This window comes from Oceanospirillum beijerinckii DSM 7166 (genome assembly GCF_000422425.1).
GTDB lineage: Bacteria > Pseudomonadota > Gammaproteobacteria > Pseudomonadales > Halomonadaceae > Oceanospirillum > Oceanospirillum beijerinckii.
Window position 1 is genome coordinate 57,672 of record NZ_AULT01000011.1, and the last position, 57,671, is coordinate 115,342.

A 57,671-nucleotide genomic window follows, 5' to 3' on the forward strand; every position below is an offset into this window, starting at 1 on the left:
CATACGCTGGCGGGTTTCAGAGATACAATCCGCAAAGTGCTGAGCACCGCCGTCACGCAGATCATCACGATCCACAGAGGTAATGACCACATATTTCAGACGCATATCCGCAATGGCTTCCGCCAGTTCACGCGGTTCATCTTCATTTAACGCTTTTGGACGGCCATGGGCCACGTCGCAGAACGGACAGCGACGGGTACAGATATCGCTCATGATCATAAAGGTAGCAGTACCACCATTGAAGCACTCGCCCAGGTTTGGACATGAGGCTTCTTCGCACACTGTATGCAGTTTACGCGTACGCAGTGTGTTTTTAATGCGTTTTGCTTCTTCAGAAGCGTACATACGCACCTTCAGCCATTCCGGCTTACGGGGTATCTCTTCCGTTGGGATAATTTTTACCGGGATACGGGCGACCTTTTCGGCACCGCGCAGTTTAACCCCTTCTTCTGCCTTGCTACGTGCTTGTGCGGCTTTGGCTTTTGCTACGCTTTTGGCGATATCAGCATTATCAGAGCGTGTTTCACTCATAAATTAATCCAGCCCTTTATATTCTATTATTTGCGGGTTACCCAGTCCTGCCACCAGGTAATCTAGCACCCATTGTGTTGCTTGCTCAGGGGTCACCTGAGGAGCCACTTCTGCCAGTTGTGTCATGCGCATGCCCTGGTATCCGCAAGGGTTGATACGCAAAAACGGCGTCATATCCATATTCAGATTAAACGCCAGACCATGAAACGAACAGCCCCGGCGAATTCTTAAACCCAGCGAGGCGATCTTAGCCGATGTATCGTCAATATCCACATAGACACCTGGTGCATCCGGTTTGGCATAAGCTTCAACACCGGACTTTTTCAGTGCATCCACAACAGACTCTTCCATCAGGGTTACCAGGTGACGCACACCACTGCCCAGACGTTTTACATCCAGTAGCAGATAAACCACCAGCTGACCGGGACCATGAAAGGTGACCTGACCACCGCGATCTACCTGTACCACAGGAATATCACCGGTATCCAGAATATGCTCCGCTTTACCTGCCTGTCCCTGAGTAAATACCGGTGGATGCTCCAATAACCAAATCTGATCCGGTGCATCGCTATCGCGGGTATTGGTGTAGTCCTGCATACGCTTCCAGGTCTCTTCGTAAGGCACCTGCCCTAAATAATGCACCTGAATGTTCGCCTGGGGTTTTATGCCTGGTTGGGATTTTGCTGTATCGCTCAAGGTCGTCTCCTGATCAGATGACCATCTGTACGCGACCTGTTGCTTTCAGGTCTTCAAAAATCGCTTTTAACTGAGGCTCACCTGTAGCGGTGATAATCACGCGCACCGATTGAAAACGACCATTGCTACTTTCCTGCATGCTGACATCTTTCTCGTGAAAGCGAGCGTGTTTTTCCACAATGCTCAATACCAGCATTTTATAGTCCGGTGCAGCTCGACCGATAATCTTAATAGGATAAGCACAAGGGAATTCAATTTTAGGTGCTTCTTGGTTACTCATCGTTTTTACCTTCAGAAAACGACAGACGGGGCCTATTTGCCCCGTCCTTTTGACATAAATATACGTGATTTACTCAGTTTTGGAGCTCACATGGACGAATACCCTGTGTTATGGGGGCTCGTCCAGTAGATTTCCAGCGCTAATTTTATTTCAAGCAGATACTATTCCAGACATGGCCTATTTCGGAGATCAGTTTTCAATATGACAAATAAGTTTTAGCCTACCAGCTCGGTGAAGAACATCACGATGCTGTCCCACAGGCGCTTAAAGAATCCACCTTCCTGTACAGATTCCAGTGCAACCAACGGGCGCTCCGCCAGCACTTCACCATCAAGACTGATTTGCACCACGCCAAAGTTTTGGCCTGCCTGAACCGGTGCTTTAATCACCTTGTTAACATTCAGTTTTGCTGTCAGTCTCTGGGCTTGGCCGCGGGGAATAGTCATATAAAGATCATCTTTGATGCCTAGCTTGACCTTCTCTTTCTCTCCGGCCCACAGGCGTGGCTCATTCAGCACATCACCTGATGAGTAAGGCTTAAGAGTTTCAAAGTAACGGAAGCCATAAGCCAGTAGCTTTTGGCTTTCACGGGAGCGGGCTTCATCACTCTTAGTGCCCATCACAACCGAGATAAGGCGCATATCGCTACGACTGGCAGATGCCACCAGGCAGTAACCTGCTTCTTCGGTATGGCCTGTTTTCAAACCATCTACAGATTTATCACGCCATAACAAGCGGTTTCGATTAGGTTGGCGAATGCCGTTATAGGTAAAGTATTTCTCAGCGTAAACACTGTACTGTTCGGGAAAGTCCTTGATGATATGATCGGCCAGTAAGGACAGATCACGTGCTGTCGAGAAGTGGCCATCAGCAGGCAGGCCGGTAGCATTGGCATATTGGGTATTTTCCATGCCTAACACGCGAGCTTGCTGAGTCATGAGATCGGCAAATGCATCTTCGCTACCGCCGATGTGTTCTGCCACGGCAACACTTGCATCATTACCGGACTGAATAATAATGCCTTTCAGTAGATCGGATATCGCAACGGAGTCACCCTCTTTAATAAACATACGTGATCCTGGTGCTTTCCAGGCTTTTACACTAATACGTACCTTATCTTCAGGGGTAATACTACCTTTCGCGATTTCCGCTTCCACCAGATAAGCCGTCATCATTTTTGTTAAGCTGGCTGGTGGCAGTCGCTTGTCCGCATTGTGTTCGACCAGAACGCGGCCGCTGTCGGCATCCACCAGAATATAGGAGTTGGCGGCCAGCTTAGGTGCTGCAGGAATCAGTGCAGCAGCCTGAGCTGTTATAGAAAAGAGTAAGCTTAATGTGGTCGCGATAACTACAGTTTTGGCTTGTAACTGCCTAAAAATCCTCATGATAACAGACTCTTACCTTTTCTCTTTGTTGAGTTTTACAAACGTAGTGTTTTACTGGGTCTTAGATTATAACATGTTGAGATAATTCCGCATGGATCAAGACCGAGTGTCCACCTCGAAAACGATAGGGTTGGCAAAACCTTCCTTTGCCAGCATATTCATCAATATCTGCAGTTCTGAGCGTGTCGCAACAGGGCCAATTTGAACCTTGTACAACATACGCTGATTCACTTCTGATGATATGATGCGAACGCTCTGGGAGGTTTTTTTACCGAGATTAGCGCTAATCCGTCGCGCAGACTCAGGCTTACCCATAGCCGCAACCTGCACTATTACAGGGGGGGTCAGTGCATTAAATTTAGGGTTCATGCCACCTTTCCATGTGACAGGGTCAATAGCCTCTACGCGTACTTTAGCAGTGCCTTTCTTAATCATATCTAAGCGAATTGCTGCAGCATAAGACAGATCAATGATGCGATCATCATGGAAAGGGCCGCGATCATTAACCCGCACCATTACCTGACGTCCGTTCTCCAGATTGGTCACCAGAACGTAGGTTGGCAGTGGTAGGCTCTTGTGAGCTGCAGAAAGCTGATACATATCATAGACTTCGCCATTGGATGTATCATAGCCATGAAATTTTTTACCATACCAGGATGCCGTGCCTTCAGCCTTATAACCCAAACTGGAAGGCATAATCTCGTACTGTTTGCCCCATACGGTATAGGGTGAACGATTACCCTTGGCGCTGGGCGGTTCATACACCAGTGTAAGTTCTTTAATCTTGCTGGTGTCAAAAACCTCATCAGGTGCTTTATCCTGAGTCAGGGCATAGCGGGAGCTTGAATTGCTCTCATTTTCAGCACCACTCTGTCTTTGATTAACTTTGTCACCGCTACAGGCTGCAAGAAACACAGTGAATAGTGCTAAGCCAGACTTAAGGCTGTAACTGTTACCTGTACTCATTCTTGCTGATCAGCCTTCTTGATTGCCTGACTAAGTTGATGTACAGCCATGGCGTACAATCTGCTGTGATTATAACGTGTAATAACGTAGAAGTTGTTCAAACCTAACCAGTGTTCTGTACCCCGTGCACCTTCAAGTTTGATAGCATTAGCCATGCCTTTATAATCAGTTTTCTGCAGACTTGTGAAGCCCAGTTGAGCCAGCTGACTCACCGTATGTTCTGGCTTCAGGCTTTTGTTCAGTACTTCTTTGTAGGCTTCGCCTTCAGCTTTGACTTTCATGACGACTGGTTGGTTTTTTTCCCAGCCGTGTACTTTGAAGTAATTGGCCACGCTGCCGATCACATCTGCGGGGTTATCCCAGATATTGCGCTTGTTATCGCCATCAAAGTCGACGGCATAAGCCCGGAAGCTGCTTGGGATAAACTGAGGCATACCCATGGCCCCTGCGTAGGAACCTTTCAGGCTAAAAGGGTCAACGCCCTCTTCGCGGGCGAGAATCAGGAACTCTTTCAACTGTTTGCGGAAAAACTCAGCACGGGGTGGATAGTCAAAGCCAAGAGTGCTTAGGGCATCCATGACACGGTAGCTGCCAGTAATACGGCCATAGAAAGTTTCGACGCCAATAATCGCGACAATCACTTCCTTATCCACGCCGTATTTCATCTCTGCCCGTTCCAGAAGGGCTCTATGCTTGCGCATAAACTGGACGCCTTGGTGCGTGCGCTTCGATGTCAGAAAGATCTTACTATACTCTTTCCAGGTTAGTCTGCGTTCTGCCGGACGGGAGATGGCATCCAGAATGCTTTGCTTTGTCTCTGCCTTGGTCAGCAACCCCTGCAGCGCTTCGGGATCAAATTCATGATCCTTGACCAGCTCATTAATAAAGTCATTCACTCTTACCTGGCGTTCATAGCCTTGTTGAGAGTTGTCTGCAGATGTGGTGTCTTTTGTCTCAGTATTTGCGGTTACCCAACCGGCAGGTAGCAACAACGCTAGCATACCGGCATTTTTTAACCAGCGTGATACTTTTACTGAGCTCACAATCTTTTGTCCCATGCTTTACCGTTCCAAGCCATATATCTGTTAGTGGCGCGTTGTAAGTAAGTTCGCCACTCTACCAAACAGAAAAATGAAAAACATTATTATTTTGTATCTTCTGAGTACGGACTCAGATGTTATTCACAAAACCCAACTCTCTGTCTTTAAAACTATTTATGTATCAATCAATTTATGATCGCTATTCTTCACACGTGATAGGCTATTGTCCTGCTTACTTGTGAACCAGGGTCCTATGGGTATGAATTGACATTAAAATACCGAATCCGGCCAGTAGGGTTACACTGGAGGTGCCTCCAAAGCTCACCAACGGTAAGGGGACGCCTACTACGGGTAATAACCCGCTCACCATACCAATATTGACAAAGACATAAACAAAAAAGGTTAATGTAATGCTACCTGCCACAAGGCGTCCGTATGTGGATGGCGCACTTAGTGCGATAAATAAACCTCTGCCAACAATGAGCAGATAAAGCAGCAGGATAGCGCAGACACCAACCAGCCCCAGTTCTTCAGCTAAGACTGCAATAATAAAGTCTGTATGCCGTTCTGGCAGAAATTCCAGCTGAGATTGGGTGCCCTCCAGCCAGCCCTTGCCGTAGATACCACCTGAGCCAATAGCCGTTTTTGACTGAATAATATTCCAGCCTGCTCCTAATGGGTCGCTTTCTGGGTTTAAAAAAGTGAGTACCCGCTGACGCTGATAGTCACGCATCACATACCAGAGTGCTGGTAAGGCAGCGATACCTAAGGCAACAAAACCACCAATAAGTTTCCAGCTTAATCCTGCCAGTAGAACAACAAAGAGGCCTGCTGCAGCAACCAGTAGCGAGGTACCTAAGTCTGGTTGCTTTGCGATCATTAGGACAGGTAAGGTCAGAATGACTGCGGAAACCAAGAGGTGTTTCCATCCCGGAGGTAATGGGCGGTGTGCTAGATACCAAGCCACCATCATCGGCATGGCTAATTTCATAACTTCTGAGGGCTGGAAACGGAACAGGCCAGGTATCGCCAGCCAGCGTTGTGCCCCCTTGGCTCCTACACCGATCAATAGTACGCCGATCAGTAAGGCTGCACCGCCAAGATAGAATACAGGTGACCAGCGTTGTAACATGCGTGGGTCAAGCTGAGCGATGATAAACATTACAATTAAGGCAAAAGCAAAGCGAACCCCTTGTCTTTGCACTTCATGTATGCTTTCGCCAGCTGCGCTATAAAGCACAAACAAACCACCGCCAATCAGCAGGAGCAAACCGCTTAGCAGCCAGAAGTCCAAATGAATACGTTCAAACCAGCCGACAGGACGGCGAAAAGCATGGGTGGCATCAGGCAATTGATGCATGAAATCCTGAGTGCTCATGGCGTGGTTTCCTGTTGTTCCTTACCTTGGGCCAGACGCTCCGGTGTTAAATAAGCATCGAGAATCATACGGGCAATCGGGGCTGCTACACCGCTGCCGCTGCCAGCATTTTCTACGACAACGGCCAAAGCAATTTGGGGGTTTTCTAAAGGTGCAAAGCCAACAAATAAGGCATGGTCTCTGTGGCGTTCTGCCAGTTTAGATGCATCATATTTCTCGTTTTGCTTGATGCCTTTTACCTGGGCTGTTCCTGTTTTTCCTGCCATGGTATAGCGTATTCCGTTTGATATCTTCCGGGCGGTTCCTTCCTTACTATGAACCACGGCGACCATGGCATTAATGACCTGGTCCCAGTAGCTATCATCCGATACTTTAATATCTTTGGGGAGGCTATCAGAGGTCTTGTAAATGGGGGTGTTATCAACGCTCTCCACAATACGTGGTTGAACCCATTTTCCTCTGTTTGCTAATAGCACCATTGATGTTGCCATTTGCAGAGGGGTTGATAGCCAATACCCCTGGCCAATACCCACGCTCAGGGTCTCTCCGGGGAACCACGGTAGCTTGCGGTGGACCTTTTTCCAATCACGACTGGGCATCAGGCCGCTACTGGCCTGAGGGATATCCAATGCAGTATTAGAACCAAAACCAAACTGACTCATAAAAGGATGAATACGATCAATCCCCAGGTTATAGGCCAGGTCGTAGAAATAGGTATCGTTAGATACTACAATCGCTTTCTTCAGGTTAACCCGGCCATGGCCGACACGCTTCCAGTTTCTATACAGTCGATCATCATTTGGTAATTGGTACCAGCCCGGGTCATAAATAGAGCTGGTAGGATTAACAACCCCATGCTCAAGTCCTGCGAGCCCCATAAAGGCTTTAATCGTTGATGCAGGTGGGTATTTTCCCCGAATTGTCCGGTTAAACATCGGTAAGTCATCAGAGGTGATAAGATAGCGGTAAGTATCAGTATCAATACCGGATACAAAAAGATTAGGATCAAAACTAGGGGTGCTGACCATGGCCAGAATACCTCCGGTTTTGGGGTCAATAGCCACAAGGGCGCCACGAAAACCGCCCAGAGCCTGAGTTGCCACTTTCTGCAGCTCTGCATCCAGATGCAGCTTGAGTGATTGGCCCTGCTTGGGTAGCTCTTCTGACAGTATACTCAGTACCCGTCCCCGGGCATTGGTTTCTACTGTTTGAACACCCACCTCACCGTGTAGTTCTTTTTCATATTGACGTTCAATGCCACTCTTACCGATATAGTGAGTGCCTGAGTACTGGGAACGATCCACTTTCTCCAGATCTTTTTCACTGATTCTGGATGCATAGCCCAGTACGTGAGCGGTTAGCGGCCCATAAGGGTAGTGGCGAATCAGCTGGGCTTCGATACTGACCCCTGGCAGGCGATAACGGTTAACTGAAATACTGGCAATCTGTTTCTCATCCAGCTGGCTGAGTAACAAGGCGGCCTGAAAGGGACGGCGACGGCTGTAAGCCTGTTTGCGGATCTCTTCTGTTCTCTCTTCATCCAGCTCCAGTACGCTCGCCAGTGTATCAATCACTGCGGGTATATCTTTCGCCTGTTCACGGACAAATGTGAGGTTATAGCTGGGTAAATTTTCCGCCAGAATTCGTCCTTCCCGATCGAAGATCAGGCCTCGGGTGGGCGGCATCGCCCGCACGTGCATGCGGTTTTTATCCGAGCGGGTCGTGTAGATATCATACTGATAGACCTGCAGATAAAGCATGCGGCCTATTAGTACCAGCATCAAGAGGACTACAAAAGCAAAGGCAACAAAGACCCGCTCCCTGAACAAGCGATATTCGAGTTCAAGATTTTTGAAGGTGCGCTTTTCCGACATCCGGTCGTTACCGTAACCCTGACTGATCAATTATCTGTGGTAAGGATGGCCCTGAATGACACTCCAGGCGCGATAGATTTGTTCTGATAGCAGGATTCTAACCATAGGGTGAGGCAAGGTCAGAGGAGATAGAGACCATTGCTGGTTAGCCCTCTGTTTGCATTCATGAGCAAGGCCTTCAGGTCCGCCTACCAGTAATGCCACATCCTGCCCTGACATCTGCCAACGTTCAGCCTGTTCGGCCAGTTGCTCAGTGCTCCAGGGGTTGCCCAGTACTTCCAGGGCAACCACATGGTCTGATGGCTGGATTTTAGCCATCATCAATTCACCTTCCTTGCGAATGGCACGTTCGATATCAGCATTTTTGCCGCGGTTGCCCGGTGGAATCTCAATCAATTCCAGTGAGAACTCCCGTGGCAGGCGCTTGGCATATTCCTGATAGCCCTGCTCAACCCAGCGGGGCATTTTCGTTCCTACCGCAATCAGTTTTACCTTCAAGAAAGGGCCTCCTCGGCCTTCTCTTGTTCAGCATCTTCCGGCAGATCGCTCCATAGACGCTCCAGGTCGTAGTGTTCACGGGTATTGGGCTGCATCACATGCACCACAATATCACCGAGGTCAACCAGTACCCATTCACTGCCCTGGCCTTCAATGCCCAAGGGCTTAACGCCTTGCTCCTTCACTTTTACAATGACATTTTCTGCCAGAGAAGCAACGTGTCGGGAAGAAGTACCACTGGCAATCATCATAAAATCAGTTACGCTGGTGCTACTGGCAACGTTCAAAGTAACGATGTCATTGCCTTTCAGTTCTTCCAGCGAGTCAATTACCAGCTGCTTGAGTTGTTCAGTTTGCATAGGACCTCAGTAGTAGATTAAGCAGATGACCGACAATTGTCTTATAAGTTAGAGCGGCTTTGTAGCTTTATGTTCAAAAAAGGCTAAAAAATTACTCACTTTCGATATAAACCCTGGTTTTCCAGGTAGTTCAGGACAGACTCTGGCAATAAATAACGGGCAGATTGTCTGACTTGCAGCTGTTCGCGTATATAAGTTGCTGAGATTTCCAGCTGAGAGGGTAAACGTACCGGAATAATTTTCCCCGATACATGCTCACTCAGTGTGTGATGATCAATCTGCTGCGTTTGCCAGAGTTGATACTCAGCAGAGCTGTCATCCAGTTCAAAACCGGGGCGAGTGATTACAATCAGGTTGGCTAATTCCAGAATACGCTGCCACTGATGCCAGCGAGTAAAGGCTGCAAAGGCATCGACGCCCAGTACCCAACATAATACCGTCCCTTCCCCCAACTCCCGACGCATACTTTCCAGGGTATAGACCGAGTAAGAAGGCTGATCCAGATTAACCTCACGGGGATCAACAACCAACCCAGGTTCATTCTCCGTTGCCAACTGCAGCATCGTTAAACGTTGTTGCGAATCTGCACCGGGATGATCACGGTGCGTGGGTTGATGGCACGGCAGTAAACGCACCTCAGACAATCCTAATAGTTGCTGCAGTTCAAGTGCTGAACGTAGATGGCCATGATGCACAGGATCAAAAGTGCCTCCCATCACCGCTACCAGATTATTATTCAGTGTCGACATCGATCTTTCACAAGCTCTTTAAGTTCAGGTATGTAATACAGGTGCGCAATAAATGACGGATAAAAATAATGCCCAGATACCAAACAGTATCTGGGCACTTGGTCCAGCCGGATTTTCGTCAGTCCGCTCAACTACTGACGGATATGACCATCACCCAGTACTACGTATTTCTGTGATGTTAAGCCGTCCAGTCCCACGGGACCGCGAGCATGGATCTTATCAGTAGAGATACCGATCTCAGCACCCAGTCCATATTCAAAACCGTCGGCAAAGCGGGTGGAAGCATTTACCATCACAGAGCTGGAATCCACTTCAGCCAGGAAACGGCGGGACAGAGTGTAGCTCTCTGTCACAATGGCATCAGTATGATGTGAGCCATAACGATTGATGTGAGTAATCGCTTCATCTATACCTGCTACTACTTTAATGGATAAGATTGGAGCCAGATACTCTGTGCTCCAGTCTTCCTCCGTCGCTGCTACCGCGTTAGGCAGAAGAGCACGGGTCTTGTCACAACCGCGCAGCTCAACACCTTTTTCACCGTAGGCTTCTGCCAATGTAGGCAGGACTTCAGCAGCCACCTGTTCTGATATCAGTAGGGTTTCCATGGTGTTACAGGTGCCGTAACGGTGTGTTTTGGCGTTAACAGCGATATTAACCGCTTTTTCCAGATCCGCCTGGGCATCAATATAAACGTGACAGATACCGTCCAGGTGCTTGATCACTGGCACAGAGGCTTCACGACTGATGCGTTCGATCAGACCCTTTCCACCTCGTGGTACAATTACATCCACAAAATCAGGCATGGTGATCAGCTCACCTACCGCTGCACGATCTGTGGTTTTAATGACCTGAACCGTGCTTTCCGGCAGGCCAGCCGCTTTCAGGCCTTCAGCGAGACATTCTGCAATCGCCTGGTTGGAATGAATCGCTTCCGAGCCACCGCGCAGAACCACCGCATTACCGGACTTCAGGCATAGACTCGCGGCTTCAACCGTCACGTTTGGACGGGATTCGTAGATGATACCAATCACACCCAAAGGCACACGCATTTTACCGATCTGGATGCCGCTGGGACGGTAGTTCATATCAGTGATTTCCCCTACGGGGTCCGGCAGAGTAGCAACCTGACGCAGGCCTTCGATCATGGTATCGATCACCTTAGGTGTCAGTGCAAGACGGTCCAACAGTGCGCTTTCCAAGCCGTTTGCGCGCCCATTTTCCAGATCTTTTTCGTTAGCCAGAGCCAATTGTTCACGGGCCGCATCCAGCGCTTCTGCCGTTGCCAGCAGAGCTTTGTTCTTCAGACCGGTATCCGCTTTCGCAATTTCACGGGATGCTTCACGGGCCTGACGACCCACTTCCTGCATATATTCACTGATATTCATTATTTAAATCCTGAGCCCCTTTTTAATCTTGGTTATTGCTCATAGCACAGCGAAGTGAAGTCATTTTGATATTTTCCGTACCAAAGGACAGAAAAGGGTATCGTTTGCCTAATCCTTCTACTATTGCTGCTTTAAAGATCCCTGTGGGATCACAATTCAGGCTTAAGGGTAGTCCTCCTGAACTGCAGGCCTAAATACTACCTGAAGACGAGCTTGCACAACATACACACTTTAACAAAAGTATTTCGATCGCCCTTGGTCTGTGGCCCATTTTAGTAATGCGATCTGTACCTACCTTTCAAAGCTTTAACAGGTATAATCCCTTGAGACCTCATATCTTATATAAGCAGTGACAGGAACAGGCCGATAACGCGAATGGATAGCAAATATAAAGCCCGTTTAAATGCCAGCTATTTTCTTCTGGCGGGCATCGGTAGCCTGATATTGGGCTGGAATCATTTCTATAATGCTCTACCGGAAAATGACTTGATCCCTCCTGCTGGAGTTATCCTGGCTATTGGTGGGGTGATCTTGTTTCTGTGTGGCGCTTACAACATGTGGTTAGTTCGTCGTCCCAGCCGGGTATTGCCGTTGCTGATACTACTGGTATTTGGTGGCTTCAGTGTAGCCGGGCACTGGATCCCCTCATTGATGAGCGCCTATTGGGCCTATATTTTGCCGCTCTACTTATTTAGCCTGCTATCGTTTAAACCGGCGCTATTGCTGACGCTGACCTACGCCATCGTATTTAATCTCTCCAGTACGGTGCAGTTGGAGGGGGTGGAGCGATTGCAGGTGCTGTATCTGTTCTGGAGTGCGACCACCATCGCTTGTATCTTTATCTTTACCAGTCGTGAGCGACAACAGCATTTGCGGGCTTTGGTCAGTATCGACTCCGAAAGCGGTGCCTACAACTATCAACAACTGCAAGAGGATTTACCACGGGAACTGGCCCGTGCAGACCGGGAAAATACCAGTTTGGCAGTACTTTGTTTTCAACGGCGCAATGATCAGTCTCGCACTACTCTGAAAGACTTAAGTGATCATATCCTTCCGCAGCTACGTCCTTTTGACCGGCTCTATCGTCACAAAGATTATCTAGTGGCCTTACTGCCTTCGGCTAACTACAAAGATAGCATTCACTTTTGTGCTCGGTTTCATCGTAACCGGGCGCCAGAGATCGCTGTTGCGGCTATTTTGCCTGGTGAACATGACACCGAAGAAGAAATTTTACAGAAGAGTCAGGAGGCTATCGCTGAAGCTGTAAAGCAAGCAAATGATGCACCCATGTATCTGATCAGTGATTTTCTGGATACTACGGAAGGATTTCATAATGTTTGAGTTGAGCCCCCAAATCGCCCTGCTCAGAGAGAAGGTCACTGCAGCCCTGTATCTGTCGTTGGCTATAGTACTGGCGGTAACCGCTTGGTATAACTATCTATTGGGTTATTATGATCAAATCTTATGGCCAGCCCTAACGGCACCCTTCGTGTTAGTTCTGGCGTTGATACGCTTCTGGCAACCAGGGGATAAGGCAAACTTCATCGCTTTTCCTGTGTTGTTTTTATTGGGGTGTGTACTGCTTAATGCTGGACAGTTGAATGACCCCATGTATCGTCAATGGCTATACCTGCTACCGGTATTTATCTATTTCATTTTGCCGGTCAAACAAGCCAGTATCAGTTTACTGGCCTTTGTCCTGGTGTTTATCCTGTTTCGGAGTGATTTAACCAACGCTTTTCTTTTCTCTGAGCTGACCATCCATTGGGCGATGTTTGCTGGCATTAGCTTTATCTTTGCATTTACCCAGGAAAAGCAGACTAAAGTGCTGGAACAACTGAGTGGAAAAGACAGTACCACAGGTGCTTTTACTTCAAGCTTATTAGATAAGCGGCTTGTTGAAGAAGTTGCCCGTGCCAAAGAAACCAGGCGTCCTTTGTCTGTTCTTCAGGTTACCTTATGCGAATTGGATGATTACACCAGTCAGCATGGTGAACATGCGGCTAAGAAACTATTGAAGAAAGTCAGTCAGACCATGCAAGATAGCTGTCGTACTGGTGATGAACTCTATCGCATCAGTGAAAACACTTTGCTGCTTTTACTGCCTAATACCTCTATTAACGGCAGTCTGGTGCTCAAAGAGCGGGTTTGGCAAAAGCTATCCAGTCAGGTTGAGCTGGATAATATCACCTCAGATATTAACCTGAATCCTGCGACTTTAGAGCAAGGAGAGGATGCTGGCCGCTTCTTTAGCCGGACGCTGAAGATTCCCCAAAAACCTATAGAGCATTCGATGTAGTCGTTTTGTTTAACAGGGATTGTTTAAGTCTGCTGTTCTGAAGCTCTTTTGTCCGCAACCTACTTATCAGAAGATAGCTTATGTCCGATCACCTAAAGGGGCTAACCAGCCTGCATTTAGGGTTGCTGCTGTTTGGCGGTACCGCAATTTTTTCGCAGACCTTGCAGCTTAACGCTCTCGATCTCACTACTTGGCGCTGTCTAATCGCAGCGGCTTTACTGCTGGGCTGGCTATCATTGCGGCGTAAGTCTTTACGTTTTGATAATCGCAAAGAATGGCTAGGTATTGTCGGTTTATCTGTTTTAATGGGGCTGCACTGGGTCACCTATTTTCACTCCATGCAAATTGCGGGAGTGACCGTGGGTATGTTGGCACTGTTCACCTATCCGGTAATCACGGTATTTCTGGAGCCTGTTTTTAATAAGACCCGCCTGCAGATACGTGACTTGTTTGCAGCCTTGTTGGTCGTTGGCGGTGTGGTAATGATGACTCCATCACTCAACCCTGATGATCCTATCGCTATGGGAGTCTTCTGGGGTGTGATTTCAGCGTTGCTGTTCACTTTGCGTAACCTGACCATGAAAAAGTATTACAGCAGTCACAGCCCGGTAAAAACTATGGGCTGGCAGACACTGTTTGTCTTTATCATGTTGTTGCCGTTTAGTAGTGACGAGGTGTTATCACTGGATGCTGATCAGTGGCTCCAACTGTTATTGTTGGGCACTATCTTTACTGCTGCACCTCATACACTACTGGCCAATAGCCTACGCTTTCTGAAGGCGAGTAGTGTTAGCCTGATCTCCTGCCTGCAACCGGTTTATGGTGCGGTTTTGGCGTTTATCCTGTTGTCGGAGCAGCCAGAAGTAACCACTCTGCTAGGCGGCTGTTTGATTATCGCAGCAGCAGCTAATGAGACACTAAAGAAGAAAACTTAAGACTGGAAAAGTGTAACGATGTGACACCTGTGCGAATTGAAAGCAGCCATTCGCACAGACAGACCAAAGATTAGATGAGCATGGTCAAATTACGCCTCGCCCCATCTTGGCATCAGCTTTTGATCAAAGCCCAGCTGATCCAGAATACGGGCGACAATAAAGTCCACCATATCATTCACCGACTGCGGATTATGATAAAAGCCTGGACTGGCAGGCATAACCAGCGCGCCCATGCGTGTCAGAGTTAGCATATGCTGCAGATGCACTTCGTGGTAAGGCGCTTCCCTATGTACCAGAATCAACTGGCGACGCTCTTTTAGTGCGACATCTGCGGCACGCTCAATCAAATTATTACTGGCGGCCGTAGCAATTGCAGATAGCGTTCCAGTTGAACAAGGACACACCACCATCTTATGAGGTGCACCGGAGCCTGATGCGACGGGGGACATCCAGTTTTCCCGACCATAGACCTTGATCTGATCGTCATCCGCATGAAAGCGTTCTAACAATGCAGCCTGCAGCTTCTGACTATCCGCCGGAAACTTCTCTTCTGTTTCCGTAGCGATGACCACATGCGCAGCCTTTGAAATTAACACGGAGACTTCGCAACCCAGCGCCACCAGACACTCGATTAAACGGATACCGTACTGAGCACCCGACGCGCCCGTTAGGGCCACTGTCACTCGTTCACGGTGCGGGGGAGATAAAAGATCTTTTTTCACATCACTTCCAAATAAAACGGGGCCTCAGATCAAGCCTATAGCCCAACCATCAACCCCGAGTGCACGACAATATAAGTATACTCTGTTCAGCGTCAATCAGATCATCAATGTGCGCTCTTCTTTTGGACATGATGATTTGCACTGACTGTTATGACACTCTCTTTCCCTATATTTTACTCACTTTGAGTTTCTGGCGATTGCCATTCGGGAAAGAATCACTGTGCTGCCAGCGCATCCAACAGCTTTTGATGAATACCACCAAAGCCACCGTTACTCATCACGACAATGCGATCACTGGGCTGACTTTGCTGCACCACACGCTTGATCAAATGATCCAGGCCAGATACCAATTCCGCCGGTACCGGTGAGTTGGCGACTACGCTGCCCAGATTCCAGTTTAACCCCTCCGGCTGATACCAGAACACCTCATCGGCGTGTTGAGTACAGTTCACCAACTGATCCTGCAGAGTACCCAGACGCATGGTATTGGAGCGCGGTTCGATGACGGCTATCAAACGTCCTGGCTCTTCACTTGCCTGATCCGCATCCATCAACAGTTGACTACGAGCACCATCTAATGTGGTGTTAATCGCCGTGGGATGATGAGCAAAATCGTCATACACCCGTACACCGTTCACCTCACCACGCAGTTCCATACGCCGTTTTACATTTTGGAATTCAGATAATCCCTGCGCTGCGATTTCAGGTGTAATACCCACATGACGAGCTGCGGCAATGGCTGCCAGGGCATTGGCAACATTATGCTGACCGGACAGGGACCAGTTCACCTCGCCCACTTCTTCACCTTTAAACAACACCTTAAACCGGCTGCCATCGGCTTTTAGCAATGTGGCCTGCCAGTCATCTTCCGAGGCCACTGACGGATTAAGAGCAATGCTTTGGGAATCGGTCCAGCAGCCCATATCCAATACTTCGGAGAGTGCTTGGTTATTCTGGTGAATAATCAGGCCTTCACTGGGTACTGTGCGTACCAGGTGATGGAACTGACGCTGAATCGCATCCAGATCCGGGAAGATATCGGCATGGTCAAACTCCAGATTATTCATCACCAGTGTACGGGGTTGGTAGTGAACAAACTTGGAGCGCTTATCAAAGAAGGCGCTGTCGTATTCATCCGCTTCGATAACAAAGAAGGGCGTCTCACCGATGCGCGCCGATATGCCAAAATTTTCTGGAATACCGCCCACCAGAAAACCCGGTGCCATCTTGGCGTATTCCAGTAACCAGGCCAGCATACTAGTGGTAGTGGTTTTGCCATGGGTACCTGAGACAGCCAATACCCAGCGCCCCTGCAGCACGTGATCAGACAACCACTGCGGACCTGATGTATAGGGCAACCCCTTGTTTAAAACATATTCCACCGCCGGATTACCACGGCTCATAGCGTTACCGATAAGCACCAGATCAGGCGCTGGCTCCAGCTGCTGAGGATCAAAGCCCTGAGTAATCTCAATCCCCTGCTCCTCTAGCTGAGTACTCATGGGGGGATAAACATTGGCATCACAGCCTGTGACTTTGTGGCCCAACTCACGGGCCAACAGCGCCAGACTACCCATAAAGGTGCCACAGATGCCGAGAATATGCAGATGCATGACTACTCCTGTAAAGATGACGGCGGGAATAAAGATCGGTGCAGATTATCACGGCAGGGCAGATGCACTCAAAATATTCTCTAGCGACTAATGCCTCTGCCAGCTTGTCCCGCTATTTAATACCAAACCAGATAAGTTGTTGTAGGTCGGAAAAGCCGCAAGGCGCCTTCCGACAATCATCCGGTATCGGAGTCAGTGTCGGATGGCGCTTCGCTTATCCAACCCCTGAAATCAAGAAACTTATCGGGAACGGTATAATAGCCCCTCAGACAAAAACGGCTACCTGATTGAGGTAGCCGTATGCAGCGATAAGATAGACTCAGTCTTTTATTTCAGATCAAAGCGATCCGCATTCATCACCTTCACCCAGGCTTTGACAAAGTCCTGCACAAACTTCTCTTTATTGTCATTCTGGGCGTAAACTTCAGCGTAGGCACGTAAAATTGAGTTGGAACCAAACACCAGATCCACACGGGTTGCGGTCCATTTGGTTGCGCCACTGCTTCTATCTACAATGTTGTAAGAATTACGGCCGGTTGGCTCCCAAGTGTAGCTCATATCGGTCAGATTAACGAAGAAGTCGTTACTTAATACGCCTTCGCGATCGGTAAAAACACCATGCTTGCTATCGCCGTGGTTGGCACCCAATACCCTCAGACCACCCACCAGAACGGTCATTTCAGGTGCCGCCAGCCCCATAAGCTGAGCCCGATCCAACATCATCTCTTCCGGCATCACCGCATAATGAGCTTTCTGCCAGTTACGGAAAGCATCATGTACAGGTTCCAGCACTTCAAATGAGCTAATATCGGTCTGGGCATCGGTTGCATCACCGCGACCAGGGGCAAAAGGCACTGAGATATCGACACCCGCATCTTGCGCCGCTTTTTCCACTGCCACACTACCGGCCAGTACGATCAGGTCCGCCATGCTAACCGGTTTTCCAAAGGCGGACTGGATACCTTCCAGTGCATTCAGTACCTTCTGTAGCCGCTCCGGCTCATTGCCTTGCCAATCTTTTTGTGGCGCTAAGCGAATACGGCCACCGTTGGCTCCACCGCGATAATCGGAACCCCGGAAAGTACGGGCACTGTCCCAGGCGGTCGCCACCAGATCAGAAACGCTGAGACCTGAGGCCAGAATCTGCTGTTTTAATACGGCAATATCAGCGGCGTTAGGGATATACTCAGGCGTTGGAATCGGGTCTTGCCAGATCAGATCTTCTGCCGGTACATCTGTGCCCAGATAGCGGCTCTTAGGCCCCAGGTCGCGATGGGTCAGTTTAAACCAGGCACGGGCAAAAACATCTTCAAAGTAGGCCTGATCATCGCGGAATTTCTCAGAGATCCTGCGATACTCAGGATCGATTTTCAGCGCCATATCCGCATCGGTCATCATCGGCATACAGCGAATGGATGGATCTTCCACATCCACCGGCATATCTTCTTCAGCGATATTCACCGGCTGCCATTGGTTAGCACCCGCCGGGCTCTTGGTCAGCTCCCAGTCATATTTGAACAGCAGCTCGAAGTAGCCGTTATCCCACTGGGTCGGATGACTTGTCCAGGCGCCTTCGACACCACTGGTCACCGTATCCCGGCCAATCCCCCGGGTTTTATGATTGTTCCACCCCAGCCCTTGCTCGTGGATATCCGCTCCTTCCGGCTCTGGCCCCAAGTTAGCCGCATCGCCATTGCCGTGGGCTTTACCCACCGTATGACCACCGGCGGTTAACGCCACCGTTTCCTCATCATTCATCGCCATACGCTCAAAGGTAACGCGCATATCGGCGGCTGTTTTCAGTGGATCAGGGTTACCATCAACCCCTTCTGGGTTAACATAGATCAGCCCCATCATTACTGCAGCTAACGGGTTTTCTAACTCTCTTTCACCGCTATTATCGCTGCTATAGCGACTGCCTTCACCGCCGCTAGTGGCCAGCCACTCTTTTTCAGAACCCCAGTAAGTATCTTTTTCCGGATGCCAGATATCCTCACGGCCACCGGCAAAGCCAAAGGTTTTAAAGCCCATGGATTCATAGGCCATATTACCGGCCAGTATCATAAGGTCAGCCCAGGAGAGTTTATTACCGTATTTTTGCTTGATCGGCCACAGCAGACGACGTGCTTTATCCAGGTTGCCGTTATCCGGCCAGCTATTCAGTGGCGCAAAACGCTGGTTACCTGTGTTGGCACCACCACGACCATCCGCCACCCGATAGGAACCAGCCGCATGCCAGGCCATACGGATCATCAGGCCGCCGTAATGCCCCCAATCCGCAGGCCACCAGGACTGGCTTTCGGTCATCATCGCTTTCAGGTCAGACTTTACCGCTTCCAGATCAAGGGTTTTGAAGGCTTCTGCGTAGTTAAAATCCTCACCCAAAGGATTGGTCTTGCGGTCATGTTGATGCAGGATGTCAAGATTCAGGGCATTGGGCCACCAGGCCATCACGCTATTACCCGATTCAGTGTTGGCTCCATGCATCACAGGGCATTGGCCGGATGATGTGCTGTTCTGGCTCATAATCAAATCCTTATCGCACTTTGTTAATAGATTCCCGTAACGTTAGAAGTGGTCACCACATTGCTAAGCGATCATTAAGAGTCGTATGCAAATCCATGGTGGTCCCTACAACGTGGGTATCTATTAAAGCTAGTCAGCTTTCTTCTAAAGTGATATCTGGATTTTCCTATCAGGGTCATAGCCTTTACCTATACTGCGGGTTAATTCTCAAGTACGGTTATTGGTAAAAAGCCTCTAATTCGCTGCGCCAGCCACTATTTTTTATTCAGGATAATGCACTAAGCTGCTGAAAAAACATTAGTTTAATAATTGAATGCTAAAAACCTGTTTTAGAGCCATGCAAAAGATGACAATTTCGAGTAAGATTGCCCGCATTTTTTCGTGGCTAAAAATACTAGGGCACAACTGAGGGCCGTGGTATTTAGCAACCTTTTTCATATATGAACCTAAGCGACTCTTCAGGAGCCTGATTCAGCGATGAGCAAGCAAAACGCATTTTATGCCCAATCCGGTGGTGTAACGTCCGTCATTAACGCCAGTGCCTGTGGTGTGATCGAAACTGCACGCAAACACAGCGACAAAATTGGCACAGTCTACGCGGGACGTAACGGTATTATCGGTGCTCTGGTAGAAGAGCTGATTGATACCAATGCCATCTCTGATGACGATGTTGCTGCACTGCGCCACACTCCTGGCGGTGCTTTTGGTTCCTGTCGCTACAAGCTGAAAGATATCGATACGCATCGTGAGCAGTACGAGCGTCTGATCGAAGTGTTTAAAGCCCATGATATCGGCTACTTCTTCTACAATGGCGGTAACGACTCCGCCGATACCTGTCTGAAGGTTTCTCAGATCTCTGAAAAGCTGGGTTACCCAATCAAGGCGATCCATGTACCTAAGACGGTGGATAACGATCTGCCAATCACCGACACCTGTCCAGGTTTTGGTTCTGTTGCTAAATATATCGCGCTGTCTACTATGGAAGCGGGTCTGGATATCAAGTCCATGTGTGAGACCTCTACCAAGGTCTTTATCCTGGAAGTGATGGGTCGTCACGCGGGCTGGATCGCTGCTGCCGGTGGTTTGGCTCAACAGGCTGAAGATCAGCCACCACACATCATCATCTTCCCTGAGATCGCATTTGATCGTGCAGCCTTCATGAAGAAGGTTGATCAGAGTGTTAAAGATCACGGCTACTGCGTCATCGTCGTTTCTGAAGGTGCGCACTACGAAGACGGCACCTTCCTGGCCGATGCGGGCACTAAAGATGCGTTTGGTCACACCCAGCTGGGTGGTGTAGCACCGACGCTGGCGAATATGGTACGTGAAGAGCTGGGTTACAAATACCACTGGGCCGTTGCGGACTATCTGCAGCGTGCTGCGCGTCACATCTCTTCCAAAACCGATCTGGACCAGGCTTACGCTGTAGGCCAGGCGGCTGTAGAGATGGCTGTAGCGGGTAAAAACGCGGTTATGCCTGCGATTATCCGTACCAGCAATGCGCCTTTCGCCTGGACAATCGAAGAAGCGCCTCTGGATCAAGTGGCTAACGTTGAGAAGTTTATGCCACGTGACTTTATTACTGAAGATGGCTTTGGCATCACTGAAGCGTGTCGTGAGTACCTGGAACCATTAATTCGTGGTCAGGCTGAACTGCCGTACGATGAAAAGACTGGTCTGCCTAAATACGTGCGTCTGGAGCATGTACTGGCTGAGCAAAAGCTGGAAAAATTTGAAGCTTAAAACTTGTTCTTAAGAGCACTCTTAAAAGCGCTCTGAGTAACAATAAAAGCCCGAAAAACCCTATCACAAGATAGGGTTTTTTTATGCCTGAGGATTGGTTATAACAGCAGGCGTCGGTAAAATCAGATCCGGTAGGTCTATACTGCAAACAGTTGCCCAGAAAGGAACGTGCAATGAAAAAGTTTCTCGCCAGTCTGTTTCTGCTGTTTTTCTCCCTTAGTGCCCACAGCCAGATGATTCGTATTGCCACCGGTGAGTACGCCCCTCTTTGTTCCAGCTCTGCCAAGCATTATGGTTTTGTCAGTCATGTGATCGCTGAAGCCTTTGCCCGAGAGGGGCACTCGGTAGAGTTTGATTTTCTGCCTTGGAAGCGTGCTTTACATCAAACGGCTAACGGTGAATACGATGCCACCAGTTGGTGGGTGTATAGCGAAGAGCGCGCCGTTAACTTCCTGTTTAGTGATACTGTGGTAACCAATAGCGTGCACTTTTTCTATGTAAAGGCGCATAACTATGACTTTGATTGGGAGCAGGTATCTGATCTCGATACTTACCGAATCGGTTTTACCCGGGGGTATTTTTATACGCAGGCATTTACCGACTATAAAGAGAAGAACCCTGATCGCTTTGATGTTGTTAATACCGACGAACAGAGCTTTAAACGCCTGATGTTAAAACGTATCGATCTTTTCCCTGTCAACGTAGTGGTTGGCCTGGAACTGCTACGCACCAAGTTTGGTCCTAATGTGATTCATCAGGTGGCCTATCACCCTCGCCCCTTAAGCTCTAAGGATGGCTTTATTCTGTTTCCGAAAAATAAAGCCGGGACAGAGCAGATTCAGAAAGCTTTTAATAACGGTCTTGCCAAGTTAAAAGCTGACGGTACCTATGATCAGATGTTGGAGAATCTGCTCTCTGGCTACTATTCAAAATGAGTGGGTCTATCTAAAAGATCAGCCGCATTGGGAGTCTTGAGCACTGATATATTTAAGACTCCTAATGTCAGGAAGCAATAAGAGCACCATAATTTTAAAGCCTTTTGGGCATTAAAATGGATCAGACCTTAAACTTGCTCAGTTCCTGGTCTTGTTGAGCCGCTAAATTAGCCATCGCCTGGCATTGCTTCTCCTGCTCCTGAGCCTGATCCGACACCTGTTCACTCAATGCTTTGATGCGTTGAGTATTGGCATTGATGTCATGGGTTGCTGCACTTTGCTGCTCTGCTACTGTCGCAATCTGTACCGTTACCTGATTGATCTCACTGATATGCCTCCTTACTACAGATAATACATCACAGGCCTCTACTGCAACAGACTGGGCTTCAGATGCTTTATCCCGGCTGGTTAAGATGATCTTCTCGGCTCGCTGTACGCTACTTTGCAGATGCACAATCATATCGTGGATCTCTTCGGTGGATTGCTGAGTTCTGGCCGCTAAGGCTCTGACTTCATCTGCTACCACTGCGAAACCACGACCACTTTCTCCGGCTCGTGCAGCTTCAATCGCGGCATTCAGTGCCAATAAGTTGGTTTGTTCAGCAATGCCTGTAATTACTGTCAGAATGGATTCAATGTTATTGCTGTACTCCGATAATTCCTGGATGGTTGTTACCACCTGTTCCATATCATTAAACAGATCTGCCACGGTTTGTCGGGTATTTAGCATCACATTTGTCCCTTTATCCGCTAACTGGTCGGCGGCATGCACAGAGTTACTGGCTTGTTCAGCATGTTGTGCGACGGACTGTGAGGTTTGATGCATCTCGTGAGTGGCCAGGGCCAGTTTATCCAGTTCCTGCAACTGTGCGGCAATGCTGTCAGCAGCCGTAGAAGCTGATTGTGATGTGGATTGGCTGTTATGATGTACATCTTTAGTGATCTGTTTAATGCGGCTAATCAAGCCCTGCAGGTGGTCAATAAAGTGATTAAAATCCTGGGATACCAAGCCAAACTCATCATTGGACTTGACGGACAAACGTTGAGTCAGATCACCTTCACCGCGGTTAATCTCCAGCAGCGAAGCATGTAAACCATGCAGTGGTTTGAGCAGAGCGATTACTGCGTAGTACAGCAGCACACAGCAGATCAGAGCGCTGATCACGGTGGCAATCATGGCATTGATACCCAGTTGCTGAGCATCGGCCATTACCTTATCCTGCTCCAGCACAACGCCGATATACCAGTGTTTGCCGTACAGCTGCTCCAAAGGATGGAACGCGGTATAAACCGCTTGCCCCTGAGCCGAAGCTTCAATCAGATTATGATTCAGTTGTGGTTGATTACCGGCAAACTGATCACCTAATAGTTCAGATATCGATTTACCATAGAGGGTATTATCTGGGTGACTGATAATGCGGCCATCCTGATTCAGCAGGAAAGCGTAGCCTGTACCGTTAAAGCTTAGGGTGTTCAGAGCTTCGGACACGGCTTTCAGACTCAGATCGCCACCAAAAGCACCTTTAAATTCACCCTTGTCGTAGAAGTTTGCCACCGCTGAAATCAGTAGCTCACCGGATGTCGCGCCAATGTAGGGATTGGTTAGCACTGCCTGACGATGCTGCTTGGCTAACGGATACCAGGGGCGTTTGCGGGCATCGTAGCCTTCACTTTTGGAGTTGGGGTTATTGGAGATCTTTTTACCGTCTGTCTCCAGGCCGCCAAAAATTAATAGAAACTCTTTTTTCAACAGCGGGTTATCAAAGGTCTGCTGAATTCTGTCACGACTGAAATCCTGATTAATACTCTCTGCCATCATATCGATCAGACGTAGCTTGCCGTTTAACCAATGGGTAATCTGATGGCCTAAGATGCCCATCTCTTCCTGGGTGCTTTGTTCTGCTTTATCAAACAGTGTCTGTCGGGCGCTTTGGTACTGTACCCAGGAGAAAATGGATAAAGTTGTGACCACAATCACGGAGGCCAGTAAGGCGATTTTATGGGATGTTTTCATCGCTTTCTGACCCCTATACTTCAATGATTGTTATCAGATTGAGTTTCACTAAAGAGACAATCCTCCATCGCTCCTGATGCTCAAAAGCTTGTCCACTCACTTGATCCCCTATCGTCACTGCTGCAGTCCACATAGACACCCACCTGATTTGATTTTTAGTTATGGTTTTTTGCTGGCTAATTAGCTCAAGCAAGGACTAGAGCAAGTCAGGTGCCAAGGATAGAGTGTTTCTAATCAATTGATTTAAAAGGGTAAATATATAAGAGGTTAAAGCACTGATAATGGAAGGGGTTATAACCTGAGTTATCGTTTAAACAAGCAGAAAGCTAATTTGATAATCTAACCTGTTGAAATAAAAGGATTTAATCAGTGTCTCAGCTGGGTATAACCTGGGTTATTGCCATAACTTTGGTTATACCCTTTTTATCCGGTGCAACGTTTTAAATTACTCCTGACACTCCCTGTCAGTAGGTTCCTCTTAGACTCTATTTATCGCCTGTCACGGGGCATCTCGACCTCAGATATGCAGAGACTCTGCTACAGGCCATAACCTCTTTTGTACAGTCAAACGACGAAAGAGATATTTAAATACCGCACAATTAAGAGAATAAAGTCATGGAAAACAATGTTGTAGAAATCGTAAGTTTTAAACTGAATCCAGGCGTAGAAAAAAATGCTTTCCTTGAAAGCAATATTGCTGTGGAAGAGTTTGTTAAGACCTTGCCTGGTATCCTGTATCGCTCTCTGTGCTGTAATGAAGAAACAGGCGAGTGGAGTGATATTGTTTACTGGCAGACTATGGCTGATGCTAAGCATGCTCAACAGGCCTTTATGCAATCTGAATGTTGCGGCAAACTGATGCAGCTGATTGATCCCGAAAGTGTTTCTATGCAGCATACTGAGGTTCTGGCTGCACTGGAATGCTGTGTACAAGCAGAAAGCGCTTGATAGATCCTGGCAGAGCTTTAGTTGATCGCTTTCAGCCGGTAGAGTCGCGCTAAAATATCTGATGCTGCATTCACGGATTGATCACCTTGGGTATCAATCCGTGCTGTAAAACCTTAAATAAATGCAGTCGTAAGAGGCTTCGATGAATAAGAAGGATCTCCAATGAATAAGGCTGAGCGCCTGTTCCAACTGACTAACCTGTTAAGGGGACGTCGGATGGCAATTACTGCCAAAACATTGGCAGAAAAGCTGGAGGTCAGTGAGCGCACCATCTATCGGGATATCCAGGCGCTGGAGCTTTCAGGTATTCCTGTTGAGGGAGAGGCAGGGATTGGTTATCGCATCCGGCATAACTTTGAGTTACCGCCACTGATGTTTGACCGTACCGAAATTATCGCTCTATTACTGGGGAGTCGTATGGTTCAAGCCTGGTCCGATAAGGAGCTGGCTGGGGCGGCTGGTCGTGCCATTGACAAAATCAACGCGATTCTGCCTGATGATCTGAAAGCCCTGGCTGAGCAGCAAACTCTACTGGTCCCAGACTATTTTGTGCAAAGCAATGATGCTGACCTCAGTCAACAGGTGCGTCAGGCCATTGAAGAGAAGCGTCAGATCCAACTGAGTTATAACCGTGCAGACGGCCAATACTCAGAACGTGTTCTCGACCCGTTAGGTATGGTCTATTGGGGTGGTAAATGGACTTTGATCGCCTGGTGTCATTTGAGGGGTGACTATCGGGAATTTCGTATTGATCGTATGCAGCAGATTACCCTATTAGAGCAATATTTTGACACGGGTCCTGAGCGTAACTTACAGCACTATATTGCGCTGATGACGGCCCAGAGTTATTAATTTAGGCAATTTTCGTTAATAACTGAGTGACAGAGGAAAGAAAAAGTAGCAGAAGGAGCAAGCTGTCAGCCCATTCTTTGGCATATCTCTTTCTTTTATATCGCCAGCTGTTATATATCATTTACTCTTCATATCGATAGCACCATCCCAATTACGCTCAACCTTATTCTTGAGTAGCTGAGCGCAGGTCTTACAATGAAACTTCAGAGCTTCATCTTTTGGGAACAACTTGAGACCTTTGTTAAAGTACTTTAACGCACGATCAAACTCTTTTTTATGGCGATGCTGTAAACCCATAGCGATATATTTTTCGGCCTTGATCTTTGCTTCCTGCATCTGCCCTGAATCGGTCTCCAGAATCTCATAGATCTCAATAGGTTGTGTTTTGCCCTTCACCCGCAACCAATCCAGAATTCTGTGTTTAAACATATCCCGGTCTGGTAATAAGTCCATGGTCTCACGGCTGGCAATAATCTTAGCACCGTAGAATTTGGTTAAGCCTTCAAGGCGGGAGGAAACATTCACTGCATTACCAATCGCAGTAAACTCCATGCGCTCATTACTGCCGACCGTGCCGATCATGACGTCACCGCTGTGGATGCCAATACCGGTCTCGATAGGTGGATAAGAGACACTACGACGGTGCTTGTTGTAGATCACCAGGGCATTCTGCATACCAATAGCAGCTTGAATTGCAGAGTAGGCACTGTCTTGTTTCGACTCCAGTTCAAACAGCGCCATGATGGCATCGCCAATAAACTTATCAACAAAGCCACCATTCTTCTGAATGGAGGGCTGCATCCGTGCCAGGTAAGAATTCAGAAATTTAAAGACTTCCTGAGGTGTCATAGGCTCTGATATTTCTGTAAAGGAGCGTACATCGCTAAATAAAATGGTGATATAGCCGTCTTCGACATTACCAGGGGTGATAAACTCCAGCCCTTTTCTGTCTTTGCCTGCACGTAGAACAAATTGCTTAGGCACAAATTTTTCAAAGGCTAAGGCAATTTTTTGCTCTAATTGAAGTGCCCGATGAGCAATGATTTTCTCGCGTTCCAGTGTGGAAATACGATTCGTAATGCCCAGCGACAGCAGCACTACTTCAAACACAGAGCCGATATGAATTGCATATTCGGTATAGAAAATACTGGGCAGAATGCCTAGCCCTTTTAGGGCATAGACGACGGCACCCATGATCAATAATGACCAGGCGGTAAGATAGTATCCGGTGGATAAACCTCCTTTGGCCAAACAGATAAAGCCCGCTAATAGGAGAATGACCGGACTGATAATTGCCAGTGCTGCACTCATCATTATCATCAATGAGTAAGGCAGGACGATAGATACCACGGCACCGAGTAATGCCAGCCAGAGCAGTGCCGATAGGAGAATGTCCATCATCGGAATCGTATTACGTGTATCCAGGAAGCGGCGGCTAAAGAGGTAGCCCGCAAAAACTGTCAAAAAGACAAACACAGGTAAGCTTTTGTTCGCCCAGAGAGGATAGTTTGACCAGAAATACTCAAAGGCGAAGCCATTTAATGACATCTGCATCACAGTCAAACAGGCGATATAGGCGACATAATACAGATAAGCACGGTCTCTGATACTAAAAAAGATAAACAGGTTATAGAGTACCATCACCAGCATAACGCCGTAATAAAGGCCAAAAACGTATTGCTCAATATTAACCTTCTCGATATAAGCCTCCGGTTTCCATAGCGTCATGGGCAGTTGCATTGAGCCCTGAGTCTGAAAACGCATATACACGGTGCGGTTGGCCAGTGCTGGCAGTTCGAGATCAAACAGGAAGTAACGGTGCAGAATATCCCGCTGGGAGAAGGGGTAGATATCACCGGTTCCCTTCTGCTCATAATTACCGTAAGCATCGAACAGGTAGAGATCGATCTTGTCATGCAGAGGGTAGGCAATTTCTAATAAATAGGATTGCGCTTTGGCCGATTCGTTGGCTAGATCAAATCGGACCCAATAGCTGGAGTCCGTTATGCCCAGATTAGGAATCTTAATCCGGCTAGGCCTGAACTTACCCTGATATTCAGCGGAGATAACGTCACCGATCTGCAGTTGGCCAGTGACATCTTCCAATAGCTGAATATAGCGGCCGAGAGGGTATTCCTCTCTGTTATCGTTCAAAAGTACAGGAGTACTGGCAAATAGACTGATAGGGTACAAGCTTAAAAATAAAACGACCCATTTGATATTCAGGCACTTCATCTGAGCTATAATCTTTGCCAACTGTAAAGGTATCCACTGTTTCTGAAGTCGATTTCTGCTGTGATCATCAGAGTCTTTCCTGCGCACTTAGAAATAAAGCTGCAAAAAAAAGCATCTTACTGTTAAAGCTTATAGCAGATTCTGGTTAAACCTCCTCCATGAAATTTCAATCACTATTAATCTGATGATTGAACGTTTTCCCCAGGTGGTAGCACGATAACTTTCAAGGCAATGATCTTGACTTGAAAGCAATGGTTGACTCTTTCAGTCTGATAACTGCTCTATCTGCAAGGCAGCGCTATCATAATTAGAATCATAGAAGTATCAAGCATCTTTAGATGTTGGGGAAGATTTTCCATATAAATGGTATGGTTATGGCTCAAAAGCTGCTCTGATCATCACTGTTATTTGCGAAAAGTCAGGTTACACCTGTTTGTCTTCAGTTAAGCTATTTTATCTCACATAGTGGTTTAGTTTTGTTCCCTATTCCTGGTTTCTGCTATACAGGAGTAATTGCAGCTCTGCCCCACCAAGGATTGACTAAGCTAATTAATAAGTGCTGTTTTGGTTAAGGAGACCTCCATATGAATACCTATTCCAAGCTGAGCCTGCGTTGGCAGATCGCTCTTCCTATTGTCATGCTCAGTCTGTTGATATTGCTGTTGGGTTATACTGGTTATTCTGGTATCCGAATAATGAGTGAGCACTCTGCAGTGGTAGCCGGTAAGTTAAATCCTGCTACCAGTGCCATTTTGAATGCAGATCGGGATCTGTATCAGGCGGCAGCGGCGATGCGTGATTACGTCACTATTGAGCAAAGTGGTGGTGATAAGCAAGCTGCAAAACAGGATTTTAATGATAATGTAGAACAGGCAACCAAGCGTATGATGACCGCGCGCCAGTTGGCTGGAGAAGCAGGTATGACACTGGCTTCTGAGCAGGCGTTTAAGCAATCTCTGTCTCAATGGCAAAGTCAGGCGCAGCAGGTCTTTTCTCTGGCGGATCAAGGCCAAATACCGCAGGCGTTAGCTTTAATTCAGGGGGGTGAAGGCAAAGCCTTTGGCTTACTTAGGGATCAGTATGATCTTTTAGGTGAGCAGATCGATCAATATGGGGGCGCTTTGGCTGAAAAGATTGCTCAATCCTCTAATACGGAGGAAAAGACAATGCTTCTTGTATTAGTGGTCTCGTTGTTTATTTCCCTTATCGCAGCCACTTATATTAGCGGCCTTATCGTCAAGCCTTTATTACAGCAGGAACGCTTGCTCTCATCTCTTGCCGATGGTGGCGGTGATCTCACTCGCCGTATTCCTGCAGAGGGTAAAAATGAAGTGGCAGCGGTTGCCCACCAGGTCAATCGCTTTGTGGACTTCCTGCAAGGGATGATCTCGGAAGCACAAACTCACACTAATAATATGAATCAGGTGATTGATCGTCTGACAGAAAATGCAAGCCAAACAAAAAGCAGTGCTCAGCACCAACAGCAAGCCGTCCAACAAGTCCATACTGCTGTGAGTGAGCTGCAAAATGCGATTCACGAGATCGCAAATAATGCCCAGCACACTTCAGGTGAGTCAAATCAGGCCAGTAAGGATATTGCGGTATCAGGTCAAGCCATTGATCAATCTTCCAGTCAGATCAATACATTATCTTCTGATATGCAGAATGTGGTACAGCAGATCAGCGAGCTGGAGCAGGAGAGCAACAACATCGCTTCAGTATTGGATGTGATTGGCGGTATTGCGGAACAAACCAACTTATTGGCCTTGAATGCTGCAATTGAAGCGGCGCGGGCTGGTGAAGCGGGTCGGGGGTTCGCAGTAGTGGCCGATGAAGTTCGCACTTTGGCCTCTAAAACCCAACAGTCGACCCAGGATATCCAGGAGATGATTGATCGCTTACAAAATGGTGTAGCCAATGCAGTACAAGCGATGCAGCAGGCTAATGGCCAGGTTTCCAGTACGGTAGAAAGTGCCGGTCAGGCTTCGGAAGCGCTGAATAAAATTGTTGGGGCGATCAATAATATTAACGATATGTCCGCCAGTATTGCTGCTTCTACCGAAGAACAATCCTCAGTGATTCAGGGCATGACGACGACCATTGATGATGTCAGTATGCATTCGACTGAATTGAGTCAGCTTGCAGATCAAACACATAGTGAAGGGGATCAGTTGTACCAATCTATTACCGTGCTGGCGGGTCACTTGAATAAGTTTAAGGTTTAGCTTGATAGTGTCTGCATTAACCAGCGCTTAATCCGTTCTGCCGGTTCAGATAAGGGTACCCGATTGCTATGCACCAGATAGAGGTGTCGGTGAGCGGGTATCATAAAGCGGCTAAAACTGATCAAGTGGCCGGAATCCAAACTTTGCTCCGCCAGTAACTGGTCTGCCAGTGCGATCCCCAGAGAGCGCTCTGCCGCATCCAGCGCTAACTGAGCATGATCGAAGTGGAGGGCAGATAAGAGACGATGGTCCATCTTAAACAGTGGATAAAATCGGTGCCAGTCCGGGTGTAGAATATCGTGCACGAGAGTGCAGCCGGTCAGATCGCCATGGAGCACGCCCGGGAAACGCTCCAGATATTCAGGGGAGCATACGGGTCTTAGTTCCAGCTCTTTTAACCGATGACAGCTTAGAGTGGGATCTGGTTGGGGGAGATAACGAATCGCTAACTCAGAACCATCATCGGCCAGATCTTCAATATGGCTGGAAGAGACAATGCGCAGATCCATCTTACGCTGATTTTGAGTGCTCGGTTGTTGGCTTGGACTGGCTACTTTTTTCTCGGCGTCTATTCCATCAAGGTCTTTTTTGCCTACGGCCTGTTTTCCAAAGTCACCGGCCCCTATCTGATCACTATCTTGCTGTAAAAACTCCTTCAGATGAGCTCCTAACCAACGGGCTGCAAAGGATTGTGTCGTTGCTAATTTGAGCGTACGGCTATAGGTCAGCTGTTGCACTGAGTGAGTAACACCGATCGTCTCCTGCATCAGAGGGTTGACCCGATTGAAATAGGTTTGTCCTAACGTGGTTAAGGTGATGCTACGGGTAGCCCGTTCAAATAAGCGTCCGCCTAACCAGGCTTCTAAAACCCGTACCTGCTGACTAACGGCACCAGGTGTCACCGACAATTGATTGGCTGCTTCCTTAAAACTCAAATGCTGTGCTGCAACGCAGAAATATTGTATCGCTTTTAGCGGCGGCGCCTTGATCATGGTAGAGCCTCTTATAAGTTGTCTCGGCTATTGAGCAAGTTGAGCAATATAGATGAGAAAATCTATTCCATAAAGAGGAAATAAATCGTTTGTTTCCGTTCTTTTGATTCATGAAGATACCCCCCTGTAAAAGCATATAGACTTAGGCAAACATTATGAGCACTCTACGTATCAATCCTTGGTGGGTTGTCGCTGCAGCAGCAGTTATTCTGGCTTATAACATGGGGATTCGCTTATCAACCAGCTTGTTAATCCCGACGATTAATCAGGATATCGGTATTCCTCAATCGGAGCTGGCCTTTGGCTTTGCGGTACAAAACCTGATGTGGGGTGCGGTTGCTCCCGTTGCAGGTTTGATGGCAGAGCGCTACGGCACAGTGAAAGTATTGTTGGCTGGTGCCGTGTTATACGGGCTGGGTCTGGTGATATCTGCTCTGGCAGAAAGCGGCGGTTTGTTCTTTATGGGTAACGCTATATTTATCGGGGTTGGCGTTGGTGCCAGTACCTTTCCGATTGTGCTCGCGGCAGTTGGTAAACGCTTTCCTGTTCAGAAGCGCACCCTGGCGTTAGGTGTCGCCAGTGCTGGAGGTTCTCTGGGACAGTTTGGTTATGCTTTTGCGCTGGGGCAGTTAAACCCTATGGTCGGTTGGTCTGATACCTTGTTGATCTTTTCGGGTACTACCTTGGTCGTATTTGCCCTGGCGGGCCTGCTGAAAGATGAGCCTAAAGGTGAGGGGGGTAAAGATGACCAAAGTGAAGGCTCGGCAGGCAATAACCCACCCAGCACAGTGATGGCTGGCAAGCAAAAGCAACCTCTGTTTAATTGGCAGGCCATTGGCGATGCCTTTAAGGTACGTGACTATCAACTGCTGAATATTGGCTTTTTTGTCTGTGGTTTTCACGTTGCCTTTATCACCGTACATATGGCGGGATTTGTTAACCTGTGTGGTTTACCGGCCAGTGTGGCGACTAACTCGATTGCTTTGATTGGCCTGGTGAATGTTGTTGGTAGTATTGCAGCGGGCTGGGCGGGGGATCGTTGGCATCAACCCTATTTATTGGCGTTGATTTATGGCACCCGAACGCTATTGATTATTCTGTTGATGGTACTGCCCAAGACCTATGAAACCTTTTATATGTTCTCGATAGTAATGGGGATGTTATGGCTATCCACCGTGCCACTAACCAGCGGTTGTGTTGCGCATCTGTTTGGCACTAAAAACCTGGCGTCTCTGTTTGGTATTGTAATGTTTAGCCATCAGATTGGCGCTTTCTTCGGTAGCTGGTGGGGTGGACTCTTGTTTGATTGGTATGGCGATTACAGTTTGGCATTGAGTATGAGTGCAGGCTTAGGCCTGCTGGCTGCGCTGGTGCACTTGCCGATGACGCCAAAACGTTTCGCTGCAGTAGAAGCCCGCGTTTAAGTCATGACAGAAAGTTGAGTTTGTGCGATTAGCTGGAAATGTCACAAAATCACAATATTGACTCTATAGTCATGCAATGTGACTACCTTAAGGTAGTGAGCAAGTTAAGAGCTGCGATTATCACGCAATCGCCTTGACGTTACCCTGACTGTGCGCGTTGCAAGGATGATGGATAGGATCTGTTATGGATGACAGATGGGGGAAGGAATCCTAAAAAGGACATGTAGATAGGAATCGATAGGGATATTCAGGAACATAGGGAAGAGCTGACAGGACGTCGGGTGGAATGGATGATCTGAAGGATGGGCACAAGCCCCAGGATACTGCTTGAGGCCAAAGGAGTTGGCCTAACTACTGGTTCAACTGTTAAATCCAGAGTCATAAGATAAAACCGTGTAACAGGCTATCACTGAGTCCGCAATGGCCAAGGATAGGCTGATATGAATAAGCAACAACTTGAAGCACTCGCACGCGAAGCTGCTAAATCGACCGAAACGACTTTCGGCAAATGCTCAAAAAGTCACTGTTGAAACGGCTCTCAATGCTTAACTGGGTGATCGCCTGGGATACGAGAGGCATAGCAGAAACACTTCATCTAACTCCCGCACTGATTAATCCAGCAAGACTATCTGTACTGAGAATGGACAGATAGAGATCAATACTCCTCGGGATCGTAAAGAGGGTTTTGAGCTTCAACTGGTCAAGAAGAGACTATCCTTAATAGAGGCCGGTGATTACCGAAAGGATCTCCCTAAGGTAGATTGGTTTGAGTTATATGGTGTTAATCCAATTACTATCCTGCTGATTTCACTTTTGTTCAAGGGATTTTGCGATAGTTTTTTACCCCGTGATCTAAGCTTTGATCCAGCGCTGGTTTTATTGTGCTTTAAATGGTCATATCACTGACACCCTGATATAACATGAGTATGAGCATTAATCTGAAAGTGAGACTTTTCTATGCTTGAGCACCTCTTGGAAAGTATTGATCAGCAGGACTTTGAAACCCTGTCTGAGGATATTAAGCGGTCATTGGGGGAGCACAGGAAGTGGATGAACAAGATCACGACGGCATTGGTATTACGCCAACCTTTAACTAAGCTGGATTTTGTCGCAGAGGATGCGCATAAACATTGCCAGTTCGGTCGTTGGATGCAGAAACTGCTAGCTGATCCTATCTTCCAAAAAGGCTCCTTTCTAAAGCTGGAGCAGTACCACGAAGAGCTGCACGATAGAGCCAGGGTGCTGATCGAGCAGTTGAATCGTGGTGAGAATGTCAGTGAAGATCTGTTCATATCCTTTCTTGAAAGCCGGGATCAGTTTTTCTATATGGTATTGGAAATTCTGGAGTTCTCGGTAATTAACAAACATCAGTTTGATCCAACCACTAAACTGATGAATCGTCGCAGTGTCGATGCTTTGTTGGCACACGAAGTGCACCGCATGCAGCGGGATGAAGGCGCAAATACCTGTATTGTCCTAGGGGATATTGATCACTTTAAACGGGTAAATGATACCTATGGTCATGATGCAGGGGATCGCATGCTGGAAATGGTGGCCGATGTCTTTCATCAGGCTATCCGGCGCCACGATACTGTATCTCGTTTTGGTGGTGAGGAGTTTCTGTTTATTTTTCCTGATATGAATCTGGCTGAAACCTGTGAGGTGGTGGAGCGGGTACGTAAAAAGCTGGCCGAAGCGGCGCTGGATTATCAGGGGCAGCAGATCAGCGTAACGTCTTCCTTTGGTGTCACTCAGCTATGCCCTCATTGTGAAATTAAAGATTCCATTAAACGGGCAGATATTGCTCTGTATCAGGCTAAAAGTTCCGGTCGAAACTGCACTGTTTCTATTGATGTTGCGCGTATGATCGCACAAAAAGAGATGAATTTTTCTGAAGAGCAATTAGTTGGTCTCACTGAGCGTGTATGTAGAAAAATAGGGTGAAAGTCAATTTCTTCTGGTTGATATACCTATTTTTTCTGGTGTTCTTAGAATTTTTTTAAATTTCTTTGTAGCGTATCTATCTAAAAAAAATGCGAAGCAGCATAAATCGGTATAAGGGCTGTGGTTCTGTGACCTATGGGTCATGTTCTGTCGGATCACTATTTATCGGCCTTTAGTCGAATTAAGAAATAAAAACTAAAGCATTACAGCAGGTTAAATGTAAGACTTTAGATGCAATATTCGCCAAATTGATAACCTGTTAACCGGTTTTAGACCAAGACATTTGAAACAGAATCCGTATAATTCTGCGCCATCTAGCCGGAAATAAGGACAAAATGTCTCATCTAATTGCCTGGTATCGGGCAGGATGTTAATCCGGTCACTATAACTAAAACAGGGATATCCAGAGACGTCGTTTGCCTGTTGGGAATGACGAGGCCAAAAGCCCACTTCTGGTGTCGGCTCAATCCCAATAATTGACAAATGGCGAAGCTCGTATGACCGCAAAATCTGCAGATGTGTTACTAGTAGGGGCGGGTGCGATGAGCACTACCCTGGGTATGCTGCTGAAGCAGCTGGATCCTACCACTAACATCATCATGGTTGAACGTTTAGACCATGTTGCCCACGAAAGTACAGATGGCTGGAATAATGCCGGTACAGGGCATGCCGCATACTGTGAGTTGAATTATACACCTGAGCAGGCAGACGGTAGCGTCAACACTGCCAAGGCTTTTACCATCAACTCCGCTTTTGAAGTTAGCTTGCAGTTCTGGTCCTATCTGGTTGAACAGAATGCGATGCCTTCCCCTGAGCAGTTTATTAATCCAACCCCGCACTGTAGTTTTGTCTGGGGTGAGAAGAACGTTAACTTCCTGCGTACCCGCTATGAATCCCTGAGTAAAACCGAGTGCTTCAAAGACATGGAGTACAGCGAAGATCATGAAGTGATTCGCCAGTGGATGCCTCTGGTGATGCAAAACCGTGACCCGAATCAGCCGGTAGCGGCGACGCGTGTGCGTTATGGCTCGGATGTCGACTTCGGTTCTGTAGCACGCAACATGGTAAAACACCTGGAGCAGCAAGACGGTTACGAGCTTCTGCTGGAACACAATGTTCAGGATCTGAAAAAAGATCGTGATGGCCGCTGGAACGTTACTCTAAAAGATAAAAATGGCAGCAATGTGACAATCAATGCGGGCTTTGTCTTCCTGGGTGCTGGTGGTGGTGCTTTGCCTTTGCTGCAGAAAGCCGATGTGCCTGAAGGTAAAGGTTACGGCGGTTTCCCTGTGAGTGGTATGTGGCTGGTATGTAAAGACTCTGAAATTGCAGAGCAGCACATGGCTAAGGTTTATGGTACTGCGCCAATTGGTGCGCCACCGATGTCCGTACCTCACTTGGATACCCGTGTGATTAATGGTAAAAAAGCCCTGCTGTTTGGTCCTTTTGCCGGTTTCACTACTAAGTTCCTGAAAAAAGGGTCTATGTTCGATCTGCCGTCCAGTATTAAAACGGACAACCTGAAGTCCATGTTGTCGGTAGGTATGAGCAATATGGATCTGACCCGTTACCTGATCAGCGAAGTGCGTCAGTCCCACAGTGCCCGTTGTGATGCGCTCCGTAACTTCTTCCCTGATGCAAAAGATGATGATTGGGAACTGGCGATGGCCGGTCAGCGTGTGCAAATCATCAAGAAAGACCCAAAAACAGGTTCTGGTAAACTTGAGTTTGGCACTGAAGCGATTACTACAGCAGATGGTTCTCTGGCTGCACTGTTAGGTGCGTCTCCAGGTGCTTCTACTGCTGTGAACACTATGATCAATATCGTAGAAAAATGTTTTGCTGAGCGTATGGAAACCCCTGAGTGGCAGGCGAAGATGAAAGAGATGGTGCCTTCTTATGGCGAGTCTCTAACCGATAATGATGAACTGCTATCTACGGTTCGTCAGCGCACTCTGCGTGTTTTGAAGTTGGATCGTGAGACTGAAGCCGACGAGGCCTAAAGTCTAACCGCTGAGCTATCCGGTTAGGGTTTAGCAGCGTATAACCGGATTCGATCATAAAAGCCGGGTTTTATCTTTATGGGTAAAATCCGGTTTTGTGTATTAAACCGGAACTTATTTGTTTTCTTACCAAGCCATTTTGCTTTTCCCTTGAGGTTTTGGCGACAGGCTGTTACCTGTCATTTGTTAATCTATACTTTCCATTCTTCCATTCTTCCATTCTTCCATTCTTCCATTCTTCCATTCTTCCATTCTTCCATTCTTCCATTCTTCCATCCTCAGACCATTGGCTGCTTTTTATCGCCGAGCGCCTAGTGGATAGCATATTCGATGCGGCTAAATGTTACATTGTGTCTTTATATGTTATATTGCTAAAATTTGAATTAGAAGATATTGAATTTTGCTGCAGATTTTTGACGGTATTAAGGCTTTTATCGCCTTGGTCTGAAGCGCATTTCTAATGCGCTTTCATTAACCCTCATGTGCTGCAGCCCCCACCCTTAGAGGCCTCTATGTTCAGCCGATTCCGTATCCGTACCCGTCTGGTGTTGGGTTTTTCCCTGTTGATGTTGTTGGTCTGTGCTGTTGTCATTCCTTTCCTGTTATCGGATATGAAGCAGTTGATTGAAGAAGCAGAGCACAGAGAGCTGAAAAGTTTGTTTAATCAAGTGCAGGCCAAAATTGAATCTGAAGAGCGATTGGCAACGGCCATGGCCAGTTATGTTGCTCAGGAGCCACAAATTCAGTCAGCACTGGTCAGAGATGATCGTGACAGTTTGAAAGTGAGTACCGAAGCGGGCTTTAAAATCCTGAAATCCGAATTTGGTTTAAGGCAGTTTCAGTTTCATCAGCCTCCTGCGACCTCTTATCTGAGGGTGCATAAAACCGAGAAGTTTGGTGATGATCTATCAAGCTTCCGTGAAACCGTTGTTGTGACTAATCGTGAGCGCCGTGCGGTCAGTGGTATCGAGAAAGGTGTCGCAGGCCTGGGGATTCGTGGTGTCGTACCGATACATGTGCAGGGACAGCATTGGGGGTCGGTGGAGTTCGGCTTTTCCCTGGGGCAGTCTTTCTTTGATCTGGTGAAAGAAGAGATTGGTGCTGACCTGGTGGTGCATCAAAAAGCCAGTCAGGGTCTTCAATCTTATGCTTCAACGCTACAGGGGCAGGAGCTATTGGGTCTTTCTGAGTTAAATGCCGTGTTGCGCGGTGATGATCTGATGGCTCAACTGGATCAGAATGGCCGTCATTATGCGGTATATGCCAATGTGCTGAAAGATTTCTCCGGTCAGCCTGTGGCGGTACTTCAGGTGGCGATGGAGCGTGATGATTATCTGGCGATGTTTAATACCTCTGTTCAACATTCGGTGATGATTGCTGTACTGTTCCTGATCGCGGGTTTGATTGTTGCGGTAGCGATTACCCGCAGCATTGTTAAGCCGCTCGATAAGATGCGTATAGCAGTGGATAATATCTCAATGGGTGATGGTGATCTGAGTCGTCAGCTGGATACCGACGGTAATAATGAACTCAGTGAGATTGCAGGCTCTATTAACCGCTTTATCAATAATATTGAGGATGTGGTGAAAACGTTGATGAAATCGATTGCTACGGTTTCCAGTTCCGGCTCTGAACTGTTTGATATCACAGAGAACACCATTACTCAGGCACGCAATCAGCAGCAAAGTACTACGGAAGTGGCGACTGCGATCAATGAGATGACAGCGACGGCTCAAGAGGTTGCCAATCACACGAACAGCACTTCAGAGGTCACTGATCAGGCGAGTCAACAAGCAAAAGAAAGCTACGAGATTGTGCAGGAGAGTATTCGTACCATCCATGAAATGGCAGATAACGTGAACTCGACTGTTGAGATGATTAATCGGGTGAATCAGCAATCTCAGGAGATTCACACCATTCTGGACGTGATTCACGGTATCGCCGAACAGACAAATCTGCTGGCACTGAACGCTGCGATTGAAGCGGCCCGTGCCGGTGAACAGGGCCGAGGTTTTGCGGTGGTCGCAGATGAAGTACGCTCTCTGGCCAGCCGCACCCAGGATGCCACGGCACAGATCAATCAGATGATCACTGAACTACAACAAGTAACGGGGGAAACCACCGATGTCATTACCGAGAGTCAGCAGCATGTCGGGGCGTTAGTTGAAGTGGCTAATGAATCCGGTAAGGCATTGAAGGCGATCTCAGACGGCATGCAGCAAATCAATGATACCGTGTATCAGATCGCCAGTGCAGCCGAGGAGCAAAGCCAGGTTTCCGATACCATCAACGAGAGTGTCAGTACGATTGCCGTAGGTGCAGAAGAGACCTATGCCGGAGCCGGTCAGATTATGCAGAAGTCCTCATTGATGGGCGGAGAGATGACGGCACTGATGGCCATTGTGCGTCGCTTTAAGGTGCGTAAAGACCCGGCCACAGAATTGGCGGTGGCCCGTAGTGCACACCAGGCGTGGAAAATGCGTTTACGCACCTTCCTGGATACAGGGAAAGGGATCTCCATGAATCAAGCAGTATCCGCCCATGAGTGTGATTTTGGTCGTTGGTATTACGGTGATGGTCATGAGGTTTGTCGCCATAATGCAGACCTGAAGTCGATAGAAAGCCCTCATGAGCAGTTGCACCAGCTGATTAAGCAGATTATCCAGCACAAAGAGCAAGGCGATATGCCGCAAGCAGAACGGCTTTATCATCAGGTTTGTAAGCTGTCTGATGAAATCGTGGCAGGCATGGATAGCGCTATTGAGCATTATAAACATCATGGCTAAGCCCGGCCTGACTATGATTATCCGTTAAAGTCGCTAACACAGAGCAGTCGTATTTTGCGGCTGCTCTGTATGCTAAATGCTGACTTGCCCCTTATGACAAACTTGCCCTCTGTTGCAAGTGAAGCACTGCTTCAGCCCCCCCGCTTTGCACACCGAACCAGTCCCGGCTTTTTGACGTATCGAATTTATTCATTCCTGAACGTAGAGCCATCGATGAAATACCATAGCTTACTGCCGCTCTCTGCTCTGGCAGCCTTATCTGTGTTGACTCTATTGATCCATATGGACGTCATTCCCAGTGGTGAGATTCTATTATCACAATTACAGGGCATGTTATTAGGCCAGGAAAGTCTGGCTAATGATTTATCAGAAACTTCCTCTGCAGGCCGCAGCCTTAGCGATATCAGCGTGTCGTCTGCGCTTTTGCTATTGTTGATTATTCTGTTGGAGTCGATTGTCTATCTGGGGTTTTATTTTCCCGGTCAGTTCTTTGCGGTCGTGTTGGTGGTGTTAGCGGACCCTTCCTGGCTGGATATGTTAGTGTTGACTGTGGTGATGGTGGCTGCCGCAACTCTGGGCTCTTTGATCAACTACGGTTTGGGTTATTATTGTGTTGGTGGAAAGCCCGTTGGAAGAGAGCCTGAAACCGGGATGAAAGATGATTTTTCTCTTAGAAATCTGCTCCTGGCGATGTTGCACACCAATGCTCTGGCCTTTTATATGTTCAATCAGGGCGCTGAACGGCACCCTGTGCGTGTGGTCTTTCTTGCGGGATTAATCAATCTTCCCTATTACCTGCTTCTGATAGCCGGGACCACTCTCCTAAGTCGTCAGGTGATGTATGTAGCTGAAACACCACAGGTTTTGTTGATGTTTCTGTTGCTTTGGCTGGTAGTTGCGCTTTGGCTGGATAAACGTAAGATAAGTCATCATGGCTCTGTATAAACAGTGCAAGTCCGCTTCAGAGGTAATTCCTGAATATCTCAAGTACTGTCTTGCCGCACTCTATTGCCGCATTCTACAGGCAGTCTGATTATCTCTTTTATTATATAAACTGACAGGATATCGCGTGCTAGATACCATTAACCCAGAATCTTTGCTGAAACTGACCACTATGAAAATGCCGTTTGGCAAATACCAGGGTCGTGTATTGATGGATTTGCCAGAACCTTATCTGTTGTGGTTTGGCAAAAAAGGGTTCCCTTCTGGTGAGCTGGGTATGTTGATGGCTCTGATGCTTGAGTTGCAGATTAACGGTCTTGAGAGCCTGTTAACCCCACTTAGACGATCCTAAGGCTTGGGTTGTGTTTATGAATCCTCTGCTTTTCTGAGTTAAAACGCGATTCAAAATATTGTAATCTGGTACCTCTGTATTCGGTGTTTACAAAGACGCGACAATTATAGGCTTGTTATATTTGATGTGCTGGATTAAAACTTAGTGGGTATAGCATGAAAAGCTACTGATATTGCTGCGTTTACAGGATGTTCACATAAGCATCTGTCCTGTCCGAGGTTTGTACGTGTATAACGAAACCAATTTCGATCACCTTCCGGTGTTAAGTGCTCTCAGTGATATTGCGGGTTTTGAGCTGGTGCCGGATATTATCTGGATCTTTGACCTGGATCGTCACGGCTTCTGGTGGGGTAACTCCAGTGCACTCAAATTTTGGGGTTTGGATCGGGTTCAGCAGTTGATCGATAAAGACCTGTCGGCTGATACAGAAAGCGCCCGCCAGCGTACGGAACAAACCTTCTACAAAGCGGTTGCTCAGGGTATGACCGTTGACCCCTGGACCACTTACCCCAATGGTAAGCCCAAAACCCTGATGATGAGACATAAAGCCGTCTTACTAGGTCCTGAAAAACACCGAGGTATCATTGCATTTATCAGTGAAGAGGTGAACCTGGGAGAAGACCCGGAAACCCTGATTTTTGCCGAAGCGGTGCGCTACACCTCTGTTGCGGTGACCAGTTTCACCCTACAAGGCAAACCTATCTTTGAAAATCCTGTTGCGGCTGAACTCTATGGTTATGCCCGTGGTGGGCTGGATGCTGCGGGTACTGGTAATACCACTGATGCGTTAGACCATAGCGATGGCAGTGACAATACACTCTCTGAATTTGAGCGCCGTTTTGCTGATCCCGCCGAAGGTAAAGCGCGTTTGGCACAAGCTCAGGCGCATCAGGATGGTCAGCAGGAACATCTGATGCGTACGCAAAAAGGCATTCGTCGTCATGCGGTGAATATTCGTACCAGCCGTCATCCTTTGACCGGGGACTATCTGACGCTGGTGTCGGAATATGATGTGACGGAGCTACATGATGCATTGGCTGAGGCTGAGTGTGTTAAAGAGGAGCTGAAAAAACAGGCCCATTACGATGCGTTAACGGGTTTACCCAGCCTACGTTTGTGCAAGGATCGTATGGAGGAGGCGTTCTCTCAAGCCAAACACGGTAATAAGCAAGTGGCACTGATGTTTGTTGACCTCGATGGCTTTAAATCTGTGAACGATAACTATGGTCACGATGCAGGAGATCAAGTGCTGAAGGCTGTTGGGCAGCGCTTGTCAGCTCTGGTTGGCGCAGAAGACACTGTTGGTCGTATCGGTGGCGATGAATTTATTATTATCCTGCCGGATATCAGCCATAAAGACGATTCTGCACAGATTGCCGAACGTGCCATCAAAGATCTGTCGCAACCGTTTCAGGTTGAGGATGAGGTGTGCCAACGTGTGAATGCCCATATTGGTGCCAGTGTGGGAATCGCGCTGTACCCGGTTTCAGGCCAGAGTGCTGAAGAATTACTGCGCGCCGCCGACCAATCGATGTATCAGGTGAAAAGAGCGGGTAAAAACAACTTCTGCTTTGCCAGCGAGTGGATGGCTTAATATTATGCTCTAAGACAGATCCACCACGGTTTAAGGTAGCGGTATTACTGTTAAAAAATCTATTTGCAGGCCTTATAGGCTAGTGGATGTTTAACTGAAATAGATGATTTAACAGCCATTGCCCAGCGGGACCGATTGCTTTTTTTTCCGTCCACACTACATCGATACCCTGCAGAGAAGCATCTTGCTGATAGACACGCTTCAACACAATCAGATCGCCACTTTCAAGTTCTTCCTGCACCACGGATTCGTGCAAACTGGCCCAACCTAAACCAGCACATAACAGCTCTGCAATAACAAAAGGGCTTTCTGCATACCAAACTTTGGGGCTTAGAATATGGGCGTTATGGCTGGTATCTTCCGGGTTTAAGCTTTTAGGAATGAGCTGGCGATACTGACGCAAGTCACTATGATCTACCTGTTCCAGTTGTGCCAGAGGATGATTTCTACTGCATACCGGCATGCGTCGTGAGTGACCGATTCCGCGGAACTTAAACCCCTGAGGGTAATTCTCCTGCTCCAACATAATCCCCATATCTGCCCGGCCTGTGCGAATCAGCTCCGCAACATCATTGACACCTGGGTCCAGTAGCTCCAGTTCAATATGAGGAAAGGCCTGCTCAAATTTTACCAGTAGTTTAACCATCGCTTGAGTAAAGAGATTCTGCTCAATAGCAACACAAAGTGCGCTCTCTTCACCCAGGTTTATCGAGCGGGCTTTATGGACAAATTCATTGTGGCTCTCCAATACCGCATAAGCGGATTTCAGTAAAGACTCCCCCTCGACGGTCAGTTTGGGGCTGCGGGTCGAGCGGTCAAACAGTTCCACTCCGGACTCAATCTCCAGATTGATCACGGCATTACTGATGGCCGATTGTGCTTTTTTTAAACGTCGGGCTGCGGCAGAAAAAGAACCGGTCTCTGCCGCTGCGACAAAGGCGTTAAGTTGTTCAATATTAGGCATTTTGCTGCTCTCCATAATGCCGCTGTTTTCTTTGCTATCAGGATTATCAGGCTATGGACCTGAAGCCTACAACGTAGTGTAAGTATGAATATATCTGAAAAGCAGATAGAAACTAACTTTTATATATCTCAATAAACAATAGAATGCCCCCTTAACTGAACCTTGATGCCTTGAATAGGTTTGAACCTGGATCTGGACTGGATTAGACCGGGTTGAATTGTATCTATTGCTTGAAGCCTGGTAAGTATTGGGCTTTGGCGATATAAAAGTGAGCGGAGAAATGGAACAGAAAAAAATAGTCGTGAGATCAGGTTGGGATCGGGCTCGGTATGTCGTGAGCTTTGAGATTCTGTTACTGATGTGTCTGGCACCAACAGCGGCATTACTACTTGAGCGTGAGGCACTGGATATCGGGGTTCTGGCTGTAATACTGAGCATCAAAGCGATGATCATTAACGTAATCTACAACTACTTTTATGATCGCTTTGATATCCGTCGTGGTGTGGTGCCAACCGGGCGTACTACCCGTCAGCGTTTGATTCATGCCTTAGGCTTCGAAGGTACTTTAACGCTAACCTCACTGCCACTGGTGATGTGGTGGTTGGATATGAGTGTGTTAGAAGCCCTGATGATGGATGCCGCGATGATGGCCTTTATCGTGATCTATACCTATGCCTTTACTCTGGTCTATGACAAGCTGTTCCCTGTGATTCAGCCGCATCAGGAAGAGATTATTGAAGGGGCTCAAATGGGCTGACCTCAAGCCTTATTATTATCCTGATGACTCGCATAAACAAAAGGCAGAGCACTGGCTCTGCCCTTACTATCTAGCCTTCTTTCCTGCGTCCCAGCATCTACAACGCACATATCTTGTCGAGGATATCCTTCATCTTATGATCATTTTTTAAGCTGTCTTCATAATAATGCAAAAACTCATCGGTCGATTTATTAACAATCTGCAACAGCACTTTCTCCTGGGATTCTGTTAGCCCCCAGTCATCAAAGGCTTTTTGAATATCCATCAGCACATTATCCATAATCGCATGAGTGGCTGTTTTATAATTGCTGTACTGTTGGCTACTGTCCATCATCGCCTGCTGGGCTTCAGAGAGCAGGGCTGAGAGCTTAAATTCAGTCTCCAGTTCATGGATCACTCTGTCAGCCGCTTCAGCAAAGGTGGCGATATAACCCCGATAGCGGTCATTAAGCTCACTATCATCCTGAGGCATATTTTTCGCCAGAATAGAGATTTTACCGCTACTCATACCGATACGGTTTTCATATTCCAGGGTTTTACCATCGCTGACCAGGCGATTCAGAATCTCTTTCTCCAGGGGGGATACGGGGTTTTGTCGCGCCGTAAATACATCCCCTTTGGAAAAGCTGACTTTAACGGTGCTGACCAGATGAAACTTCTCCAGGGCATTTACAATGGTATTGCCCAACCCGGAAACGGAAGAAACAACAGACAGATCGCGAAAGAAGTCTATCACTACCTCCAGCTCACCGGCAGAGGTCAAAGCAGAATGCGCCGTAATGAAAGCGTTATCTTTATCCTGCTGAATACTTTCTCTGAGCTTTTTATTCTCAACCGCTAAACGTACTTTTTGTAACAGCTCATCCGGCGATGCAGGTTTGACAATATAGTCAGAGCCACCGGCATCATAACCGGACATCTTCTCTTCTGTAGTATCGTGGGCGGAAACAAAAATCACATCAATGGTCTGGGTTTTAGGGTTCTGCTTTAACTGGCGACAGGTTTGGTAACCGTCCAGTTCTGGCATAGAAACATCTAACAGAATCACATCTGGTTGCTTCGACTCTGCAGCTTCCAGACCCATAACCCCATTATTAGCAACAATCACCGAGTAGGCTTTGGACAATGTGGAAAACAGGAATGAGATATCAATAGGAGAGTCATCAATAATCAAAACGGTGGGGCGTTGATCTTTACTCATGATTGAGTTCCTGTGTGTTCGACAAGTTGAGCCAGCATCTGTTTGGCCGCTATCACATCGAAAATTCGCATAGTGTCCAGTAACCGATGTAACTCAGGGTAGTGTTGTGCGGAGACTCGATGGCATAGGTTTTCGACCAGATTCAGGGCCTCTGCATAATCATTATCAAAAGCAATCTGTGCCAGTTGAATATCACGGTGAATCTCCTGGCGATTCAGCGTTGAGCCAGAGGTCACTATATCCTGCTGTTCCTCCAGTTGTCCTATCGCTTTCTCAATCTCGACCAGAGTCAAGCGGTGACAATGAGCAAATTCATTTTGCAGCTGGTTAAGCAAAGACACATCCTGATTTTTCAGCGCCAGCTCCAGGGATTTGGCCACTTCTGATAACTGATGAGCACCTAAATTGAGGGCCATTCCTTTCATGCTGTGAGCTTTTTTTAGCGCGTCGTCAATATGGTTATTTTCGATCAGACGATCCATCTGCGAGGGCTCTGCATGATGGGAACGAACAAACTCTTTCAGCACCGCCAGACACAGGGCAGTGTCGTGATTGATGCGCTCCAGAGTGTCCTCAAGGTTCAGAATTTCCGCCATCGTTGCTTACCTTGCATGATTATTTTGCTGGGGTGAGTCGAGTATATAATAGCTTATTGCCATTTGGCTGATCATGATGTTGATCAGCTCAATAAACGCAGAACAGCCTTGTTAATTTGACCTTTAAATAAAGCTGCATGAAAATTACATCTTGATGTAGCCTTTGTAAAGTCAGTGAGGCTTGATTACCTATAAAAGATAAGGTTTTATGGATTTGTATAGCTTATCTTGGTTGAAATATTGTCTGATTGCCAGCGACAGCTATAGACTTGGCACACTAAATAATGGGTTGATCGATGGTATTCAGATTCCGCTGATCGGATTATATAACCACAGCGATATACTGGCGGCCAGCCACATCACTACACCATAAGCCAGATTACTGCGTAGAATCTGACGGGCGCTGATAAAGTAGCGCCCTCTTAGCGACAAGCTCATACCTGACATGGGACTACAGGCCGTACCGATTGCCCAGCTGGCCAGAAACACCATCGCCAACAGATCAACCGGTGGTTCAGTAGGCAATAAAATCCCACTGACCGTCGCGATACTGATTACCGGGTGAACACCAATCAAAGACAACACCAACATAGCTAATAGCAACAGACTAATCACAATAGGTGTCAGAGCCGGAATCGGCAGCAAGTGCCCGTAAAGCATAAAGAGGCTGTTTAATCCTGCCGCCATCGTACCTGCGGTTAAGAACAGTGCCAGCTCGTTCCCCATACGTGCCAGACGATTCTGACTGTGTTGCTGTACTTTTTTCACTAACGGCTGTTTCTGCCACGCCAGAACCGCAATCGCGGTCAGTGGGGCCAATAGGCTGATTAACTGCAGCACCGATAGCTCTGGTATAAACACACGACCGGCAATGACCGCACAGGCCAGAAAAGCCGGAAGTATCAGGTTCTTCATACGCATCGGATAGCCGGTGAACTGTTCCGCTTTTGGCCGAAGTTCAAAATAAGTTATCGTAAGAGATAATATCGCCAGCGGAATACCGGCTTGCATCAGAGTTAATAGATCGGCACCAGGAGCGTAGGTCAGAGCCACCGCCAGAGCGGCAAAAAAAGGGGACCAAAAAGCAGCGGCACAAAAACCCCTTGACAAAACCTTAAGCTGACCTTTCTCAATCTCACCAGTACAACAGCCCGGTTGTCCCTTTGCCGAAGCAAAGCGGTCACCCATAATAAAAACAATAGAGATATTGATCACGGCACCAAACAGATGCAGACCAACCAGGGTTTGCTTTAGGGCTGATCTTCCCCGTGGTGAGTCCTCTTCTGCTTCCTGGGTATCGTTACCCGCAATCAAAGAGAGAAAACTGACCGCCATCAGCATAGCGAGAATATAGCTGTTAGAACTCAGTGCCTGAACAATAGAAACAGTCTCGCCCTGACTATACGCCCACCCCATACCCACCACGCCGACGCCAAACAGCACCTGTGCTTGTTTTTTAGTGCCTGCTGCCAGGTTCTTCCAGCTTAAAATCAGTGCGCACCACAGCAAGAGCGCAGGCCAGATAATCGCAAGGCCAGTAAAAGGAATGGCGATAATCAGTAATAATGCCAGCACCATTAAAGCCCCGATGCTTTGGCTGAGTTGAGAGTGGGTCCACTGGGTTATCATAGCTACCTGGCTGACGGAAAAGATCAGGGCATAAAGCCCGAAGCAAATAATCAGATGATCAAATATTAGAAGAAGTGCTGATACGATAGAGTCTGGCGCATCATACCTCACGTCAAGGATGCGTCAATCTGTAAATAACGATAAATTCTGCCCGTAGACACTTGCTGGCTTGAGCTAAACTGATTTCCTGTTATGCTCTGCGCCCTTGAAGATTTCTGTTCCGAGGTTAACCCGTGCCCTTACCTGTCGTCGCTCCCGAAAAATACGCTGAACTGTTGGACGAAAAAGCACAGCGCATCCGTGCCCAGTTTGCTGAGTTTAATCCGCCTGAGCTGCAGGTGTTTGACTCCCCTGACAGTCACTACCGTATGCGTTCTGAGTTTCGGGTTTGGCACCAGGGCGACGAGACCTACTATGTGATGTTTGATATCGGTGAAGATCCGAAAAAAGATCGTAAAACCGTGCGTATGGATCAATTCCCTGTCGCCAGTAAACTGATCAATAAGCTGATGCTGGATGTGATGGAAGCAGTAAAAGGTGAGCCTGAACTGCGCCGTAAGCTGTTCCAGGTGGAGTTTCTGACCAGTCTGTCCGGTGAAGCCCTGATTACCATGATCTACCACCGCGCATTGGGTGAAGAGTGGGAAGCCCTGGCTCGTGAGCTGCAGACCAAACTGAACGCCAGCATTATCGGTCGTAGTCGCAAACAGCGTATTGTATTGGATAAAGACTATGTGATTGAGTCCTTAAAAGTGGGCGAGCGCACACTGGAATATCAGCAGGTGGAGAACAGCTTTACCCAACCTAATGCCGTGGTGTGTGAAAAGATGCTGGCCTGGGCAGTTGAGTCTACCCAAGGTATCGGCGGTGATCTGGTTGAACTGTACTGCGGTAACGGCAACTTTACCCTGGCGCTGGCTGAGAACTTTGATCACGTTGTAGCTACTGAGATCTCTAAGACCTCGGTAAAATCCGCTCAGCTTAATATTGAGCGTAACGGTATCAGCAATGTGCAGGTAGCGAGGGTTTCCAGTGAAGAGTTTAGCGATGCGTTAGCGGGTAAAACCGAGCTGCGTCGTTTAAGCGAAATGGATCTGGATAGCAAAAACTTCACCACCGTACTGGTTGATCCGCCTCGTGCAGGCTTGGATGATGCGACGGTGGAGCAGGTAGCCCAGTACGATAATATTGTTTATATCTCCTGTAACCCGGATACCCTGTACGACAATCTGAAAGCACTGAGCAAAACCCACCGTATTGAGCGTTTTGCTATGTTTGACCAGTTCCCGTATACCCATCATGTAGAGAGCGGTGTGTTCCTGGTGCGTAAGTAATCTTCCTGCTTTGCTTCTGTCATATATAAACAGCCCCGATAGTGATATCGGGGCTGTTTTTGTCTCAGGCCCTGTTAGGTTTTATTGAGGATACAAAGGTGCCAGGCCTAGTGGCTTTGTCTCTTTTTCCGGCTTAATCTGTTTTACGATTTTAGCCAGCTCTTTACCCTGCCAGCTTTTCGCATTGGCTTGTGGGCCATACAGTGCAGCCTGTAGTTCATTTATAGCCTGCGTAAATGCGATATCAAGACCGGGGGGTAATTGAGGTGTTTCAAGCTGCTTCCATTGCTGCCAGATCTGCCAGGCTTTTTCAGCATCGTTTTGCTGGCAAGCGGTGGTCATCGCCTTACGAAAAATATCCTGCTCTTGTTGCAGTCCTTGGTTTTTAGCGGACAGTGGACTTTTCTGCTCCGTGAGCAAGTGACCCAGGCGTTTAATCTGTTGCTGTTGTCGCCATAGAAGAGCTATCAGAAAGAGGCTCACAGCAGAGATGGCGGCGGTGATATGAGGCCAGTAACCCGCTGAAAATTGAGTTTGGATCACGGGTGTCGCCTGACTTGTGGCTGCAGCTACTGGCGGTGCAGGTTGAGTCTCGACTTGATTAGGGTCTGCCTGAATGGAGAGTTGCAAACTGTTTAAGTTGACGTATTCCAATTGATCCTTTTCAACATTCCACCAGGGAATCGATATTTCTGGCAGGGTTAAGGTGCCTGGCTGAGTCGGGATCAAGGCTATATTCAGGCTTTGTTGGCCAAGGATACCGCCATCCAACATGGTATCTTCCTGTGTCGGTTGCTCAGGGTACTGGCGTACCTGATCCGGTAAGCTTAGCTTCAGTGGCGGTAGCTGAGCGGCGGTTAAGCCCTCTGCTTTCAGCTGCAGGGTGCGGGTTAATGGTGAGCCTGCCTGCCATTGGCTAAAGTCGCCGCTCCATTGCTCAGACAGTGTCAGTTTATTGGCCGGTAACCAGGTGTGACCCTGAGGGAAGCTGTCTGGAATCGGTTTGACGTTGATACTGTGTTCAGGACTTTGAATACGGATATGTTTCAAGCCGCCCAGAGAGTAGCGATTCTGTTGACGAATACGACCACTAAAGGTCTGTGCCGGGAAGCTGAGTACACCGCTTTTTTGCGGATAGATGGCAAAACGCCACTCTGCAACGTTGTAGAGTCGGCCGCTGACACGGGCTTCATAGTCGCGGCGATTACCCAGCTGCAATTGTAGAGCATCTTCCAGTTCTAAATCGGTCAGGCCATGGTCTGAGATAGACGTGGCGTAATAGAGGCGTAGGGTATAGATCAGCTGCTGTTGGACATAGATGCTACCTTCCTGGTCAATTTCACTATCCAGAAAAACATCGGCACTTTCTTCGCTGTTCACCGGGGCGCTGCTGACCTGGAGTGTGATAGGTTCACTCTTTTCACCGTCCAGTGTAATGGCCGGGATGGTAAGTTCGCCGTTACGTTTGGGCAGCAGAGTGATTTCCCATAGCTTTTCACTACGATTTTGTCCGTTAATAATCTGGATATTGGTGCGCACCTGCTGGGTAAGAATTTCGAAGTCTACAGACAGGTCTCGCAGGTCAGGTTGCTCCAGGCTAATCACATCATCAGAGCGGATAAATAATGTGAGACTCTCATTTTCCGCTAATTGAGTTCGATCAACGGTCACTTCAATAGCAGCCAGAGCTTGCGCGCTAAATACCAGAGTCAATATTAAGCTGATACTGAGCAGTAATCGCTGAAGGCCGAGGGCGAACATTTGAGTTAAACATGTTCTATTTAAAGGGGAGCAATTTAATAGGGTGTGTGCAATCGATACGATTACCATGCTTCTCTTCCTTCCGGTAAACGCTGATTTCTTAAGCTGGATTGGTATTCAAATTTACGTCGTAAAAGCCCTGCAGGATCATCGGGTACACGGCGTAGCCACTGTTCCAGGGAATGATCTTCTTCACTTTTTGCTTCAGAAGGCTCGCCGTTGTTTTGTGTATTGTGTCCCTGCGCATCCTGTTCCTGGGCGCTTTGGGAGCGCTGTTCGTCTTGTGCTCCAGTGCGATCCCTTTGCTGTTGCTCGTGGTCCTGACCTTCCTGCGCGCTTTGCTGTTCTGGCTGATTCTGCTGCGTGCTGCTCTGGGCTTCTGAGCCTGTGCCGTTTTGTCGCTGATCTTGTTCAGAACGCGTCTGTTGCCCTTGGCTTTGTTCTGAAGGGTTTTGCTCGGAGGCGTTTTGCTGGTCTGTATTTTGTGAACCCCCTTGTTGGCTATCTTGTTGGTTATCTTCTTGCTGATCCTGAGAGTTATCTTGTGACTGATTCTGCTGCTGGTTTTGTTGTTGTAAAATTTTTTCTACCAACTGGCTGTTGTGTTGGGCATCCCTGTGTTCAGGATTTTGCTTCAGAGCCTGAGCATAGGCCTCAAGTGCTTGCTGATATTCTCCCTGTTGTGCGAGGGCGTTGCCACGATTGTAGTGGCTATCAGCACTGTTATCCTGACCGTAAGCTTCTACAGCTTTATCGTATTGACCATTACGGTAGTAAGCGCTGCCCTGCCAGGCGGGGTCACTCATCAGCTGGCTGGCTTTGCCGTAGTCCTGTTGCTCGAATGCCTGCTCACCTTCGATTTGCGCCTGTTCTGATTCACTCAACCAGAAGGCATAGCTGGGCTTAGGTGTACCGAGCATGAAGAGTAAAGGTAGCACCATCAGCCAGCCGCGACGAAATGCCAGCGCCGCTAATGGCAGTACGGGCAATAAGAACCAGTGTCCTTGTTCGATCCATAGTGGCACCTGAGCTTCGGCCTCTTTGAGCGCCGGATTGATGGCGACTTCTGCCAGCAAGTAATCCAAGTCACTATTATCCAGTTGCATATGACTGAGACGGGCAGAGGTTTGCTCTTGAAGGTTGTGTAGTGGTGTCATATCCAATTGGCTGATAATGACGCTGCCTTTGTTATCTTTGACAAAACTCTGATCTCCCAGAGGAATTGGTGCCCCTTCTGCAGTGCCAACGGCCAGAATACTCAGTTGAACATCTTTATTAAGCTGTTTTCTGATGCCTTTTAATGCCGCTTCGTCCAACCCGTCTGTTACCAGAAGAATACGACCTTTCTGGATACCCGCTTGGCGCATCAGTTGTTGTGCCTGACCGATACCAGCTTCTGCAGCACTGCCCAGTTTGGGCATCAATGCGGGTTCCAGTGCGGGTAGCAGGTTGCGAATAGTGGCGGTGTCAGAGGTGAGAGGGGTTGCGGTATAAGCATCGCCTGCGTAAACCACTAACCCGGTCAAGCCTTCCTTGCGCTGCTCTAATAGATCCATCAGTTTAAGTTTGCTGCGTTGGGCTCGGTTGGGTTTAATATCTTCTGCCAACATAGATAGCGACATATCCAGTACGATCACCAGCGCATCCTGCTTGCTGAATACTGGACGGGATTGTTGACTCCAACTGGGCCCGGCCAGGGCAAAAATCAGTAAGATAATGGATAGAACAATCCAGGGGATATAGTTGGACTCTTCTTTAGGTGCCTGCAGCAGTTTAGCTTGCAGGTCAGCCCGCATTCTACCCCGCCAGGGGTTAGCGGTATGGCGGAATTTCAGATACCACACGACCTGTATAAGCAGGACGGGGATCAGTATCAGGGCCCAGGGACGGGCAAAGTGAAAGCTATCTAACAGCTCCATGGCATTACCCAATAATTATGATTGTTGTGTTCTGTTAACGTACATTTTATGACGTACGCGCCATAGCCTGACAAACCAGCGTCCTGCCATGGCGCATATCAGACTGATCACCGCCAGCAGCAGTGGCCAGTGCAGCAGGCTGTGTCTTGGCCTGAATACCTGGTTGTCCTGCTCAATGGGTTCCAGTTTATCCAGTTGCTGATAGATCTGATCCAGCTCTTCTGTACTGCGAGCACGGAAGTATTGACCACCGGTTTTTTCTGCCAGCGTACGTAAAGTGTATTCATCGAGCTCTTGTGACGGGTTAATGCGACGGGAGCCAAACAGGGTTTTAACCTCTAATTCATCAGCACCGACACCTATGGTATAGATTTTAAGCTTTTGACTGGCTGCCAGCTGTGCAGCCTGGATCGGGTCAATCTCACCGGCAGTATTGGCGCCATCAGTTAGCAATACCAGAATCCGGCCATCTTCCGGGCGATCTTTCAGTCGCTTAACGGCCAGGCCAATCGCATCTCCAATAGCCGTTTGTTCACCGGCCATACGCAACTGAATCTCCTGCAGTTGGCTGGAGACGGTATTTCTGTCATGGGTCAGGGGAACATGCAGATAAGCTTGGCTACCAAACACGATCAGGCCTAGGCGATCACCTTCCCGACGCAGAACAAAGTCAGAGACGATCGCTTTCACGGCAGTTAAACGATCCGTCGGTTCCTGCTGTAAGCGCATATCTTCCATCTGCATACTGCCAGAGATATCTACAGCGAGCATAAAATCATGGCCTTTATTGGGCAGTGGAATGGCTTCGCCAATCCACTGGGGGTGACTGGCAGACAGCAGCAGCAGCAACCATAACCAGCTGGCAAATAACAGGCGTTTCAGGTTTTTCCGACTGTAGCTGTGTTGAACTCTTGCTTTGTCCCGGGACTGCAAATAGCTCACCTTTAACAGATACTGCCGATTAGGTGCAGCCGGGAAAAAGTAATACACCAGTACCGGTAAAGGCAACAGGAGCGTTATCCAGGGCCAGATAAAGTCCAGTTGAGAGTAGAAATTGGTTAAGCTTGACGACAGATCCACTGCTTTACAGTCTCCATTAATACCTTCTCGTCAAAAGCTTCAGCCTCAGGCTGATAGAGTTGTATCAACACCTGACCAGGACCTGAGGTGAAGTCATGGGTATGGCCGCTTTTATCCAGAAAGCTCAGCCAGGCATTACCTGAAAGAGAGGCAACCTCTTCACGGCCGTAATACTCAATGGCCATACGCCGTAGTAATACATTCAGTTCATTCAGTAACTGCTGAGATTGGTTGTGTTGCTGAAATCTATCCTGCATCTGGCTGAGTTCATTCAGGGCATAGTGACGTGTACGGCCTTGCAAGTTACGACGCTTAAGCCAATAGAAACCCAGTAAGCCGATAGATAGTGTCAGCAGTAGCGCAAGTGCAGGCCACCAGTTGTGTAGCAGTACTTGCCAACCTGGCGTCGCAGTGGGCAAGTGAATATCTTTTAACTGCTCCAGCAGGGGTTGCTGGTTGTTCATTGCTTTAGCTCCTGCACGATGTTTATCCTGTACTCTCTTATTTTTTGCGTTATAACCATTTGATTTAGCGTTTTATTTTGCCGACCCTATAATAGAATTAAAACCATTTTTTGTATGTGATTGCAGCTTGTATATTTTGTCAATCAAGGAACCGCTCAGGCAAAATACTGTTTTAACACCTCTGCGGGGTGGTCTCTGGTGGAAAGTGAGATCAGCTGTCCTCCGCTTTTCAGCAGAGCTTGTTGTAACGCCTGTTGACGCTGCTCATATCCTTTGCGATAGCGGCTTTGATCTTGTGGTTTATCGCCATCAAAAAATACCTGCTGTCGCCCATCTGTTAGATTGCAGGGGCCTTCAGGAAGTTCATATTCCAGAGGGTCAGATACCTGAATAGCCAGCAGATTATGGCGTTTGCTAATCTGTCGCAGCACGGAAAAATCTGTCAGGTCCAGAGACCAGAAATCACTGATAATCACCATCAGATTGCCATGTCCGGACTGTGCAGCCATCTGTTGCAGTACCTGATTCATACGCCCAGGTTGAGCTTGGGAGAGCTGAGCAGATAAGGGGGAAGGGTTCTCTTGATCGATATCGCTATCCAGTGCTTTGCCATACTGACACAGGGCTTGTAATAGTGGTAACAACCCCTTCTGACGGGCTTTTGGCTGAATCAGCTGATAGTGACTACCGTTAAATACCAAGCCGCCACAACGATCTCCCTGAGAGAGGCAGGACCAGCCCAGTGTGGCGGCGATATTAGCGGCTTGTTCAGCTTTGCTGCGCTCGCTGCCAAATAACATACTGTGGCTCATATCCACCACCAGATGCACCGGACGCTCTTTTTCTTCCAGAAATACCTTGGTATGAGGCTTTCGGGTGCGGGCGGTAACCTTCCAATCCATCAACCGTATATCATCTCCAGGTTGATAGTTACGGATCTCACTTAATTCCATCCCGCGGCCCTGAATACGGGAGCGGTGCTGACCGGCCAGGCTTGAGCGTGATTGCGTTTTCAGATGAGCGCCCAGAGCACTCTGATATCTCTGCCAACCGATGAGCTGTTGAAGGCTTAGCTCAGGCAGAAACTCGCCGCCTTCAACCGCTAGTGGCTGAGGCATCAGTCGATTACTGAATTTTTTCCAGGTTTGTTTCAGCATAGGCTGCTCCGCATAACCCTGTTTATTCGCTTACTGCTACCTGGTAGAAAGAGCTGTGGCATAAGAAATGAAAAAGCTTTAGGCAACAGGGACATGCTGTAACAGATGCTGGATCACCTGATCGCTATTAAAGCCCGCTGCTTCCGCTTCGTAGCGCAGAATCAGGCGGTGACGAAATACATCAGGCAGTAGCGCTTGCACATCTTCCGGGGTTACAAAATCACGTCCCGCCAACCAGGCTTGGGCACGGGCACAGCGGTCCAATGCCAGTGTGGCGCGGGGGCTGACACCGTATTCAATCCAGCTGGCCAAATCCTGATCATATTGTTCCGGTCGTCGAGTAGCGTCCACAAGGTGCACGATATATTGCTCAATGGCTTCTGCCATATAGATATCCAGAACACTTTGACGAGCCTCAATAATCTGCTGCAGAGTGACGACAGGGGCTTCTGACACATTATTTCCCTTACTGAGCAGAAATTTCTGCTCTTCCCGCACCAGGCGTAAAATTTCCAGCTCTGCTTCGGCAGAGGGGTAGTGCAGGTTTACGTGCAGCAGGAAGCGATCCAGTTGCGCTTCTGGCAGTGGATAGGTGCCTTCCTGTTCAATGGGATTCTGGGTCGCCATGACCAAGAAGGTTTCCGGCAACGGATAACTGGTATTACCTACAGTTACCTGACGTTCTGCCATCGCTTCCAGTAGCGCCGCCTGCACTTTTGCTGGTGCGCGGTTGATCTCATCGGCAAGGATGAAATGGTTGAACACAGGACCTTGTTGAAAGCTAAAGGCATTGCTCTCCGGCTGATAGATATCGGTGCCGGTAATATCGGCGGGCAGTAGATCAGGGGTAAATTGAATACGTTGAAAACTGCCTTCCAGGCCTTCTGCCAGTGTTTTAATCGCTTTGGTTTTAGCCAAACCCGGGGGGCCTTCAACCAATAAGTGGCCGTCTGCCAGAAGTGCGATTAACAATCGTGACAGCAGGGTTTCCTGGCCAATAATTTGTTGTTGCAGGTGTTGATTAAGTTGCTGAAAGACGTCGCGTATTGTCATGATGTTCCTTGCTTTCTGCACTTCTATTTGCGTTTCACTTTTAAAACGAGATCCAATGTTGACCCTTTTTTATCGGCCCTGTTCCCGTTTTTTGCATGATGATTGCCGACGAAATTTTGACTTTTTGTCAGATAAAGTATGCATGTCAGCCGGTTTGTTTCTGACTATATTGTCTGATTTTATTTAGATCTGACACAGATATGGTGTGTTTTCTCTAAATTACAACATTATGAGAATAATTTTTCGCCTTATGCTTTTTTGTAATACAACTGATGCTTAATGGTTGATTTGTACTATGTTTTCAACAAAGCTTAACCAACATCGGTCAATTCTTTTTTACCAATAGACATGTTGTCGTTACATTGTGTTAACAAGTGTGGTGCTATATCGACTCAAACAACGATCTTTTTTGAGCGCTCAACCAGGCAAGGGATTCAGAGGAGTGTCTGGTTAATATGGGTTATGTCTAACCGGTATATCGCTCACCATAAGTCGTAACGTCGAGTGCCTGAAGGTAAGAAAAAGATCGAACAACAACTCCAAACAGGGTACAGGGCAGAGGTCAGCAATGATGTATCAAGCCAGTGAAGGTCATAAGAAGTTTCTCAATCGACTTGAGGAACAGCTCACGTCACGCTTCTCCGAACAGCAAGTCAAAGATATCACCCATTTTTCCGGTTTTTATTATGCATCCGCGTCCCTGGACGATTTAGCAGAATATCGTCCCGATGATCTGTACGGTGCTACGGTATCGACTTGGCACTTTGTACAAAAGTATGACCGTAATCAGCCTAAGATTCGTGTCTATAATCCGGATTATGAACAGGATGGTTGGCAGTCGACTCATACTATTATCGAAGTTCTGCAGAAAGATATGCCTTTCCTGGTGGACTCTATTCGCATTGAGCTGAATCGTCGAGGTCTGACCGTACATACTATCCACAATGCGGTGCTGAAGTTCCAGCGTGATGCTGCTGGTCAGTTACAACAAGTGGCAGGGCATAAGGCTGAGCTGGATGGTGCTGAGCACGAATCCCTGATCTATATCGAGGTGGATCGTCATACCGATCAGAGTGAGCTGGATGATCTGGGGCTATCTGTCACTGAAGTGATGACAGAGATCTCGACCGCTGTTAATGACTTCCCAGCGATGCGTGAAAAAGCACAGGTGTTGTGTCAGGAGCTGTCCAATAGCCACCCACCGCATCTGTCCAATGACAACATTCAGGAAGCCGTGGATTTCCTTGATTGGCTGGATCACGATCACTTCACCTACCTGGGTTATGATGAGTATGAAGTGGTTGATCAGGACGGCAAAAAAGTTCTGAAGCAGGTTGAAGGATCTGAACTGGGTGTGCTGAAGCTGGATGATGATCGCTACAGTGCGCAGTCCCGTCATGATATGGCGCTGGATGCCCGTCAGTTTGTCCTGATCCCTGAACTGCTGAGCTTTGCCAAAGGCTCCTCTCATGCTCGTGTACACCGTCCGGCTTATCCGGATTACATCACCATTAAGCGTTTTGACGGT

At 47.8% G+C, this 57,671-nt stretch carries 46 protein-coding genes (2 of these 46 cut by a window edge); 18 read left to right on the forward strand and 28 right to left on the reverse strand.

Going from position 1 to position 57,671, the window contains the following annotated elements; genetic code table 11:
• From lipA to H579_RS0105170, 12 genes are all read right to left on the reverse strand, one after another.
• Positions 1-531, reverse strand: partial view of a lipoyl synthase gene (lipA, locus tag H579_RS0105115; RefSeq protein ID WP_084623949.1) — the 5' portion only. 486 nt of this gene lie to the left of the window's left edge; the window shows 531 of its 1,017 coding nt (coding positions 1-531); it begins with the start codon at positions 529-531; its stop codon lies beyond the left edge, outside the window.
• Between the two features lie 3 nt (positions 532-534).
• Positions 535-1,227: a lipoyl(octanoyl) transferase LipB gene (gene lipB / locus H579_RS0105120; RefSeq protein ID WP_425411334.1), complete on the reverse strand. Its 693-nt coding sequence runs from the start codon at positions 1,225-1,227 to the stop codon at positions 535-537.
• Positions 1,228-1,240: 13 nt separating this feature from the next.
• Positions 1,241-1,507 (reverse strand): HP0495 family protein, encoded by a 267-nt coding sequence (locus tag H579_RS0105125; protein ID WP_028299794.1) that lies wholly within the window; start codon positions 1,505-1,507, stop codon positions 1,241-1,243.
• A gap of 215 nt (positions 1,508-1,722) precedes the next feature.
• Positions 1,723-2,892, reverse strand: coding sequence for a D-alanyl-D-alanine carboxypeptidase family protein (locus H579_RS0105130; RefSeq protein ID WP_028299795.1), 1,170 nt, complete (start codon positions 2,890-2,892; stop codon positions 1,723-1,725).
• Between the two features lie 96 nt (positions 2,893-2,988).
• The gene (locus tag H579_RS0105135) at positions 2,989-3,858 is read right to left on the reverse strand and encodes a septal ring lytic transglycosylase RlpA family protein (RefSeq protein ID WP_028299796.1); all 870 of its coding nucleotides are present in this window, start codon (positions 3,856-3,858) and stop codon (positions 2,989-2,991) included.
• A complete protein-coding gene (gene mltB / locus H579_RS24290; RefSeq protein ID WP_245583215.1) occupies positions 3,855-4,901 on the reverse strand; it encodes a lytic murein transglycosylase B in 1,047 nt (348 codons plus the stop codon). Before mltB ends, H579_RS0105135 begins: the two co-directional genes overlap by 4 nt.
• Before the next feature lie 229 nt (positions 4,902-5,130).
• The gene (gene rodA / locus H579_RS0105145) at positions 5,131-6,276 is read right to left on the reverse strand and encodes a rod shape-determining protein RodA (RefSeq protein WP_028299797.1); all 1,146 of its coding nucleotides are present in this window, start codon (positions 6,274-6,276) and stop codon (positions 5,131-5,133) included.
• On the reverse strand, positions 6,273-8,150 hold the full coding sequence (gene mrdA, locus H579_RS0105150; protein WP_028299798.1) for a penicillin-binding protein 2: 1,878 nt from the start codon (positions 8,148-8,150) through the stop codon (positions 6,273-6,275). The genes rodA and mrdA overlap by 4 nt, the downstream gene beginning before the upstream one ends.
• A 30-nt stretch (positions 8,151-8,180) precedes the next feature.
• A complete protein-coding gene (gene rlmH / locus H579_RS0105155; RefSeq protein ID WP_028299799.1) occupies positions 8,181-8,648 on the reverse strand; it encodes a 23S rRNA (pseudouridine(1915)-N(3))-methyltransferase RlmH in 468 nt (155 codons plus the stop codon).
• On the reverse strand, positions 8,645-9,007 hold the full coding sequence (rsfS, locus tag H579_RS0105160; protein WP_028299800.1) for a ribosome silencing factor: 363 nt from the start codon (positions 9,005-9,007) through the stop codon (positions 8,645-8,647). The genes rlmH and rsfS overlap by 4 nt, the downstream gene beginning before the upstream one ends.
• Positions 9,008-9,102: 95 nt before the next feature.
• The gene (gene nadD, locus H579_RS0105165) at positions 9,103-9,756 is read right to left on the reverse strand and encodes a nicotinate-nucleotide adenylyltransferase (RefSeq protein ID WP_051227319.1); all 654 of its coding nucleotides are present in this window, start codon (positions 9,754-9,756) and stop codon (positions 9,103-9,105) included.
• Positions 9,757-9,887: 131 nt separating this feature from the next.
• Positions 9,888-11,144, reverse strand: coding sequence for a glutamate-5-semialdehyde dehydrogenase (locus H579_RS0105170; RefSeq protein ID WP_028299802.1), 1,257 nt, complete (start codon positions 11,142-11,144; stop codon positions 9,888-9,890).
• A gap of 375 nt (positions 11,145-11,519) precedes the next feature.
• Here H579_RS0105170 and H579_RS0105175 point away from each other — a divergent pair, with 375 nt between their 5' ends.
• From H579_RS0105175 to H579_RS0105185, 3 genes are all read left to right on the forward strand, one after another.
• Complete coding sequence (locus H579_RS0105175; protein WP_028299803.1) at positions 11,520-12,485, forward strand: GGDEF domain-containing protein; 966 nt, start codon at positions 11,520-11,522, stop codon at positions 12,483-12,485.
• A complete protein-coding gene (locus H579_RS0105180) occupies positions 12,478-13,443 on the forward strand; it encodes a GGDEF domain-containing protein (RefSeq protein WP_028299804.1) in 966 nt (321 codons plus the stop codon). The genes H579_RS0105175 and H579_RS0105180 overlap by 8 nt, the downstream gene beginning before the upstream one ends.
• Positions 13,444-13,523: 80 nt before the next feature.
• The gene (locus tag H579_RS0105185) at positions 13,524-14,378 is read left to right on the forward strand and encodes a DMT family transporter (protein WP_028299805.1); all 855 of its coding nucleotides are present in this window, start codon (positions 13,524-13,526) and stop codon (positions 14,376-14,378) included.
• An 89-nt stretch (positions 14,379-14,467) separates the two neighbouring features.
• On the opposite strand, the gene H579_RS0105190 is transcribed toward H579_RS0105185, so the two are convergent.
• The 3 genes from H579_RS0105190 to katG all read right to left on the reverse strand — a co-directional run bounded on the left by H579_RS0105190 (position 14,468) and on the right by katG (position 19,239).
• Entirely contained in the window at positions 14,468-15,100 is a 633-nt protein-coding gene (locus H579_RS0105190) for a flavin prenyltransferase UbiX (protein ID WP_028299806.1), read from the reverse strand.
• A gap of 215 nt (positions 15,101-15,315) precedes the next feature.
• On the reverse strand, positions 15,316-16,713 hold the full coding sequence (mpl, locus tag H579_RS0105195; protein WP_028299807.1) for a UDP-N-acetylmuramate:L-alanyl-gamma-D-glutamyl-meso-diaminopimelate ligase: 1,398 nt from the start codon (positions 16,711-16,713) through the stop codon (positions 15,316-15,318).
• A 327-nt stretch (positions 16,714-17,040) separates the two neighbouring features.
• Positions 17,041-19,239, reverse strand: a complete 2,199-nt coding sequence (gene katG / locus H579_RS0105205; RefSeq protein WP_028299808.1) for a catalase/peroxidase HPI — start codon at positions 19,237-19,239, stop codon at positions 17,041-17,043.
• A gap of 477 nt (positions 19,240-19,716) precedes the next feature.
• On the opposite strand from katG, the gene H579_RS0105210 reads away from it, so the two are divergent.
• Positions 19,717-20,982: a 6-phosphofructokinase gene (locus H579_RS0105210; protein ID WP_028299809.1), complete on the forward strand. Its 1,266-nt coding sequence runs from the start codon at positions 19,717-19,719 to the stop codon at positions 20,980-20,982.
• A 173-nt stretch (positions 20,983-21,155) separates the two neighbouring features.
• Positions 21,156-21,917 carry a substrate-binding periplasmic protein gene (locus H579_RS0105215; protein ID WP_028299810.1) on the forward strand — a complete coding sequence of 254 codons (762 nt, stop codon included), beginning with the start codon at positions 21,156-21,158 and terminating at the stop codon, positions 21,915-21,917.
• A gap of 121 nt (positions 21,918-22,038) precedes the next feature.
• On the opposite strand, the gene H579_RS0105220 is transcribed toward H579_RS0105215, so the two are convergent.
• Positions 22,039-23,931, reverse strand: coding sequence for a methyl-accepting chemotaxis protein (locus H579_RS0105220; protein WP_028299811.1), 1,893 nt, complete (start codon positions 23,929-23,931; stop codon positions 22,039-22,041).
• 615 nt (positions 23,932-24,546) lie between these two features.
• On the opposite strand from H579_RS0105220, the gene H579_RS24295 reads away from it, so the two are divergent.
• Together H579_RS24295 and H579_RS0105235 are read left to right on the forward strand one after the other, a co-directional pair.
• Complete coding sequence (locus H579_RS24295) at positions 24,547-24,879, forward strand: hypothetical protein (protein ID WP_036565407.1); 333 nt, start codon at positions 24,547-24,549, stop codon at positions 24,877-24,879.
• A gap of 162 nt (positions 24,880-25,041) precedes the next feature.
• Positions 25,042-25,731, forward strand: coding sequence for a helix-turn-helix transcriptional regulator (locus tag H579_RS0105235; RefSeq protein ID WP_028299812.1), 690 nt, complete (start codon positions 25,042-25,044; stop codon positions 25,729-25,731).
• A gap of 117 nt (positions 25,732-25,848) precedes the next feature.
• Here the strand turns inward: H579_RS0105235 and H579_RS0105240 are convergent, their stop codons facing one another.
• Complete coding sequence (locus H579_RS0105240) at positions 25,849-27,987, reverse strand: 7TM diverse intracellular signaling domain-containing protein (RefSeq protein ID WP_157834556.1); 2,139 nt, start codon at positions 27,985-27,987, stop codon at positions 25,849-25,851.
• Between the two features lie 563 nt (positions 27,988-28,550).
• Here H579_RS0105240 and H579_RS0105245 point away from each other — a divergent pair.
• Complete coding sequence (locus H579_RS0105245; protein WP_028299814.1) at positions 28,551-30,191, forward strand: methyl-accepting chemotaxis protein; 1,641 nt, start codon at positions 28,551-28,553, stop codon at positions 30,189-30,191.
• Here H579_RS0105245 and H579_RS27610 read toward each other — a convergent pair.
• Positions 30,188-31,183: a LysR substrate-binding domain-containing protein gene (locus tag H579_RS27610; RefSeq protein ID WP_051227320.1), complete on the reverse strand. Its 996-nt coding sequence runs from the start codon at positions 31,181-31,183 to the stop codon at positions 30,188-30,190. The genes H579_RS0105245 and H579_RS27610 overlap by 4 nt on opposite strands.
• 155 nt (positions 31,184-31,338) lie before the next feature.
• On the opposite strand from H579_RS27610, the gene H579_RS0105255 reads away from it, so the two are divergent.
• The 7 genes from H579_RS0105255 (at position 31,339) to H579_RS0105290 (ending at position 42,228) form a co-directional block, all read left to right on the forward strand.
• Positions 31,339-32,607: an MFS transporter gene (locus H579_RS0105255; RefSeq protein ID WP_051227321.1), complete on the forward strand. Its 1,269-nt coding sequence runs from the start codon at positions 31,339-31,341 to the stop codon at positions 32,605-32,607.
• Positions 32,608-33,564: 957 nt separating this feature from the next.
• Entirely contained in the window at positions 33,565-34,551 is a 987-nt protein-coding gene (locus tag H579_RS27615; protein WP_051227322.1) for a diguanylate cyclase, read from the forward strand.
• A gap of 497 nt (positions 34,552-35,048) precedes the next feature.
• The gene (gene mqo / locus H579_RS0105265; RefSeq protein ID WP_028299817.1) at positions 35,049-36,554 is read left to right on the forward strand and encodes a malate dehydrogenase (quinone); all 1,506 of its coding nucleotides are present in this window, start codon (positions 35,049-35,051) and stop codon (positions 36,552-36,554) included.
• A 512-nt stretch (positions 36,555-37,066) separates the two neighbouring features.
• Positions 37,067-39,340, forward strand: coding sequence for a methyl-accepting chemotaxis protein (locus H579_RS24310; protein ID WP_051227323.1), 2,274 nt, complete (start codon positions 37,067-37,069; stop codon positions 39,338-39,340).
• 213 nt (positions 39,341-39,553) lie between these two features.
• Positions 39,554-40,285 carry a hypothetical protein gene (locus tag H579_RS0105280; RefSeq protein WP_028299818.1) on the forward strand — a complete coding sequence of 244 codons (732 nt, stop codon included), beginning with the start codon at positions 39,554-39,556 and terminating at the stop codon, positions 40,283-40,285.
• Positions 40,286-40,409: 124 nt separating this feature from the next.
• Positions 40,410-40,634 (forward strand): DUF3820 family protein, encoded by a 225-nt coding sequence (locus tag H579_RS0105285; RefSeq protein WP_281167010.1) that lies wholly within the window; start codon positions 40,410-40,412, stop codon positions 40,632-40,634.
• Positions 40,635-40,860: 226 nt separating this feature from the next.
• Positions 40,861-42,228, forward strand: coding sequence for a sensor domain-containing diguanylate cyclase (locus H579_RS0105290; RefSeq protein WP_028299820.1), 1,368 nt, complete (start codon positions 40,861-40,863; stop codon positions 42,226-42,228).
• 79 nt (positions 42,229-42,307) lie between these two features.
• Here H579_RS0105290 and H579_RS0105295 read toward each other — a convergent pair whose 3' ends face one another.
• On the reverse strand, positions 42,308-43,192 hold the full coding sequence (locus tag H579_RS0105295) for a LysR family transcriptional regulator (RefSeq protein ID WP_036565453.1): 885 nt from the start codon (positions 43,190-43,192) through the stop codon (positions 42,308-42,310).
• 280 nt (positions 43,193-43,472) lie between these two features.
• Between H579_RS0105295 and H579_RS0105300 the strand changes: the two genes are divergently transcribed.
• Entirely contained in the window at positions 43,473-43,949 is a 477-nt protein-coding gene (locus H579_RS0105300) for a PACE efflux transporter (protein ID WP_036565411.1), read from the forward strand.
• Between the two features lie 97 nt (positions 43,950-44,046).
• On the opposite strand, the gene H579_RS27620 is transcribed toward H579_RS0105300, so the two are convergent.
• The 3 genes from H579_RS27620 to H579_RS0105315 form a co-directional block, all read right to left on the reverse strand.
• Entirely contained in the window at positions 44,047-45,150 is a 1,104-nt protein-coding gene (locus H579_RS27620; RefSeq protein ID WP_051227325.1) for a response regulator, read from the reverse strand.
• Complete coding sequence (locus H579_RS0105310) at positions 45,147-45,746, reverse strand: Hpt domain-containing protein (protein WP_028299823.1); 600 nt, start codon at positions 45,744-45,746, stop codon at positions 45,147-45,149. The genes H579_RS27620 and H579_RS0105310 overlap by 4 nt, the downstream gene beginning before the upstream one ends.
• Positions 45,747-46,049: 303 nt before the next feature.
• Positions 46,050-47,375, reverse strand: a complete 1,326-nt coding sequence (locus H579_RS0105315; RefSeq protein ID WP_028299824.1) for a hypothetical protein — start codon at positions 47,373-47,375, stop codon at positions 46,050-46,052.
• 233 nt (positions 47,376-47,608) lie between these two features.
• Between H579_RS0105315 and trmA the strand changes: the two genes are divergently transcribed.
• A complete protein-coding gene (gene trmA / locus H579_RS0105320) occupies positions 47,609-48,709 on the forward strand; it encodes a tRNA (uridine(54)-C5)-methyltransferase TrmA (RefSeq protein WP_028299825.1) in 1,101 nt (366 codons plus the stop codon).
• Positions 48,710-48,790: 81 nt separating this feature from the next.
• Here the strand turns inward: trmA and H579_RS27625 are convergent, their stop codons facing one another.
• From H579_RS27625 to H579_RS0105350, 6 genes are all read right to left on the reverse strand, one after another.
• Positions 48,791-50,470 carry a BatD family protein gene (locus tag H579_RS27625; RefSeq protein WP_157834557.1) on the reverse strand — a complete coding sequence of 560 codons (1,680 nt, stop codon included), beginning with the start codon at positions 50,468-50,470 and terminating at the stop codon, positions 48,791-48,793.
• Positions 50,471-50,532: 62 nt separating this feature from the next.
• Complete coding sequence (locus H579_RS0105330) at positions 50,533-52,389, reverse strand: vWA domain-containing protein (protein WP_028299826.1); 1,857 nt, start codon at positions 52,387-52,389, stop codon at positions 50,533-50,535.
• A gap of 15 nt (positions 52,390-52,404) precedes the next feature.
• Positions 52,405-53,469: a vWA domain-containing protein gene (locus H579_RS24325; protein WP_245583216.1), complete on the reverse strand. Its 1,065-nt coding sequence runs from the start codon at positions 53,467-53,469 to the stop codon at positions 52,405-52,407.
• Positions 53,448-53,933 carry a DUF4381 domain-containing protein gene (locus tag H579_RS24330; protein ID WP_051227327.1) on the reverse strand — a complete coding sequence of 162 codons (486 nt, stop codon included), beginning with the start codon at positions 53,931-53,933 and terminating at the stop codon, positions 53,448-53,450. Before H579_RS24330 ends, H579_RS24325 begins: the two co-directional genes overlap by 22 nt.
• Before the next feature lie 155 nt (positions 53,934-54,088).
• Positions 54,089-55,090, reverse strand: coding sequence for a DUF58 domain-containing protein (locus H579_RS24335; RefSeq protein WP_051227328.1), 1,002 nt, complete (start codon positions 55,088-55,090; stop codon positions 54,089-54,091).
• Positions 55,091-55,168: 78 nt separating this feature from the next.
• Complete coding sequence (locus H579_RS0105350) at positions 55,169-56,143, reverse strand: AAA family ATPase (protein WP_028299827.1); 975 nt, start codon at positions 56,141-56,143, stop codon at positions 55,169-55,171.
• A 568-nt stretch (positions 56,144-56,711) separates the two neighbouring features.
• Between H579_RS0105350 and H579_RS0105355 the strand changes: the two genes are divergently transcribed.
• A protein-coding gene (locus H579_RS0105355; protein WP_028299828.1) for an NAD-glutamate dehydrogenase crosses the window boundary here: on the forward strand, positions 56,712-57,671 show its beginning. Its footprint extends 3,885 nt past the window's final position; 960 of the gene's 4,845 nt are visible here — the first part of the coding sequence; its start codon is at positions 56,712-56,714; its stop codon lies beyond the right edge, outside the window.

Bases quoted from the DNA above. Each gene is read 5' to 3' on its own strand.
- H579_RS0105125 (WP_028299794.1), bottom strand. From the start codon at position 1,507: ATGAGTAACCAAGAAGCACCTAAAATTGAATTCCCTTGTGCTTATCCT.
- H579_RS0105130 (WP_028299795.1), bottom strand. From the start codon at position 2,892: ATGAGGATTTTTAGGCAGTTACAAGCCAAAACTGTAGTTATCGCGACC.
- H579_RS0105135 (WP_028299796.1), bottom strand. From the start codon at position 3,858: ATGAGTACAGGTAACAGTTACAGCCTTAAGTCTGGCTTAGCACTATTC.
- rodA (WP_028299797.1), bottom strand. From the start codon at position 6,276: ATGAGCACTCAGGATTTCATGCATCAATTGCCTGATGCCACCCATGCT.
- mrdA (WP_028299798.1), bottom strand. From the start codon at position 8,150: ATGTCGGAAAAGCGCACCTTCAAAAATCTTGAACTCGAATATCGCTTG.
- rsfS (WP_028299800.1), bottom strand. From the start codon at position 9,007: ATGCAAACTGAACAACTCAAGCAGCTGGTAATTGACTCGCTGGAAGAA.
- nadD (WP_051227319.1), bottom strand. From the start codon at position 9,756: ATGTCGACACTGAATAATAATCTGGTAGCGGTGATGGGAGGCACTTTT.
- H579_RS0105170 (WP_028299802.1), bottom strand. From the start codon at position 11,144: ATGAATATCAGTGAATATATGCAGGAAGTGGGTCGTCAGGCCCGTGAA.
- H579_RS0105175 (WP_028299803.1), top strand. From the start codon at position 11,520: ATGGATAGCAAATATAAAGCCCGTTTAAATGCCAGCTATTTTCTTCTG.
- H579_RS0105180 (WP_028299804.1), top strand. From the start codon at position 12,478: ATGTTTGAGTTGAGCCCCCAAATCGCCCTGCTCAGAGAGAAGGTCACT.
- H579_RS0105185 (WP_028299805.1), top strand. From the start codon at position 13,524: ATGTCCGATCACCTAAAGGGGCTAACCAGCCTGCATTTAGGGTTGCTG.
- mpl (WP_028299807.1), bottom strand. From the start codon at position 16,713: ATGCATCTGCATATTCTCGGCATCTGTGGCACCTTTATGGGTAGTCTG.
- katG (WP_028299808.1), bottom strand. From the start codon at position 19,239: ATGAGCCAGAACAGCACATCATCCGGCCAATGCCCTGTGATGCATGGA.
- H579_RS0105210 (WP_028299809.1), top strand. From the start codon at position 19,717: ATGAGCAAGCAAAACGCATTTTATGCCCAATCCGGTGGTGTAACGTCC.
- H579_RS0105215 (WP_028299810.1), top strand. From the start codon at position 21,156: ATGAAAAAGTTTCTCGCCAGTCTGTTTCTGCTGTTTTTCTCCCTTAGT.
- H579_RS0105220 (WP_028299811.1), bottom strand. From the start codon at position 23,931: ATGAAAACATCCCATAAAATCGCCTTACTGGCCTCCGTGATTGTGGTC.
- H579_RS24295 (WP_036565407.1), top strand. From the start codon at position 24,547: ATGGAAAACAATGTTGTAGAAATCGTAAGTTTTAAACTGAATCCAGGC.
- H579_RS0105235 (WP_028299812.1), top strand. From the start codon at position 25,042: ATGAATAAGGCTGAGCGCCTGTTCCAACTGACTAACCTGTTAAGGGGA.
- H579_RS0105245 (WP_028299814.1), top strand. From the start codon at position 28,551: ATGAATACCTATTCCAAGCTGAGCCTGCGTTGGCAGATCGCTCTTCCT.
- H579_RS27610 (WP_051227320.1), bottom strand. From the start codon at position 31,183: ATGATCAAGGCGCCGCCGCTAAAAGCGATACAATATTTCTGCGTTGCA.
- H579_RS0105255 (WP_051227321.1), top strand. From the start codon at position 31,339: ATGAGCACTCTACGTATCAATCCTTGGTGGGTTGTCGCTGCAGCAGCA.
- H579_RS27615 (WP_051227322.1), top strand. From the start codon at position 33,565: ATGCTTGAGCACCTCTTGGAAAGTATTGATCAGCAGGACTTTGAAACC.
- mqo (WP_028299817.1), top strand. From the start codon at position 35,049: ATGACCGCAAAATCTGCAGATGTGTTACTAGTAGGGGCGGGTGCGATG.
- H579_RS24310 (WP_051227323.1), top strand. From the start codon at position 37,067: ATGTTCAGCCGATTCCGTATCCGTACCCGTCTGGTGTTGGGTTTTTCC.
- H579_RS0105280 (WP_028299818.1), top strand. From the start codon at position 39,554: ATGAAATACCATAGCTTACTGCCGCTCTCTGCTCTGGCAGCCTTATCT.
- H579_RS0105295 (WP_036565453.1), bottom strand. From the start codon at position 43,192: ATGCCTAATATTGAACAACTTAACGCCTTTGTCGCAGCGGCAGAGACC.
- H579_RS0105300 (WP_036565411.1), top strand. From the start codon at position 43,473: ATGGAACAGAAAAAAATAGTCGTGAGATCAGGTTGGGATCGGGCTCGG.
- H579_RS27620 (WP_051227325.1), bottom strand. From the start codon at position 45,150: ATGAGTAAAGATCAACGCCCCACCGTTTTGATTATTGATGACTCTCCT.
- H579_RS0105310 (WP_028299823.1), bottom strand. From the start codon at position 45,746: ATGGCGGAAATTCTGAACCTTGAGGACACTCTGGAGCGCATCAATCAC.
- H579_RS0105315 (WP_028299824.1), bottom strand. From the start codon at position 47,375: ATGATAACCCAGTGGACCCACTCTCAACTCAGCCAAAGCATCGGGGCT.
- H579_RS27625 (WP_157834557.1), bottom strand. From the start codon at position 50,470: ATGTTCGCCCTCGGCCTTCAGCGATTACTGCTCAGTATCAGCTTAATA.
- H579_RS0105330 (WP_028299826.1), bottom strand. From the start codon at position 52,389: ATGGAGCTGTTAGATAGCTTTCACTTTGCCCGTCCCTGGGCCCTGATA.
- H579_RS24330 (WP_051227327.1), bottom strand. From the start codon at position 53,933: ATGAACAACCAGCAACCCCTGCTGGAGCAGTTAAAAGATATTCACTTG.
- H579_RS24335 (WP_051227328.1), bottom strand. From the start codon at position 55,090: ATGCTGAAACAAACCTGGAAAAAATTCAGTAATCGACTGATGCCTCAG.
- H579_RS0105350 (WP_028299827.1), bottom strand. From the start codon at position 56,143: ATGACAATACGCGACGTCTTTCAGCAACTTAATCAACACCTGCAACAA.